This window comes from Psychrobacillus sp. PGGUH221, assembly GCF_042055255.1.
GTDB lineage: Bacteria > Bacillota > Bacilli > Bacillales_A > Planococcaceae > Psychrobacillus.
The window spans coordinates 1-44,716 of the sequence record NZ_JAQMHQ010000016.1 but is presented as its reverse complement, the minus strand read 5'-3'; the positions used below and the strand labels follow the sequence as shown (position 1 = coordinate 44,716).

At 32.4% G+C, this 44,716-nt stretch carries 53 protein-coding genes and 1 pseudogene; 9 read left to right on the top strand and 45 right to left on the bottom strand.

Annotated features, from left to right (window positions below; translation table 11 throughout):
* Positions 1–547 (top strand): tyrosine-type recombinase/integrase (locus PGC35_RS21045; RefSeq protein ID WP_375220569.1); only part of this gene is annotated, 547 nt, incomplete at its 5' end.
* Between the two features lie 654 nt (positions 548–1,201).
* On the opposite strand, the gene PGC35_RS21040 is transcribed toward PGC35_RS21045, so the two are convergent.
* The 10 genes from PGC35_RS21040 to PGC35_RS20995 form a co-directional block, all read right to left on the bottom strand.
* Positions 1,202–2,227, bottom strand: a complete 1,026-nt coding sequence (locus tag PGC35_RS21040) for an ABC transporter permease (protein WP_375220568.1) — start codon at positions 2,225–2,227, stop codon at positions 1,202–1,204.
* Positions 2,228–2,232: 5 nt separating this feature from the next.
* The gene (locus tag PGC35_RS21035) at positions 2,233–3,015 is read right to left on the bottom strand and encodes an ABC transporter permease subunit (protein ID WP_375220567.1); all 783 of its coding nucleotides are present in this window, start codon (positions 3,013–3,015) and stop codon (positions 2,233–2,235) included.
* A gap of 685 nt (positions 3,016–3,700) precedes the next feature.
* A complete protein-coding gene (locus PGC35_RS21030) occupies positions 3,701–4,105 on the bottom strand; it encodes a hypothetical protein (RefSeq protein ID WP_375220363.1) in 405 nt (134 codons plus the stop codon).
* A gap of 155 nt (positions 4,106–4,260) precedes the next feature.
* Positions 4,261–4,605, bottom strand: a complete 345-nt coding sequence (locus PGC35_RS21025; RefSeq protein WP_375220566.1) for a DUF6176 family protein — start codon at positions 4,603–4,605, stop codon at positions 4,261–4,263.
* A gap of 165 nt (positions 4,606–4,770) precedes the next feature.
* The gene (locus PGC35_RS21020; protein ID WP_375220565.1) at positions 4,771–4,917 is read right to left on the bottom strand and encodes a hypothetical protein; all 147 of its coding nucleotides are present in this window, start codon (positions 4,915–4,917) and stop codon (positions 4,771–4,773) included.
* 68 nt (positions 4,918–4,985) lie between these two features.
* The gene (locus PGC35_RS21015; RefSeq protein WP_375220564.1) at positions 4,986–5,147 is read right to left on the bottom strand and encodes a hypothetical protein; all 162 of its coding nucleotides are present in this window, start codon (positions 5,145–5,147) and stop codon (positions 4,986–4,988) included.
* Positions 5,148–5,685: 538 nt separating this feature from the next.
* Complete coding sequence (locus PGC35_RS21010; protein ID WP_375220563.1) at positions 5,686–6,540, bottom strand: hypothetical protein; 855 nt, start codon at positions 6,538–6,540, stop codon at positions 5,686–5,688.
* Between the two features lie 1,098 nt (positions 6,541–7,638).
* A complete protein-coding gene (locus PGC35_RS21005) occupies positions 7,639–7,773 on the bottom strand; it encodes a hypothetical protein (protein ID WP_375220562.1) in 135 nt (44 codons plus the stop codon).
* A gap of 166 nt (positions 7,774–7,939) precedes the next feature.
* A complete protein-coding gene (locus PGC35_RS21000) occupies positions 7,940–8,353 on the bottom strand; it encodes an ASCH domain-containing protein (protein WP_375220561.1) in 414 nt (137 codons plus the stop codon).
* 322 nt (positions 8,354–8,675) lie between these two features.
* Entirely contained in the window at positions 8,676–8,888 is a 213-nt protein-coding gene (locus PGC35_RS20995; protein ID WP_375220560.1) for a hypothetical protein, read from the bottom strand.
* A gap of 546 nt (positions 8,889–9,434) precedes the next feature.
* On the opposite strand from PGC35_RS20995, the gene PGC35_RS20990 reads away from it, so the two are divergent.
* A complete protein-coding gene (locus tag PGC35_RS20990; protein WP_375220559.1) occupies positions 9,435–10,049 on the top strand; it encodes an SMI1/KNR4 family protein in 615 nt (204 codons plus the stop codon).
* Positions 10,050–10,400: 351 nt separating this feature from the next.
* On the opposite strand, the gene PGC35_RS20985 is transcribed toward PGC35_RS20990, so the two are convergent.
* The 5 genes from PGC35_RS20985 to PGC35_RS20965 form a co-directional block, all read right to left on the bottom strand.
* A complete protein-coding gene (locus tag PGC35_RS20985; RefSeq protein ID WP_375220558.1) occupies positions 10,401–10,646 on the bottom strand; it encodes a hypothetical protein in 246 nt (81 codons plus the stop codon).
* 208 nt (positions 10,647–10,854) lie between these two features.
* Positions 10,855–11,352, bottom strand: a complete 498-nt coding sequence (locus tag PGC35_RS20980; RefSeq protein ID WP_375220557.1) for a hypothetical protein — start codon at positions 11,350–11,352, stop codon at positions 10,855–10,857.
* Positions 11,353–11,498: 146 nt separating this feature from the next.
* On the bottom strand, positions 11,499–11,906 hold the full coding sequence (locus PGC35_RS20975) for a hypothetical protein (RefSeq protein ID WP_375220556.1): 408 nt from the start codon (positions 11,904–11,906) through the stop codon (positions 11,499–11,501).
* A 130-nt stretch (positions 11,907–12,036) separates the two neighbouring features.
* On the bottom strand, positions 12,037–12,603 hold the full coding sequence (locus tag PGC35_RS20970) for a hypothetical protein (protein ID WP_375220555.1): 567 nt from the start codon (positions 12,601–12,603) through the stop codon (positions 12,037–12,039).
* Positions 12,604–12,867: 264 nt separating this feature from the next.
* Positions 12,868–13,179 carry a DUF3784 domain-containing protein gene (locus PGC35_RS20965; protein ID WP_375220554.1) on the bottom strand — a complete coding sequence of 104 codons (312 nt, stop codon included), beginning with the start codon at positions 13,177–13,179 and terminating at the stop codon, positions 12,868–12,870.
* A gap of 434 nt (positions 13,180–13,613) precedes the next feature.
* Between PGC35_RS20965 and PGC35_RS20960 the strand changes: the two genes are divergently transcribed.
* From PGC35_RS20960 to PGC35_RS20950, 3 genes are read left to right on the top strand one after another with little or no spacing between them, the layout of a single operon-like run.
* A complete protein-coding gene (locus PGC35_RS20960) occupies positions 13,614–14,093 on the top strand; it encodes a sigma-70 family RNA polymerase sigma factor (RefSeq protein WP_375220553.1) in 480 nt (159 codons plus the stop codon).
* A complete protein-coding gene (locus PGC35_RS20955) occupies positions 14,093–15,076 on the top strand; it encodes an anti-sigma factor (protein ID WP_375220552.1) in 984 nt (327 codons plus the stop codon). The genes PGC35_RS20960 and PGC35_RS20955 overlap by 1 nt, the downstream gene beginning before the upstream one ends.
* Positions 15,058–15,351, top strand: a complete 294-nt coding sequence (locus tag PGC35_RS20950; RefSeq protein WP_375220551.1) for a hypothetical protein — start codon at positions 15,058–15,060, stop codon at positions 15,349–15,351. Before PGC35_RS20955 ends, PGC35_RS20950 begins: the two co-directional genes overlap by 19 nt.
* Before the next feature lie 744 nt (positions 15,352–16,095).
* Here PGC35_RS20950 and PGC35_RS20945 read toward each other — a convergent pair.
* Both PGC35_RS20945 and PGC35_RS20940 read right to left on the bottom strand, forming a co-directional pair.
* The gene (locus tag PGC35_RS20945) at positions 16,096–16,257 is read right to left on the bottom strand and encodes a hypothetical protein (RefSeq protein WP_375220550.1); all 162 of its coding nucleotides are present in this window, start codon (positions 16,255–16,257) and stop codon (positions 16,096–16,098) included.
* A 166-nt stretch (positions 16,258–16,423) separates the two neighbouring features.
* On the bottom strand, positions 16,424–16,651 hold the full coding sequence (locus PGC35_RS20940) for a hypothetical protein (protein WP_375220549.1): 228 nt from the start codon (positions 16,649–16,651) through the stop codon (positions 16,424–16,426).
* A 258-nt stretch (positions 16,652–16,909) separates the two neighbouring features.
* Here PGC35_RS20940 and PGC35_RS20935 point away from each other — a divergent pair, with 258 nt between their 5' ends.
* Positions 16,910–17,695, top strand: a complete 786-nt coding sequence (locus PGC35_RS20935; RefSeq protein WP_375220548.1) for a hypothetical protein — start codon at positions 16,910–16,912, stop codon at positions 17,693–17,695.
* Between the two features lie 346 nt (positions 17,696–18,041).
* Here PGC35_RS20935 and PGC35_RS20930 read toward each other — a convergent pair whose 3' ends face one another.
* The 6 genes from PGC35_RS20930 to PGC35_RS20905 all read right to left on the bottom strand — a co-directional run bounded on the left by PGC35_RS20930 (position 18,042) and on the right by PGC35_RS20905 (position 22,502).
* Complete coding sequence (locus tag PGC35_RS20930; RefSeq protein WP_375220547.1) at positions 18,042–18,704, bottom strand: Type 1 glutamine amidotransferase-like domain-containing protein; 663 nt, start codon at positions 18,702–18,704, stop codon at positions 18,042–18,044.
* Positions 18,705–19,072: 368 nt separating this feature from the next.
* Positions 19,073–19,534 (bottom strand): SRPBCC family protein, encoded by a 462-nt coding sequence (locus tag PGC35_RS20925; RefSeq protein WP_375220546.1) that lies wholly within the window; start codon positions 19,532–19,534, stop codon positions 19,073–19,075.
* Between the two features lie 29 nt (positions 19,535–19,563).
* Positions 19,564–20,049 (bottom strand): MerR family transcriptional regulator, encoded by a 486-nt coding sequence (locus PGC35_RS20920; protein ID WP_375220545.1) that lies wholly within the window; start codon positions 20,047–20,049, stop codon positions 19,564–19,566.
* 386 nt (positions 20,050–20,435) lie between these two features.
* The gene (locus PGC35_RS20915) at positions 20,436–20,942 is read right to left on the bottom strand and encodes an NUDIX domain-containing protein (RefSeq protein ID WP_375220544.1); all 507 of its coding nucleotides are present in this window, start codon (positions 20,940–20,942) and stop codon (positions 20,436–20,438) included.
* A 323-nt stretch (positions 20,943–21,265) separates the two neighbouring features.
* A complete protein-coding gene (locus PGC35_RS20910) occupies positions 21,266–21,739 on the bottom strand; it encodes a GNAT family N-acetyltransferase (protein ID WP_375220543.1) in 474 nt (157 codons plus the stop codon).
* A 316-nt stretch (positions 21,740–22,055) separates the two neighbouring features.
* Entirely contained in the window at positions 22,056–22,502 is a 447-nt protein-coding gene (locus tag PGC35_RS20905; protein WP_375220542.1) for a YybH family protein, read from the bottom strand.
* A gap of 341 nt (positions 22,503–22,843) precedes the next feature.
* On the opposite strand from PGC35_RS20905, the gene PGC35_RS20900 reads away from it, so the two are divergent.
* Positions 22,844–23,221, top strand: coding sequence for an immunoglobulin-like domain-containing protein (locus PGC35_RS20900; protein WP_375220571.1), 378 nt, complete (start codon positions 22,844–22,846; stop codon positions 23,219–23,221).
* A 231-nt stretch (positions 23,222–23,452) separates the two neighbouring features.
* Here the strand turns inward: PGC35_RS20900 and PGC35_RS20895 are convergent, their stop codons facing one another.
* The 7 genes from PGC35_RS20895 to PGC35_RS20865 form a co-directional block, all read right to left on the bottom strand.
* Positions 23,453–24,286 carry a sugar nucleotide-binding protein gene (locus PGC35_RS20895; RefSeq protein WP_375220541.1) on the bottom strand — a complete coding sequence of 278 codons (834 nt, stop codon included), beginning with the start codon at positions 24,284–24,286 and terminating at the stop codon, positions 23,453–23,455.
* Between the two features lie 140 nt (positions 24,287–24,426).
* The gene (locus PGC35_RS20890) at positions 24,427–24,555 is read right to left on the bottom strand and encodes a DUF5316 family protein (protein WP_375220540.1); all 129 of its coding nucleotides are present in this window, start codon (positions 24,553–24,555) and stop codon (positions 24,427–24,429) included.
* A gap of 307 nt (positions 24,556–24,862) precedes the next feature.
* Positions 24,863–25,285, bottom strand: a complete 423-nt coding sequence (locus PGC35_RS20885) for a DUF4362 domain-containing protein (RefSeq protein ID WP_375220539.1) — start codon at positions 25,283–25,285, stop codon at positions 24,863–24,865.
* Between the two features lie 680 nt (positions 25,286–25,965).
* A complete protein-coding gene (locus PGC35_RS20880) occupies positions 25,966–27,678 on the bottom strand; it encodes a methyl-accepting chemotaxis protein (RefSeq protein WP_375220538.1) in 1,713 nt (570 codons plus the stop codon).
* A gap of 108 nt (positions 27,679–27,786) precedes the next feature.
* Entirely contained in the window at positions 27,787–28,527 is a 741-nt protein-coding gene (locus PGC35_RS20875; protein WP_375220570.1) for an EAL domain-containing protein, read from the bottom strand.
* A 719-nt stretch (positions 28,528–29,246) separates the two neighbouring features.
* The gene (locus tag PGC35_RS20870; protein WP_375220537.1) at positions 29,247–29,996 is read right to left on the bottom strand and encodes a hypothetical protein; all 750 of its coding nucleotides are present in this window, start codon (positions 29,994–29,996) and stop codon (positions 29,247–29,249) included.
* A gap of 195 nt (positions 29,997–30,191) precedes the next feature.
* Positions 30,192–30,614 carry a hypothetical protein gene (locus PGC35_RS20865; protein ID WP_375220536.1) on the bottom strand — a complete coding sequence of 141 codons (423 nt, stop codon included), beginning with the start codon at positions 30,612–30,614 and terminating at the stop codon, positions 30,192–30,194.
* A gap of 216 nt (positions 30,615–30,830) precedes the next feature.
* On the opposite strand from PGC35_RS20865, the gene PGC35_RS20860 reads away from it, so the two are divergent.
* Positions 30,831–31,643, top strand: a complete 813-nt coding sequence (locus tag PGC35_RS20860; protein ID WP_375220535.1) for a hypothetical protein — start codon at positions 30,831–30,833, stop codon at positions 31,641–31,643.
* 200 nt (positions 31,644–31,843) lie between these two features.
* On the opposite strand, the gene PGC35_RS20855 is transcribed toward PGC35_RS20860, so the two are convergent.
* The 15 genes from PGC35_RS20855 to PGC35_RS20785 all read right to left on the bottom strand — a co-directional run bounded on the left by PGC35_RS20855 (position 31,844) and on the right by PGC35_RS20785 (position 44,009).
* The gene (locus tag PGC35_RS20855; RefSeq protein WP_375220534.1) at positions 31,844–32,317 is read right to left on the bottom strand and encodes a GNAT family N-acetyltransferase; all 474 of its coding nucleotides are present in this window, start codon (positions 32,315–32,317) and stop codon (positions 31,844–31,846) included.
* Between the two features lie 159 nt (positions 32,318–32,476).
* Entirely contained in the window at positions 32,477–32,788 is a 312-nt protein-coding gene (locus PGC35_RS20850; RefSeq protein WP_375220533.1) for a hypothetical protein, read from the bottom strand.
* Positions 32,789–33,066: 278 nt separating this feature from the next.
* Positions 33,067–33,342, bottom strand: a complete 276-nt coding sequence (locus PGC35_RS20845) for a hypothetical protein (protein WP_375220532.1) — start codon at positions 33,340–33,342, stop codon at positions 33,067–33,069.
* Between the two features lie 163 nt (positions 33,343–33,505).
* Positions 33,506–33,796 carry a hypothetical protein gene (locus tag PGC35_RS20840; RefSeq protein ID WP_375220531.1) on the bottom strand — a complete coding sequence of 97 codons (291 nt, stop codon included), beginning with the start codon at positions 33,794–33,796 and terminating at the stop codon, positions 33,506–33,508.
* Between the two features lie 172 nt (positions 33,797–33,968).
* On the bottom strand, positions 33,969–34,622 hold the full coding sequence (locus PGC35_RS20835) for a hypothetical protein (protein ID WP_375220530.1): 654 nt from the start codon (positions 34,620–34,622) through the stop codon (positions 33,969–33,971).
* An 834-nt stretch (positions 34,623–35,456) separates the two neighbouring features.
* Positions 35,457–37,247, bottom strand: coding sequence for a hypothetical protein (locus tag PGC35_RS20830; RefSeq protein WP_375220529.1), 1,791 nt, complete (start codon positions 37,245–37,247; stop codon positions 35,457–35,459).
* A gap of 355 nt (positions 37,248–37,602) precedes the next feature.
* Entirely contained in the window at positions 37,603–38,406 is an 804-nt protein-coding gene (locus PGC35_RS20825; RefSeq protein WP_375220528.1) for a hypothetical protein, read from the bottom strand.
* A 445-nt stretch (positions 38,407–38,851) separates the two neighbouring features.
* Complete coding sequence (locus PGC35_RS20820; RefSeq protein ID WP_375220527.1) at positions 38,852–39,901, bottom strand: PIN domain-containing protein; 1,050 nt, start codon at positions 39,899–39,901, stop codon at positions 38,852–38,854.
* 333 nt (positions 39,902–40,234) lie between these two features.
* A complete protein-coding gene (locus PGC35_RS20815) occupies positions 40,235–40,687 on the bottom strand; it encodes a hypothetical protein (RefSeq protein WP_375220526.1) in 453 nt (150 codons plus the stop codon).
* Between the two features lie 74 nt (positions 40,688–40,761).
* Positions 40,762–40,998, bottom strand: coding sequence for an ATP-dependent Lon protease (locus tag PGC35_RS20810; RefSeq protein ID WP_375220525.1), 237 nt, complete (start codon positions 40,996–40,998; stop codon positions 40,762–40,764).
* A gap of 156 nt (positions 40,999–41,154) precedes the next feature.
* On the bottom strand, positions 41,155–41,502 hold the full coding sequence (locus tag PGC35_RS20805; RefSeq protein ID WP_375220524.1) for a hypothetical protein: 348 nt from the start codon (positions 41,500–41,502) through the stop codon (positions 41,155–41,157).
* A gap of 397 nt (positions 41,503–41,899) precedes the next feature.
* Entirely contained in the window at positions 41,900–42,643 is a 744-nt protein-coding gene (locus tag PGC35_RS20800; RefSeq protein WP_375220523.1) for a VanZ family protein, read from the bottom strand.
* The gene (locus PGC35_RS20795; protein ID WP_375220522.1) at positions 42,604–42,966 is read right to left on the bottom strand and encodes a PadR family transcriptional regulator; all 363 of its coding nucleotides are present in this window, start codon (positions 42,964–42,966) and stop codon (positions 42,604–42,606) included. The genes PGC35_RS20800 and PGC35_RS20795 overlap by 40 nt, the downstream gene beginning before the upstream one ends.
* A gap of 193 nt (positions 42,967–43,159) precedes the next feature.
* Positions 43,160–43,372, bottom strand: coding sequence for a DUF6366 family protein (locus tag PGC35_RS20790; RefSeq protein WP_056832194.1), 213 nt, complete (start codon positions 43,370–43,372; stop codon positions 43,160–43,162).
* A gap of 121 nt (positions 43,373–43,493) precedes the next feature.
* Positions 43,494–44,009 carry a hypothetical protein gene (locus tag PGC35_RS20785; protein WP_375220521.1) on the bottom strand — a complete coding sequence of 172 codons (516 nt, stop codon included), beginning with the start codon at positions 44,007–44,009 and terminating at the stop codon, positions 43,494–43,496.
* 199 nt (positions 44,010–44,208) lie between these two features.
* Between PGC35_RS20785 and PGC35_RS20780 the strand changes: the two are divergent.
* Positions 44,209–44,702: pseudogene (locus PGC35_RS20780) on the top strand (SRPBCC family protein).
* The last annotated feature ends 14 nt before the right edge of the window (positions 44,703–44,716 follow it).

Genomic DNA, 44,716 nt, shown 5'->3' with positions numbered 1-44,716 from the left:
AAAAGTAGGTAAACGGATACCCAAGTATTTAACCGAACGAGAGATTGAACATCTTCGTGAATCCTGTCATACCCCAATGGAAAAATCAATTTTTGAATTCATGTTTTCTACTGGTTGTAGAATTGGAGAAATAGTTGCGTTAGAAAAGAACCATATCAATTGGTCCAATCAATCCGCGATCGTTAGAGGAAAAGGCGATAAGGAAAGGGAAGTTTATTTCAATACACGTTGCGACATATGGCTTAAACGCTATATGGAAAGCCGTAATGACCATCATCCTGCTATCTTTGTTACAGCAAGACAGCCACATCAAATGAGTGTCGCCCAAATGCGATACATCATCAAGCGGATCTCCAATCGTGCTGAAATTAATAAAGAGATTCATCCACACCAACTTAGGCACAGCTACGCAACTAATTTGTTGAATAATGGAGCTCCTATTGAAGTCATACAAAGTCTTATGGGGCATGAGAAAAGTGAAACCACCAGGATCTACGCTCAATTGAGTGGGAGGCTAAGGAAAGAGTATTATCAAAAGTACTTTTAAATGTAAAAGTAGCAACGTCTTAAAAGACGTTGCTCTAATTGAATAAAACACCCATTAGTACAATAATTTCAAAAAAAGAGGGTTAATTCCTTTTCTAGAATCAACACTTCTATTTGTTTCATCAGTTTCTTCAAAAACCCTTTTATTCAGGTTCAATTCGATTGAAAATTACCCTATCTTCATTTATTTCTTCATTTTTGGTCGATTTTTCGATTTTCACTCGTTTTTGCGTTAATCCTTCTTTCCTTAACCTTAGGGGAAAATAAAAAATAGCCAAAACCTTGTTATATAAGGGTTTTTACTGTTTTAAGTAAAACTGTTTATTTGCGTTAATGTAATTTAACTCTAATTTTCTTATTCAGCTAAACTGCTCCGTTAGTTGAAGTATATTCCTTCACAAAAATTATTGTTATTTTAATATAAATATCTATTTGAGGTGAAACTTCTTTTATTTGATGTAGGGGAGACAACAGCAATAATACCATTTACAATAAATCAAACTTCCTTTAAAAACCTTTTCAAAAGAAAGACGCCAATATATAGGCGTCTAAGGATAAAGAATATACAAGTCACCACTAATATTGAAAAAACATGCTAACAACTTAGACATAAGAAAGATTACGAGCTCTACTTGTTGCTTTTAACTTAGAAAAATCATTCTGAATTTTTTTTGTTTTTAAGTAACTGAAATGCACTCAGATTTTTAAATTTCACATTTAAGTCTTCATCTACAGTTTTTGCTACCCGCTCAACTGTTAACAAAACATTTTGTAATCCATCTAATATACATTTAGCAGCTAATATTAAAACAGTTAATAGGATAATAGGTATTAACGATATCCATGGATATGAAGTCCATAGGAAACTCCACCACATTCCTAAGGTACCTGCCCATTCACTTGATGGAGAAACAGGTCTAGATATCCCAAATAAATCTTCTTTAAAAGTGATTCCCCCAATAAATACTTTCAATACACCTAAGTGAGCCATGAGAATGAGTGACTGCATAAACTCTTTTATTAAAATTAGATATAACTTTGGAACTAAAAAAGTTCTAATATGCTTTGAAATGATATGCCATGTGCTTGCCCCTAAAGTTCGAGAGCATTCAATAAATTCCATCTTACTTATTAGTTGGACTTCATTTGCAATTAATACTGAATTGAAAGGAATAAAAAAAACAGATAGAACTAAAATATATATTAATACTAATTCCCAAAACGAATAAATACCTTCTTGCATTAATATCGATTCAAAACTTATCCAGTTTAATATTAAAAAAGCAAAAAGGGTAACTGGAAAATAATTAATAGAATCAGCAATGTATTTAATTGGTTTCTTGAATTTTCCTAAGTAAAAATGAATAAGGAATCCAAAAAATATAGAAGGGACAACTCTTATAAGTGTAATAGCAAAAGCTGCAAATATAGTATATTTCGCACCTATAAGCATCACTATTGCAATATTTCTTCCAAAGTTATCAGTACCAAAGGGTGGATAAAGTATTCCACTATACGGTGCTGGTATTGGTTTCCCATTATTATCAAACAATAATGGAGCCGTAGGTATACGATCATGATAAATTATAAAATATAAAATGCTAGCTAACAATAGGCCACTGATTATGATAAATCCAAATAGGAATAGTTTATTTCGAAAAGTTCTCTTCGCTATACTCATTTAATTCACCATTCCAATCTTTGCCCTGTTTTTCTATGAATATATTCAATCAGCGATGTATTAACTATAAAAATAGGCAAATAAATCATAATAAGTGTAAAAGCAATGATTTCAGGTTCTGGATAAGTTATTAAAAACGTGAAAATTCCATTTATATTAAAAAGTTTTTCAAAGATTACCATGGAAGATAACAAAATTATGATGACAGACTTACTTTGCAGAATAATACTTGGAGTAATATTTCTTAAAACATGAATGAAAAATACTTGAGATTTGTTGAAACCTATACTCTTTGCTAATTGTACGTATGATTTCTTCAATTCTTCATTCACCAGGAAAAGAACAACTTTATAAATCATTAAAGATGGGATTAACGTCAAAGCTACTGTTGGTAGTATATAGGATCTATTCTGGGCCGTACCAACAATTGAAAACAATTGGATCCCAGTTTGTTTAAAATAAAATAAAACAGAAAACTGAATTACTATAATTATAAACAAGTCTGGTAACGACTCTAATAGTGAGGCAATTCTTATAATAAATAAGTTAATTTTTTTAGGTAATAATGTAGTTAGATAAGCAACGAAGATACCTAGTACTATTGATAAGAATAATGCAGCAAGAAATATATATGCAGAATATAAGTAGGAATCCCAGAAGTTTGTAAATATAGAATACTCAAATCCTGTTGGTCCTGTGAATTCTATAGTTTGTGGAAGAATTAATGATTTAATGATAAGAAGAACTATGTATATATATGAATTAAAATCCAATTGAAGTCCATTCATAAATACCCCTACAAAGGCACTTAGGAGAATTAAACCAATAACTACGCAAATAAAACGACAAATATTATCCCATATAACACTGATCAGAATCCCCTCATTCCCAATAATAACCATTATGTATACTTACAATTATAAACTAAGAGACAGTATTTTCAACCTACTGATTCAACTTCATAAATTACCTGTTTCGATTCAATCACTGAATATTTACTTGTTAACACAATTTATTAACTGCTTCTTTTAAGTCGACCTTGTTGATACCTTTCCATGCAGCTCAAAATAGTACTGCACCACAGAGAATGAAAGTTTAAAAGGTGTCTATAATAATAGTCCACCGAAACCCATAGACTTATTAATGCACGCTCTCCTCATTATTTAACGATTTAGAAGGAGAAATTTATTTTCATGGTAGCTCAATCTCTGAACCTTATCCTAAGTTCATTCAAAATTTTTATATATGGTTTATTTAACTTGTCATTAACTTTAATTGCTATTGCCTCTTCGATATTTATATCCTTTACAGGCTGATTCCTACCAACCCTTGTTCAACTAACCTGCTACGTTAGTTTAAGTGTAACATTTCACAATGGATCTCCGAAGTCTTCTTGATGTATTGGACATAAAAATAGACCATCGGAAAGATGGTCTTGTTTAACTAAAGCACCCGTTAGTTGAAGAACAAAAACTAATTAATTGGTTCTTCTGTTTCCCTTACAATCATCCATTTTTCGTTAATTAATCTCCAATTTTCAATGGTAAATAATCGTGCTAATACTTCCTCATCTTTTACAATTAGTTGTTCATAAAACACTACAGCATTTAAGTTATTCCTTAGTCGAATAACTCTATTTTCAAACCTCTTATTCGCACCTGAAAAATGTCTAACTGATTGTTCCATACCATTTATAGCTTCTTGTTTGGTGAATATAATCGGTTTTTCATTTCCACTATTAAAAAAAGCAACATAATAATCTTCTGTCATTCTATCTACTGAAGATGTGTCACCTGAACTCATTGCGTGGTTCCAATCACTGATAAATTCATCATGCATTTTGGTAAATTCATTTAAGCAATTTTGTAATTCAAGCATTGTAAAACCTAACTTTTAACTTTTATTTATTGGTCTCTAGTTCGACAGGGATATTCGTTTTTCCTTCTTCTCCTAAACTGCCCCGTTAGCTTAATAAAAATGAGCTGTCTTAACAGCTCATTGCTTTTAAAGTAAGACCATATTACTTTAATATCTTACTTCATAGAATCTCGAACTTTATCAAGAATCATCACTACTTCAGTTTGTAAATCAACTGGTTTATAAGTGTCATCAATACATTCATTCCAATATGCAAGGTGTTGTTTATCAATCCAATGTTCGGATTCATCAACCTCATTTCCACCAGTCCCTTGAACAGAATACCAATATAAATATTCTTCTCCATTTAAAACTTCTCGGAAAATGGTTTCTACGTACATCTTCTCGCCTTCAAGAGTTACTAATACATCTTCCATATGTTCATTTAAGAAGCCTAACCATTCATTAACTTTTTCTTTTTTACCTTGTTTCACTCGAAATCGTGTGCACTCTATATTCACTCTAAAATGTTCCTTCCTATCATTTAATAATCACTATTCTACCACATTTTAACAAATTTGAATTACATCCTTATTCAACTAAACTGCCGCGTTAGTTCAATAAGAAAAAAGGCTTTACTCCTTCTTGAAGTAAAGCACCCGTTAGTTCAATAAGAATTAATGACTTCACCAAATGCTTGAAATCAAGCGAATTAACATTCTTGGTATAAACATTATAATGTTCCAGACCACTTCAAATATTATAGAACCACCAATCTCACCTAAAATTTCTTTAAAAAACCCCATCCTGCTTTTCTTTTTTTTCTTTGCCATCCTACTTCTCCAAATCCCTTAATTTATACCCTCTGTAACTAACCTGCCCCCTTAGTTGAAGAGCCATTTCATTCCTTCTTTTCTTTTCTTTTGCTTGAGATTTTCTTAACAACAGAAAAAGTAATAATTCTCGTTATGATTAATACCCCAATTAATATATAGATAAATCCCTCACCAACAACAATAAAATTACTATCATGAAACTGATAGTCCTCACTTCCATTTTGCATTCATAATCCTCCTTTACACTTATTGAACTAAACTGCTGCGTTAGTTTAAGTGTAACATTTCACAATGAATCACCGAAATCTACATGTTGTTTAGACGTAAAAATAGACCATCAAAATGATGGTCTTGTTTAACTAAAGCACCGTGTTCAATAAGAGAATGTTTTCTCTGTTAGTTCTTTAAAATCATAAACCATATTTAAGAATACTTCTTTTTCTTCTAAATATGGAATGTGATTACTCTTTTCAAATATGAGTTTATTAAACCCGTACTTATTTCTTCAGAAAAAACCAAAGGACATTGGGCGTCAGATCTTCCACAGTAAACGAAAGTAGGGATAGTTATCTGTTTAAGTCCAATATAGGGTTTCCGTAAATACTCCCTATTATATAATTAATCGATGTTATATAATTATTAATTATTAAAAAAGGTAGCATTATCGTGATGTCAATAATAAAATCTTTTCTATATTTTTTGTATAAATTTCAAGGGAATCCTTAAGATACATATTTAAGACACCTCCATTTTGCATGAGAAAAATTAATTTCTCAAAACCTCTCTTGTGAGTTTATTAAATAAATCGGAACCCTCAAGCTTTTTTAATCTGATAAATTCTTCTTCGCCTTCCTTACCCTCTGGAAGATCCCATACACTTCCATAACCAGGAAAAGCCGTTGCAGCCGATTCCATCAGAGTTTTTTTAGATTTTGGGGAAATCAATTCTCCAAGAATACTTTCTAAATTCTTATAGTCTTTTGCTAAAGAGGATTCAATGTTCTCTTTATTCACACGTATAAATTCTAAAATATTGGGAACATGTTTTAGTGCCTTATAATGTAAATTAGATTGATTAAATAAAATTAAATAATATTCAAAAATTAAATCTTCAGCATGTTTAACGTCCTGCTTTGTAAGACACTTTAAGTCGAATCTTACTTGTTTTAGTAGTTTTTCTACAGCATGAAATATTTCTTTGAGTCTTTCTTGTCCTTTTATATAAAAACTTGAAAATTCCTTAAAAATATTAACATCCTGCTGGATTGATGAAATATCAAAAATTGATGAAACTCGATCAATTAATTTAGTACAATTTTTCAAAATATGATCCGGTCTATCTTTTTCATAATACAATTGATCTCTAACTATTCCCATCTTCGCATTAAAAGATGCTACATAATTAGCAACTTCAATCGCTTTTTCCCGCTCAGAAACCTCACCATTTTCTTCTAAAACTATAGCTCCAACGACTTTATTCGAAAACATCCTAAAATAATTAATAAATATATAATTCTTTTCATTTATGAATATTTTATAGGGAAATATTTGCTCTGTTTCATTCCACCTCTTATATTTTTTAGCGGATTTCTTAATAATCGGTGTGATTGTATTAGTCATCTTGTCTTATCCTCCAAAAATATTCTTGTTTTTTTATAATTTATATCTTCCTCTAGATTGTTTTCAATGTACTCCAAAGCACTATTCATTCTATCTACCCAATCCATTTTTCCTCTCCTTCCACTTATTAATTTATAGGAAAAGGTATTTATTTGTCCGACATTTAATGGACAAATATGTCGGATTCTTTCCTTATTATTGACTTAATTCTATTACCTTTGAGAAATTTCCTTCTTTTGCTAACCTGACCCGTTTGTTAAATAAGAAATTCAACAACAAAGACGCCTACATTCCAGATAATCCAGCAATGATAATAAAGGTAGTCCAAAGGATTGAACCTAAAATTAAAAATATGCAAATGATGTTCAATAAAACATTACTCAAATCTTCATTTCCCAACCTAGTTGAAGAATATGAGGATCCCTAAAGAGGGGAAGCATTCTTTATGGGCAAAACAAAAGAGGGAGCACCCCCTCTTTTGTTCATGCTTATTTATTTGCAATTACTTCAAGCAAATCAGCAATCTGAGCAAGCCAATACGCAATGGCTCCCGTAGAGATAACTAAAGCTACTAAAGCTAAAATTTTTGTAAGTTTCGTTCCATTCGTTATTATTTTCTGGTTTCAAAAGAGTGCCTCCATTTTTAAGATGATAATTCAATCTTATCATCTGTCAGGGATATAGGCATAAATAATTCCTTACCACCATAATCAGCCAACATGTTGAGTTTATTACTCATTTCAATAGCCAATTTGCCACCATTTCTCTTTAATTAGTCAGAGTCATTGTTCAACTAACCTGCTGCGTTAGTTTAAGTGAATCCCTTCACAATCATTAGCTATTTTAACATAAGTATCCAAAAAAAAATCACCTCTCAGTTAAACTAGAGAGATGATTTAAAAATTTCTTTATAAATATCAGTAACCGACTTTAATGTAAAGTTACCAACTTTAGTGTTACTGGACACAAAAGCTATATTATTTTTCTCAGACAAATAATGTTTACTTTCAACCACAAACACCAAATTACAAAATAGATTTGTAAAATTGGGAAAGGCATTACCACTTACCCAGAAGTTAATTTGTCCCGGTTCCGTCCTCATTTGAGTGTGATATGACATGTTGAATTTAAAAATTGTTTATTCCAAATATAAGGGTCTTGATTATGCTTAGGCTCATCAAAATGGACAATGATTTTTGGATGATAAACTAAATAACCTGCTGGTATTGACAATTTCCTCTCTCCCTATCAAAACAAACATTGATTTTGTATTTAATTAAACAATAATGTCCCTTTTAATTATTTTTCCTTTTTAATTTCTTGGCATTCAGTTGATGGAAATTAATTTATTCATTTGGTTTTTCATTAAAAATTAGTATGTTTCTCCCAACTTAATCAACTAATTTAAATCGTATTCCCATAAACCCAGTTTTCCTTTTGCTGGTATAAAATTGATTAACATTTCCTTATTGGAAACTTCCCAAACATAGTTCCCTACTCTAAAATCCCCTAATAAATAATCATTACCCGAGACTATACGTCCATCCTCCAATACTACACATCCCTGGGCGTCTTCTGTTACCTTTAAACAATTAATTAGGTTACATACACCAATAATCATACCTTTAGGTAGATTCTCTTTGTTGAATCCGTGTTTACTAAGAAGACACTGAATATTCTCATTATTACAAACACTGTTATCTATCTTTTTACTTGTATGGATTGCTAAAGAACCACGATAGTTAGTTTTCCATGTCCTTGTCTCATATTGAGCTTCATTTAAGATGAAAAGGGTGGCCCAAGGTTGAATCATTGAAAGCACCTTCATTTGAGAAATGCTCCTTTTAAAAATTTTCAACTATAAAATTCCATGTAAAATGATTATTTGTCATAGCCATTTGCTTAAAAATTATAAATGCATTAAAAGCATTATAATTTCTTAGTTGGTTTGTTTGTTATAATATATAATGAAAAAATTGTGACTTTAAGGAGTAATACCATGTTAAAATTCTTATATGAAAATGGCGTTATTCTAGGTTATTCTGCATCTAACTTAGTGCATGCTTAATATATCACCGGCGGGATTAATCAGTTTGTTATTTTCATGAGCTAATTTTATCCCGTTGCATTAGATTTTATACAATATCAACATAAAATTTCATTTGCAGCTTTTTTTTTATTAATCCGCAATTAATAATTTCCCATAGATATAAAGATGATATAGTTCTATATGGTTCCCAAAGAATTGATTTTTGTTGTAATAGGATTTTCTCATCTTCTTCTTGTTCATTATATAGCCATTTTGCAGCACGTTGAAGTCCAATATCGCCGAGATATAAAACATCCATTCTCTTAAGGGAGAATATTCTGCGTGCCTGTCACTCCCCGAAAAATCTGGTTCCACAAATTGCTTCATAAACACAAAGAAGACTACCTCCAATTTAGTAAGTAGTCTTCTTCAGTAATAGTACTTCGATGTAAAGTGCCTTGGGGGCAGATTACTTCATGCCGCTCATTCAGTAGCCACTATTATAGATAAAAACTATCTTTCAAAAAACTTAATTTAACTACATTTACCCCAAAAAAGTTGCATGCTTTTTAATACTTTTTCAATTAATTATTGCCCAGAACTCTGTTAATAAACATCTTATTAATGATGATCTTTTTCTGCTAAAGCACCCGTTACTTTAATAAGAGGTTGGTTTTCATCTATATATTTTTTTAGTTGCGCAATATTTTGAATTTTTATGTTAATATAAGCATTGATATGCTGATAGGATATACACAAACTGACGGAATAAGTTTAGATAGTAGTAACTACTATTAAATTGGAGACAAAATTATTATTATTACGCAGGTTAGTTAAAGAGAAAGGAGAAAGGAGAAATATGAAAATGAACTATTTTGAGGGTTTTAATTTCGACAATTTTTGGGATGAGGGTGAATACGCAAAAAACGAATATACTTCTAATCCACCTACAGCTGAAGTTATCCATAGCATTGAAAACGAATTAGGCTATAAATTGCCTCCGTCATATATCTGGTTAATGAAACAACGGAATGGCGGCATTCCAACAAAAGACTGTCATTCCACAAGCATTCCAACAAGCTGGGCGGAGGACCACATATCTATATCCGGCATTTATGGGATAGGATTTGAAAAAAAATGCTCATTAGGTGGAGAGTTTGGTAGCAAGTTTTGGATTGAAGATTGGGAGTATCCAGAAATAGGAATTGCTATCTGTGATTGCCCTTCGGCTGGCCATGATATGATTTTTCTTGATTATAGAAAATGTGGGCCAAAAGGAGAACCTAGCGTTGTACATGTAGATCAAGAAAACGATTATAATATCACATTTGTAGCTAAAGATTTTGAAAGTTTTATTAAGGGGTTAAAAAATGCAGAAGCTTATGAATCAGATAATACGGATGATAATCAGTTGAACGGATACGAAGTGGAAAGTGTTTGGATTCATCCTGATCTTGATAAAAGATTAAAGGGGGAATAAAACAAAGAAATAAAGAATCTCCCTATACTTTTTATGTTCCAAACAAACAAGTTTTTGACTCAGAAATTGAAATATAATTATCACATTTGTTTTAAACAAACTTAACATATTTTTCTGACTTTCTTCTTAAACTAAACTGCCCCGTTAGTTTAAGTGTAACATTTCACAATGGGTCTCAGAAGTCTAATTGTTGTTCTGTACATAAAAATAGACCATCGAAATGATGGTCATGTTTAACTAAAGCACCCGTTAGCTTAAGTACAATCTTTCACAAACTTATTATCTCTTTGATTTACTGAAATAACTTAAATAAGAAGAAGTGTTTCCTTCTTTGAAAGAAACACCCCATATTTAAATATCTTTAAGAGTTTCCGTCTGTCTTTCACTTTTCCACTTAATATACGTATAAATTAATTGAACTATTAGGGTAACTAGTAAAAGTACCAACAAAAATACGCTAAATTTTGAAGGAATATCCATTACAAACAGTAGAAAAGATAAAAATATAGCAACAGGAATCATCCACAAAGTTCGAATAAACTTCGTTCTATAATTCATTTTCCAATAATTAAATCCACCATCACGACCATTTTTCACTAATTCCACCACCTCTGGTTGTTTCTTCTCCATGAATGTTCGAAGTTCGTTCTTCCACTAATTTTATTATATTAATTTTCCCAAATTTTAAATATTTAAACATCTTTCTTATTAAACTAAACTGCCGCTTTAGTTCATTAATAAAAAAGAGTTGCCTAAGCAACCCTCTGATCTCTACTAAAGCACCCGTTAGTTCAATAAGCGACTATTAGATATTCTTCCCAATAATATCTTCAGGACCCCATACTGCTAGGCTATTATTAGGACACGCTACTACGTCCCATGTCTCAGTTGCTTCTGATACATCTGTTACTAATACACCTACTTGCCAACTCTCGTACTTTTCGTGATGTCCCCAAATGAATAGAACTTCACCTGTTTCAAATGTTAAAAATAAATGGGGACTTTGGTGATGTAGTGATACTTCAATAATTTGTTTCAACCTTAACTCACATAATAATTTAGAAGATTCAATCCAATCGAGTTCAGGCAGGTCCTCTAATGAGGGGATACTTTTCGGCAACGATTTTAATAAAGAAAATTGACTCTCAATATTAATGTAAATCTGCCCTTCAATTCGATTTAAATTATTTTCATTCTCAGAAAGAAGTAACTTTAATCCATAAAAATTAAGCCCTTCTATTTTTACACCATTACATAAAAAATTCAGCACATTTAAAGCAGCAGTTTTTTCAGCTTTATCCATATGGCACCTCCAATTCACACCTGTATCTGCTTATTTATATTATTATCCTTGTTCAACTAACCTGCTGCTTTAGTTTAATAAGAAAATAGAGCCACCTATGTAGCTCAATGCTCTTCAAGTAAAGCACCCGTTAGTTGAAGAAGAACTCATTTTTCAAATCTCACTAACATTTTTTCCGGCATTTTTATCTGTTCAATGTCAAAGTTATTGATTCGAAGAGTTATCTCACCTTCCCGCTTATCAGCTTCTTCTCCGACCCAACAACTATACAGTTCAAAATAATCACCTTTATCAATGTAACTGTCCATAATTTTACAAAGTTCAATTAGTTTCTCTTTTGATTCGGCACACGTTTTTAGGTTCATATATTCCGAAATCTCTATTCCCCAGTCACTTGATACTTCGTAAACAACAGGAGTGGTAAATTGATGTTTTTTCACATCTTGACGGTTATACTTGTTCGAAAAACAATCTCCAATAACAATTAAATCGTCTGACTCTTCATTACTAAGAGGTATTTCTATATTGCATCCAATATAACTTGTTAAACTCATTTCACAAACTCCTTTTCTCGCTATTTTAACATTCAACTTCTTCAAGTAAACTGCTTCGTTAGTTTTGGACGTAAAAATAGACCATCGAAATGATGGTCATGTTCTGCTAAAGCACCCGTTAGTTGAATAATTATTGGTACCCACCATCGGACTCTGGGAGTGATTTATATTCATCCTTGCTTTTAATTATATTAAAGACATAATTTCTTAACTCAATTAGTTGTTTTGCATCGTTCGTTGGTTCGCAGTATTCCCCTGAAATTAAATGTGTTAACGTTTCACCGTTGATAATAATTTTCCACTCATCTTCTCCGTACGGTTGTTGCATACAAACCGTTCCGTTAATAGGTTCTGGTGTAAATTCCTTCGTTTCGGCTATATTAATTTCTGGCATGTTCTCATAAATATCTTTCATTTCTTCTTCTGTTAAGATTAACTCTGTGGTTGCAGTACCATCTGCTATTAAATCCTTAGTCACCGTTCCTTCGAAAGTACTAATTTCATTCTTTTTTTGAACACCGAACTGAATAGAAAAATCAAAATCACTAGGCATATCTTTTGTCATCTTTTTAGTAGGAGAGTTGGTTACATTTTTAGAAATCTCGTTGTTGGATTCATTCTCTTTACCACTTTGTTGACAGCCCAATAACCCTATTGATAAAAATATTAAAGACAAAATTAAGCTAAGTTTCTTCAATACCATCACTCCTTTTATAATTAGACAGAATTTCATAGTTTTCGTTTCAATAAATTTTGTGTTAATTTGTTCAACTAACCTGCTGCGTTAGTTCAATAAGAAAAAAGAGTTGCCTAAGCAATCTATGTTCTATTAAAGCACCCGTTATTGCAATTAGGATTTCCTCAACAGCAAATACATTTTGTTTATGGTCATGCTTGATTATGGGGAATCCGCCATTTTCTTTTACAGAAAGTTAATCCTACTGACAATCATAATGTAATGCTAATTAACCTTCTTCCTATTTAAAATATTTATATAAATTACTAGAGGTATAGTTGATAATGAAATAAAAATTATAAAGAAATAAATAATATATGTCCCAATATATTCTACGGCAAATGGTAACGGGAAAATGACTATTCCTATAATTATCGAATAAATACCCATTACTTTACCTAATTTTTCTTTGTCCCCCTCGAAAGTTTCGTCATTGTATCCAGCTATTAGAAATAATTTTTTCTTTGCCCAAATTAGATACGCAAATAAGAACATTAATAAGCCAACAATACCGCATATTAGAACTGCAACATACATTTTCATCTTCCCCCAAACCAGAAAAATATTGATAATATTCTAATCAAAAGTAATTCACATTGACACTTATTCAACTAACCTGCCGCGTTAGTTCAATATGGCTTTTGTTTTCCGAACTTCGCAATTTTTTTCAATACAAAAATACCACAAATGAACACCATTATCCCTACTATTTTAATCATTACGTTTCTATAAGGTTCGTATAGATTAAATTTTTTCCCCTACCTTGATACCTTTTAATTATCTCAAAATATCAAAACTTATGCATTGGTATCTAGTTCCTTATTCAACTAACCTGCACCTTTAGTAAAATGGTTCACAAAAGGAATAAAAATCCTCCATATTACTTCTAAAGATTTCATTTATAATATATTTTATTTATATTGCAACTTTTTCTGCCTCTAATCCGTGGTTAGAGTGAAAGGTGGGAAGTGATGGATCTCGAACAAATATATGCACTTCATTTCAATGACTTATATCGCTATTTATATTCTCTCTCAAGAAATCATGCCGAAGCAGAAGACTTACTTCAGGAAACCTTCGCAAAGGCACATATTGCATTACTCACCAATGATATCAAGGAAATAAAACCTTGGCTCTTTAAGGTAGGTTATTTTACATACATTGATCATTTCAGAAAAGATAAACGTTATGTAATGACGAATGAATTTTCAATTTCTGATTTAAATAGTCCAGAAAATATAGTAGTTGAAAATGATTCTTACAATGAACTATTACGTTATTTAGATTATATAAGACCGATAGAAAAACAGGCGATTCTATTATGTGATGTGCATGATTGGTCAAATGAGCAAGCCGCAAATATCTTGAATATCAAGTTAAATACCTTAAAGAGTCATTTATCACGTGGAAGAAAAAGGTTACGGGAAATGTTATCACAGGAGGAATCATAATGGATCCATATGAAAAATTAATAAATAATTCGAAGAAGGAAGAACTTCCGCATAGTAACGAAGGCACTAAAAAGATTAAAAGAGCAATCAACTCGTCTAAATGGAAATTGATTCTTTCTACTCTAACAGTCATCCTTCTAATTGTTCCTACCTGCTATATGCTGACTTTTGGATACTATGCTTTTGGAACAAAATCTACTACTTTAATGGACGTCGCAAGTACTACTCTCTATATTACTGAGCCAAATACAACGCTCGAGGAAATGGAATTCGAAATGGACTTCTCTCTTTTTTCGATGGACTTGTCATTTGAACAATATAAACAAATTGGAGATGAGTTTTACCCATCAAAAGACTATGATTTACATTTTGTTCTCAATGACTTAGTAAATAACAAAACAACTTCTAAGCTAGAGAAAATATATCCTCAGTACCCAACACAAACAAACCAATGGATTACTCATCCAAACCAATCCGTTGAATTCAATAGTGATAATGAGTGGCGTGTGTTATCCGGATTGCCGGAGGAAACTGTTGTGGAGGCTTATATCTCATTAGACGATCTTTATCTAGTTCAAGAAGTAGAAGATGAGATGAAAAATGTTGATGTGACTTGGGCAGCAATCTATACAGGAACAGAAGATAAAATGCTTAGTTCCGACGGGGATGTTGTTTCTCCAATTGGTTATCCCGTTCAGCCCGATCAAACTTACTGGTCCCCTTTTCGGGACTCTGAATCCCACGAGGAGACATTTTTGAAAATGTTAAAGGACCTCCAACCGTATGAAGATATAGCTGTACAAGTCTCTTCCCATAAAAATCTCGAACTGGAAGAGCGTATACACTACATCGAGAAAAATGGGTATAAAACGTACGGAGTTGTCGTTACTGGCCCAAAAAGTGAAATTGAATCACTAAGAGAAATGGGTATGGTACGTTATTTGAAGTTAGGAGAGGTTAAATTATGGAATTGGGCTCAATAAAAAAAATTATATTTCCTGGATTAGGATGGCTAAGTGTCATTATGGGGCTCCTATCCTTAGCGATTATCAATGTCTCTCTGCTATCCGGATATGATGTACCGTTAGCAAATACTTTCTCTTCATGGGTATTAATTTCTGCTGTCTTTGGAATTATTTCAGTATTCAACCAAAAAAGTAGAACTTTGGGTTTGTGGGGAATGAGTATAAGTATCTTTATTGGACTGTTTTTTGTAACAATCTTTGGATTAGGCTGGACGATTGTTCCTTTTCCATAAAATTAAAGGCGCGAAGAATTTTACAGCATAAGCTTCTTCGTGCTTTTTTCTTTGAATGTGCTTTCTATTTCAACTAACCTGTTCCTTTAGTTCAATAAAAAAAAGTTGCCTACAACCCATGTTCTTTACTAAAGCACCCGTTAGTGAAAAATAGTTTATTTTCACCATACAAATTTAGATGATATGACCATTAACTTCAGTTGTTCCTGTACAGACACCCATTCGCAAATTGTTATAAATCGTCCAACGAAGAAAATGTTCTTTCGTTCATTTATTTTGCCTCAAAGTTCTAGGTGCCTTACTCACCTACCATACCGTCCTTATTATTATCTTGCATATATGGGTATAACCAATGATCACTCGTTGTATAGTCCTTAAAATATAGGCAAAATAATTTAAAACCTTTTGATTATTGGATTGTATTAGTTTTGCCCATTTTAACTAGGGCAAAACTAATTTATTTTTAGTGTATAGAGATAATAAATTTATTTAATTTTAAGTTAAAAAGATAAGAGCCTTACTACAAATAGGTTGTAGTAAGGCTTGTTAAAGGTGTTTTAAATTCTATTCATCTGCTTAAATAATCCTTGAAAAATGACTAATAAAATTGTTTACCTCTTATTTGAACTAACGCACCCGTTAGTTAAGTAAGTGAAATAAAAAAGATGAATAATTCACATACAATTATAAAGTAAAAGAGTAACAAATTTAGTTTTTTGACTACTAAATTGAAAAAGAGAGATTTTAGTAGTCTACCTTCTCCTTATATTCCACCTCATAAGGTTTATTATCCTCAATAGCTTTCTTAATTAGCTCTTTAATCTCTGCCTCTCCTAGATGATTGACAAAGAAGATAGGAAAATTATCCTCAAACTTTTCAGCATACTGAAGTAGTAATTTATCCATCTCTCTCATTACCTCCTACTCTTATAAAAATTTGGCTCTTAATTTGATATTAGTTATATCGTTTTTATAAAAAAGTTTTAACATTTCTATTGTTCCTTCTACAACTAAAGCACCCGTTAGTTGTAGAAGGAAAAAGGTTAAATCCTGTTAATGTTTCTCTCTTAGTTTATTTCTTTATTTTCATCTTAGGCTTTAAATTTAAGATAAGCTCATACCCAAAAGCTACTAACAATCCAGTCCAAAAAATTACAATGGAAGTAATAGGTTCATTTCCATATATTAGAGAGTAAATATAGTTTAAAAATAATAGCAACATATAGGTGTAAAAACCAAGTATTAGTCCTTTTCTCGCATTAAATGACTCTATTTTAGACATTTTTCTGAAGAACTTCATTTTAACCCTCCACAATATAAATTTACCCTTACTGTTACATTAATGCAGTTACCCTACTATATCTAAACATAATACCATTAATTTACCATGAAACTTGTTATCTTGGACGTAAAAAACAGACCATCAAATGATGGTCTTGTATAACTAAAGCACCCGTTAGTTTAAGTCATTATTTCACAATCTTATTGAGTGAGTAAATAATTAATATATTATACCGATATATTGTTTGAGTAATATATTGGAGGTAAATGGATACATATGAAAAAGAATTTTTTTTTTGCTTTAATAATCCCGGCATTACTTTTATCCACGGTTACAATAACGGAAGCATCAACTAAAGTGATGTGGGGAAAAACCGAATTGGTTAAAGGACAAATCGGTAAGGTGACGGTGTTGAATACAACTCAAGTCTATCAAAATAACAATGATGGCATATTCAAACAAAGCACTAGATCTCTTAGAAAAGGTGAAGAATTTAGAGTCTATAGCTATAAAGGTCAAGATGGTGGTTTTTATGGACTTGGTGGCGGTTTATTCGTGAAGAAATCAACTGTTGTTAAATATGAAACCCCGTCTAAAAGCAAACTTATATTGTTAGAGAACAACACTTTCTCTAACACTCCTAAAGAGGGAAAAAAATATCCCGATGGTTGGGTTGCTCCAGTATTGAAATCAGCTTGGAGTCCGAAACCAGCTACAAATTTTGCAACACTTCAAAACGAACTTGGATTTTATGAAGGCGGTCACTTCTATGGTATTAAAGGAAAATCTCGTAATATCATCGTCAATGGTGATAGTGGAGAAAATGAAGTTACCTTTATATTCTATTCATGGACTGATAGAAACCTTCCAGAGTCCTACCGTATTCCGATTGTAGCCAAAGAACTGTTTAAGCTCTACTTTGGTGCAGATGCAGAACGTGTATGGAATTATTGCAACAACAATGATATTCCAGAGCAGTTCACTGCAAATGGAAGAACCGTTAAAGTATCTTACATTGAGGTAAATGGAAGCGTCTATTTCCAAGTAGGCAAAAAGAAATAAATAGTTAGTTGAATAAACAACAAAGCTAAGATTATTTTTCTCTTAGCTTTTTTTGTATAAAAAAATGCAAAGTCTTTGTTCAACTAACCTGCACCGTTAGTTCAATAAGAAAAAATGCTTTACTCCTTCTTGAAGTAAAGCACCCGTTAGTTTAAGTACATTCACAAGCAGATAACTGACTTTTCGATGAACCACATTAAATGTTTTGGGTGGCACTGGTTAAGTTTACAAGGTAACAAATCAATAAAATTGGTCCACATCGTTCATAAAAATCACTTAGTCAAGTGAAATCAGATCAAATGAATCTCGCCTACGTTTTTTGATTTGTTTTAGAGGAGGAAATATATCAGGGCGAAAACAGTTTCCAATGCCCTTCGGATACAACTTCGACCGATCCATCGATCACTTTGATGGCAGTTTGATCATCCATTACATACGCCCGCCCCTGCATCCCGGCTGCCCATTTCTCTGCAGCATCCATCGTGTTATACGGCAACATCCCCAGGTGCGGAAACATTGCAAAATCGACCAGACCCAGCGTTTCATCACCACCGTTGGGTGGAGTCCAGCCAACAAAAAATTCCCCGATGTTAGGTGCCATCACCATGCTCCCAGCACTCATTCCCACATATACTGCGTTCAGCGAGGGCAAGAGGTCTGCCAGCCCGGATTGCCGCATCCAGTGGCACAGGTAAAGGGCGTCGCCGCCCGCCACCAGCAGGACGTCCGTCTCCCGGACCAGCGGCACCCAGCGGTCTTCGTCGATGCTTGGTAGCGCTGTGAGCTCCAGCACGCCGACGGACTTCCAACCCAGGCCGACAAAGGTATTGTCGGAATTCCCGCTGATGAGTTGCCAAGTTTTAACGCCAGGGCCGACCCAGGGGTGACCATACATCGCGGTGGGGATACAGAGGGCGTTAGACTCGGCAATCGGTTTGTCCAGCATGTCAACCAACGCGTCATGAATGCTTTTGTTATTAATGCCTGCAGATGTAAGTAGAAATTTCATATCTTCACTCCTTATCTTAGTATAGTACTGTCAAAGTTTTCATATTTCTAAGACAGCAATTGTTTGATTTTTCTAACTACACATAACTTACAACACACTTAAAATTCATGTATTTGATGTTTGCAAAAACCAAAAACATAATCTGAAAGGAGACAAGTTATAAGCATGTAGTTTTCATAAACTTTATACACTATCAACTTATATAATATTTTATAATACTCTGAAAACTTAACGCAAACAAGTATAGGAGTTTCTACTTCACCTTTACTCGCCTCCACCAGGAACGGATCTGAATATGACGTAGTACCCAAGTACTGCCAACCCCATCCACTCCCGTATGCCCTCTTGATGGTTAGACAGAGCATTCGTCATTGATTTTTTTCCACTGTTGACTCTTTCATTAACTCTTCGCCCAGTTTGTCAAGCATGATCTTGGTTCCGTGTTCACGCTGAGCAACTGTGTCATGGCCATCGAGGAAGACTCCTTGCTCGGTGTAGATGAGCTGAGTGCCAGTTTCTGCATACTTGAACTCTACAGTTGTCACGGATACCGAAATACGTCTTTCATCAAGATCCATCGTATAGGAATAGACGATGCGCTGATCCGGTACAATCTCCTGATAGCAAGCATCAAAGGTAAAGATGGGCCCTCCTTTGGGACCACCTTGACTGTACTCGCGCCCGCCAACTCGAAAGTTGAATTCGTCAGCTTTCGGAAACCACTTAGCTTTGGCTTCGGGATCGGACCAGGCGATGAACACTCGTTCAGGTGGAGCATTATAGGTCTTTTCAATGACAAAAGTGTCGTGTGTTGCAAAGCGTTTATCCATCATTTATTCCTCCCTTTAGGTGGTTCACTTTAATACTTGTCGAGAAAGTCGCCAAGCTTGTCGAAGTGGTGATTCATGCTTGATCGTCGTTCAGCAAAAAATTTTTCATGGCTCTTTTTCATCATGCTCAATAATTTTGCGAAATCCTCAACCGCCAAAGGCTCTTCCATTTCCATCAGACTAGATACATTTTGTAATTCTTTTAAAAGCTTCTGTTGAATTCTGATATGTTCCCTAAGTCGCTCGATTTGAAGCGATACAATTTCGCATGGATTGTAATTGTCATCATTTAGAATCGATTTAATCTCATCAAGTGATAAACCTAGTTCCTTTAATGCGAGTATTTGTTTTAGATGTGAAAGATCAGATTCGTTATATAACCTATATCCTGACTTAGAATATCCAGATGGAGAATACAAGCCAATTTGATCATAAAATCTCAGTGTTCGAACGGTTAAGCCTGTTAATTTGGCAAGTTCCCCAACTTGCCAATATTCCTTGCCTTTAATAATCATCCCCTCATTTCGCGCGAATATTAATTACCGGTGTCTTTACTATAAACAATTACGCAACGTAAGGGTCAAGGTAATACACAAAATTATTTTCAGAGAAATGTTTGAAAGGAATCCTAACTTTATCGGCGTCCCATACCTTATAGAATATCGATATTTTCTTAAGATTTTCACATACACCTGTTGAGTTTTGATATCTTAATCTTATTATCATTTCTGTTTATAAAAAGACTGATAATGCTCACCTTCGATTAAGATAGTCTTTGATGAGAAAGTACTCTCTTCTTTAACTAAACTGCTGCGTTAGTTGAATAAGAAAAAGAGCTGTCCTCGCAGCTCCCTGATTTTAAACTAAAGCACCCGTTAGTTGAATAAGGAAGTATTAGAAATTAATTAATATCACCTACATAAGTTTTAGCTTTTCCACTGTCAAAATAAGAAATTAAATGAGTTCTTAATGATTGAGGAAATAACTTATACTCTAACAACTCGTTAATTGGTAACCATTCTGTACCTATTTGCCCCTTGTCTGGACCTTCGCCATTAATAAATGTATCTTGATTAACATTACACAAAAACATAAACTCAGTTTGATGTGCATGAGAATGATAGGCAGCTAACTCATGGTTTTTTCCAATGTATTCTCGTACAAATAACAACTCTCCAATTTCAACTTCTGCACCTAACTCTTCTTTGCACTCCCTTTCTAAAGCTTGGTGAAGATTTTCACCATGTTTTTGACCACCACCAGGTAGAATATAATAAGTCCCACCATTTTCATGTATTTTTACGGCCAATACTTTCCCATCTTTAACTATCACTGCCTTAGCTGAATTTCTAATTCCCATTTTAAATACTTTAACGATAGCTTTTTTTGCCAAATTACTGATTCCCATCTAAATCACTCTCCGTCCATATTCCATTCCCAATATTCTATTGAACAAGTAAATCCTCTTAATCAATACTCTTCAAATTCAACAAAAGAGTGTACTTCTCCTTCTTCAACTAAACTGCTTCGTTAGTTCAATAAGAAAAAGAGCCGTCTAAGCAGCTCAACGATCTTCAAGTAAAGCACCCGTTAGTTTAAGTGAAAATCTTCACAATGTTTTTTATCATAACGAAATCTAATCCGTTGATGTGTAGGGGCATATCAAAAAGACGCCTTCTTACTAAAGAAAAGCGCCTTATAAAGTAATTAACATTAAACTTCTAGATTTCTTTATTTGAGGGTGAGAATAAACTCCTCCACCTCTTCTCCACGTGCATTAGAATACCCACTGTCCTCACCAGTAATCACGAATCCACATTTCTCTAAAACCTTAAGAGATCCGGCATTATCTTTCGCAGCACGAGCATAAAGAGGACGAATTGTAATGTGTTTTAGAAATTCCCTTAAAGCTTTGGTTGCTATTCCTTTGCCCCAATATTCCTTTCCAATCCAATAGCTAACTTCTGGTTCTCCGAACTGCTCAAAACGTGAAATATGCCCAACCACATTATTTTCGATAATGATCGTCTGCTTCATAATATCCTTATCCGTAAGAATTTTGTTCCAGTGTGTAGTGAAGCTATCCCAATCACTGGGGTCTATGCTCGTAAAGGCAGCCATATAGTTCGCTTCACGGTTCTGTTGGTGCTTAAAAAAAATAGGAAGGTCATCCTCAATCACATTTCGAAGAATAATGTTACTCATCATACTCCCCCTTTGTCGTTTACTTGATTTTAACAAACGCACGTTCCTATCGCAAATAATTTTCGGAATATTCAGTCCGATTTATGAACTAAAATATTCCCTGTTTAAACACTTTGATTTTGCACTAATAATTCTTTTCCTTATTCCGTTAAATGGCCCGATTGTTGAATAAAAGCTAATGACTATTGTTCAACTAACCTGCTTCGTTAGTTCAATAAGAAAAAATGCTTTACTCCTTCTTGAAGTAAAGCACCCGTTAGCTTAATAAGAATAAAGGAATTGCAGCAGCGATCCCTTTATCTTCAATCAAAGTAATTTATTTTAACTTCAAGTTAAAAATTCCCTTACCAGTTTCCATATTTATAGGGAATGATGAATGTTCATGAGCTATGACCCAAGATTCATTCACTTTTTTTAATCCATATGTAACCCGATTTGTCATTTGACGAAGTTTCTCACCAGATTCTTCTTTGTGAGCAGCAAATGTTACAGCACAATGTACAAATGCGAGATATGAATTTTCTTCAACTACTAGGTCATTAAAATCAACTTTAAGTAAAACACCATCCTCCCTCAATCCATTAAACCACCCTTGCACACTTTCCTTCCATGAAGAAATCCCCGTGCTCTCCCAGTTCCCCCAGCAATCATAAATATGCGTTTCGGAAGCATACATGGATAAGAATTTTTCAACATCTTTTTCGTAAACTGCTGTTTTGTAATTTTCAAGTACGTCTTGAACTTTGAAAAAAACCTCCGTCATTAAGTGCATCCCCTTTACTAATTTCAGAAATGTAAGAATATTACTATAGATGAATTCTATACTCAAACATTTTTTCCTTCTTCAACTAACCTGCTGCGTTAGTTTAAGTGTAACATTTCACATTGGACATAAAAATAGACCATCGAAATGATGGTCTTGTTTCACTAAAGCACCCGTTAGTTCAATATCCCACTGTAACTTCAAAGAATAAGTACCGTCTAATTCATAGAGGTGTGTTTAAAATGAAAAAGCTGTACTTATCTTTGTTATTTATGATAAACGTTGTTATATTAGCAGCATGACAACCAAATCAGTCATTAACCGAAGCTAAATCTCAAGAGATAAATAGAGAGAGTAACGGCATAGTATTGGAGGTGGAAAAACACCAATTTCATACCCCTGAAGAAAATGAAATCAATATAATTATTCAGAATACTTCCAATCAAGAATTTACTTATGGTACTTATTTTAAAATTAAACAAAACATAGATAGTATTTGGTATGAATTCCCCTTTAAGAATGGCGTGGGTTTTAATGATATAGGTCTTACCTTAAAACCATATGAGTCAAAAAAAGAATCATATTCCCTTGATCTTTTTGAAGAAGCACTTTCTCTAGGCAAATATCGTGTATTAATATCGTTTATTGACTCAAGTAAACCATATTCTGAAGAAAACAAAATTACCTTAGCAGTTCCATTTGAATTGACAAAAAAATAAAGAATTCTTCTGTTCCTTGGTTAAGGATAATTGCTTAGAAATTAGGAGGTTCCCTTCTTCAACTAAACTGCTTCGTTAGTTTAAGTGTAACATTACACAAAGGATTTCTGAGATCAACTTGACGTTTTGGATAAATAAATAGACCATCGAAAATGATGGTCTTGTTTAACTAAAGCACCCGGTAGATGAATAACAATCACCTTGTCCTTTCAATCTCAGAAAAAACAATAATTAGTCAACTGTGCGAAAATTGGTTTTAAGCAATTGGTGAGCTTTTTGTGTATTTAGAGACGTATCAAAAGATAGATAAGGGGCATCTTCTTTAGATCTTATAGTTGGGCGGAGAAGACTATTATTCCATCCAAGTTGTTCCAATCTCTTTTTAAAAAACGTATAGTAGCTTTCTTTATGTATGGGTCCAGCATGCAAAATTCCATTAAATTTTATATTAGTCAATTCAATAATCGTACTTGATAAATCATTAACATTTACAAAAGTTCTATACACATTTGTCCATGCATCAAATGACTGATTCTCTTTTATTTTCTCGATTATTTGTATGGTTCGTTTTTCAATACCTTGATCCCCATTATTACCATATAGTGGGCCAGTACGAAGTATCACGTGATTTGGATGTTTATTGAGAATTAGGTTTTCTCCAGTATATTTACCGTTCACATAATCAGCTAGGGCTGCTTTCTTAGGCAAGGTACCAATTGGGTCCGTTTCATTGTAACCACCAATTCCTTCAACAAAAACTGCATCCGTTGATAGAAATATAAGTTTTGCTGCACTCTCTATTTCTGATAATAAATTTTCGAGCCCTAAATTAATTAATTTGGTTTCTTCTTCAAAACTCATAAGTGACCATATAACTACTTCTGGATTTATTTTTCTAATGGCACTTCTTATTGATTGTTTGTTTGTAACATCTACTTGCATAATATTAGAGTTCTCATGTTGAAAACGTGAGGTACCAAACACTGTTAGATTTTTGTTCTCTGTAGCCAGTTGGAATAAATTCGAGCCCAAAAAGCCAGTTGCTCCTAAAATAAGTATTCTCATATAACCTTCCTTTTTTAGTTTATTTTATTATGTATTCGCCACAACTTTATTGTCTTCCTTGTTCAACTAAACTGCTGCGTTAGTTCAATAAGAAAAAAAGAGTTGCCTAAGCAACCCAGAATCTTCAACTAAAGCACCCGTTAGTTCAATAGAAAGTAAAACAAAATTGCTACTGCAAAACTTGGAATTGCAATCAAAGCTGAACGAAAACTAACATTATTCCTTTGATTTCTATCCTTGACTGATTCAGTTGCTAAGTTAGCCCTCATTCTATCTCCACTTACTAAAACACCCGAAAAAACGAAGGATATCACAATAAAAATAAACCAATTCCACCTGTAATCGTAGTAACCATGTCAATATTCCATATCACAATAGATACTAAGACACCTACTAGAGATAGAATAATTCCAAGTAATAAGTATTTCAAATTATCCCCCCTCATATTTACTACGACTGTGTATGAAAAAGGTTTCTGTTATTTAAGTAAACTGTTTCGTTAGTTCAATAAGTTCAACAAAAAGAAGCGTTAATCATCTTAGAACAATGATTTATAGGTATTAAATAATTTGGAAATTACTGTTCCCATTCATTGTTATGCTCTGCTAACACATATTCTCCTACTTCATCGGTACATTGAACTAGAATATATTTACTAACCATATCCTTTGTTTCGATTGAAATACTTGGGCAACTAAATTCTTCAATAAATTTACTCCACAGAAGTTTTCTATCCAGTGTACGAGTAAAATCAATATTGTTATCTTTAAATTCCAATGTCGTAACAATTCTTTCTCCTTCTTCTCCAAAAACTATAAAATCAATTTCATCATCTTTTCCAGCGTTTACATTCTCCACAAATTTATTAAGGCGTTCTACATTTTCAACATGATTAAAACCTTGTTTTTCCACAATCTCATCATTACTATTTGATTGACATGCCGTAAGAAAAAAAGTAAAAAGTATTAAACTCATAATCATACAATGTATATCTTTCAACCTCCACTTCACTTAGATAATATAAATATAATCTATTATTATATTTCCTCTTGGAGCTAATAATGCCATACCGGAAACAACTACTTATTAAACTAACCTGCCCCGTAAGTTTAAGTGTAACATTTCACAATGCATATCTGAGTTCAACTTAATGTTTTGGACTTAAAAATAGGCCATCGAAATGATGGCCATATTTTACTAAAGCACCCGTTAGTGAAAATCAATTTTATACTCTAATTCAAATTGAATAATTCCGAAATGATTTCAGCACTTCTTGGAGAAAACATAAATATTGATAACGAAATACATAATAACCCTAATAACGTCATTATTTAAGTTAAGCGAGGGGTGAGAGTATGGGCTTTTGGTATTTCTTAATATTATTCGCGGGATTACTTTTAGTTGTTAAGGGGCTACTTGGCAAAAAAAAATTTAGCTTGGTATTTGTTGTTCACCATAAGTTCTTCCTCTTTGATTTAATAAAACGAATTCGATTTTAAAAAGTCCATTCTTGCTTATTGAAGTAAACTGCCCCTTTAGTTCAATAAGAAACAAGGCATTACTCCTCCTGGAAGTAAAGAACCTGATATCTCACGAATGACATTTCTAAATATTCTGAAGATTAATTTGAAAAAATAAAACCGTCTGACTTCTATCAATCTTAAGTCAGACGGTGTATTTTATAATCTAAACTTACTTACAAGTTCCTGGAGATTCATCGCCATTTCCGATAGATTGTTAGATGCTGACGAAATTTCCTCCATGGATGCTAATTGCTCCTCCGTAGCTGCTGCTACAGATTGAGAGTGCATGGATGCATCTCTTGCCACAGAAACGCTACTCGTTACATTTGCAGTAACTTCTTGTGCACTTGCAGACATTTGTTCAGCCGTCGCAGCCATATCATCAATTTGCATACCCATTTTATCCATGGAATCTAAGATGACTGTAAAACTTTCTTCTGTTTTTCCAATGATAATAAGTCCTTCTTTAACATCCGTTTTAACTTGATTAATAGAATCATTCGAACGAGACATATCGACTTGAATTTCATTGATTAACTGAGAAATTTGCGTAGAAGATTGTTGAGATTGTTCAGCTAACTTACGAACCTCGTCGGCAACTACAGCAAATCCTTTCCCATGTTCGCCCGCTCTTGCGGCTTCAATTGCTGCATTTAAAGCTAAAAGGTTGGTTTGATTGGCGATTTCAGTAATAACCTTTGTGATTTCGCCAATTTCCTGGGAACGTTTATCTAAGGACCTAATCGCTTCGCTACTCGCATTTACCGATTGATTGATAGCTTGAATTTGTTGTACAGTCTTTCCAACAAATTCACCTCCCATTTTCGCTTGAGCACTTGCATGTGAGCCAGCTTCAGTAATAGTATTCGAATTTTCGGCAATGTTTTGAATACCTAGCGTCACTTCTTCTAAACCTGTTGAACTTTCTTCTAGGCTAACTGAAGCAGTCTCTGCCCCCTCAGCTATACCTTGAATTACATTTGTAATTTCTTCTGTTGCTCTGCTTGTTTGTTCAGCACTTGCAGTTAGCTCTTCTGATGAAGCGGCTACCTGTTGAGATGTATTCGTTACGTCTTGCATCAGCTTACGTAAGCTTTCTACCATTACATTCATTGATTTGGCTAGAACTCCTACCTCGTCCTTACTATCAATATCCGTTGTTTGTGTTAAATCACCATTCGCAACTTGCTCTACTAAAGTAACGACCTTTTTTAATGGTCTTGAAATCATTTGAGCAATTACATAACCTAATCCAATACTGAATAGAATAGAAATAACAAGAATAGTAATCGTAATAGTTTTGCTAGTTGCATATAAAGCATTCGCTTCATTATTAGACTTTTCGGCAAGTTCAACGTTTAAAGTTATTAACTCAGCAAGAATACCTTGTACTTTGTCTCCTGACACTTTAAAGTCTGGAGCCATTTTCAAATATCCGTCAACATCATTAACATAAGCTAATTTCTTAGCTTGGTCTAGATAACCATAGTAATCATCTAAAGCAGGTTTTAATTCATCAAGAAGTTTCTGTTCTGTTGGTAATACATAAGTGTTTTCATACTTTTTTACATGCTCGTCGATTTCAGAAACAATTTCTTCTAATTTTTTCTCTTGCTCTTTCTTTTGCTCATGCGTTTTCATCACGAAAACCATGTCACGAATATTTACTCGGATACGTTGATAGTCTGTCTCAGCACTCGATATATCTGTTATTGGTACAATCCGTTCATCAAACATAAATTGAAGTTGCTCATTTAATTTACCTAAATTTGTAAACCCGTATATCCCTACTACACCTAAAACAATACTCATTAAAATAAATGCTGTAATCAATTTGACCGAAGTCTTTAAGTTTAAAAAGAAATTCACTATTTTACCCTCTATCCTAATTATTTTCATTCCTAAAACTTTAAGTTTTTGCAACACTAAATTTACCATTATCCCTTTACAAAAAATGTAGGGAAAACAAATAAAATTTTAGCTCGTTACTGTTAGCGTATGGACAAACCTTTCTTCCATTATCCGAAAAGGCTTTGAAATGTAATAGCCTTGAAAGTAAGGCACCCCTAGTTCTTTTGCAATTAATAAATCTACTTCGGTTTCAATACCTTCTAAGACTAACTCAACGTTTTCATCTGTATAATCCAACATAAGAGATATTAGTTGTTGTTTTTCTTTTGAGTGCGCTAAGTCTTTTGAATATGTATGATCTAATTTCACAAAATGAGGGACAAACTTCTCCATTCTTTCAAATGTGGTCCTTCTAATTGGTATATCGTCTAATGCAATTCGTATACCCACTGATTTGATATACACGAGACGTTCAAAAAAGAGTGGAAGATTTAACAGAGAATCTTCTTTCTTATCTTCATTAATTTCGAATACGACACGTTCCTTTATGTGAGGATACCTCGATATTAAGTTCTGGATAAATTTCATGAATTTGGGATGAATGATTGTGGAAGGGAAAACGTTCACAAACAAAAAATATTTATCTACGTAAGAGATTGGAAACTCTCTTATCGCATTGTTCATACAAAGTGTGTCTAATTCATATAAAATACCCCGATTTCGTGCATCTTGGATAATAGTTAACGGATCTATTCTTTGATTACTTCGCATAAGTGCTTCAAAGGCAAAGGTTTCATCTTGTAAATTGGTCAGTGGTTGGTATTCACAATACAATAATTTTTCTACAATTAGTTTCTTGGTATTCATATTCACTAATATTTCCTTTCTATATCAACAATGCTTGTTGTTTGGGAAATAACTCGGTTATGATGATGATATCTTGCACTTGTTGACGTTCGTTACCCTTTTTCTCTTTTGTTTTAATCATACACCTCTTATCCTCAAATTAAGTGAGGTCGGAAAGAGTTTTTAATCTCTGACAATATGATCCAAGGGATTGCAGCAATAAAATGGACAATAATATCTGATAATTCTTCTTTCAATTTGGGTAATTCCAAACCTCTTTCATCTATAATCCTTTTCTTTTTAATTGAATTACTTTATTTCCATTCACCCACTCAACAAAAAATAAAACACATTACCTATTTACTAGTATTTATTTAAAAATAGGTATAATTATGCATAACATAATTATAATACTACAAATACATTTCATATTGTGAATTTTTTATATAACATTATGAACAATGTGTGACGAATTTGTTGGGCGTGTTAATTAGATATGGTTTTACGAATAAACATTTATTTTCCCCTGTCATCAATGCTCATTCGACTAATTAATATTACTTGCATCTCTCCAATAAAAAAACCTCGCCAAATGCAAGGTTTTTTTGAATCATTGTTCTACAGAAACAAGTATATTATTTTGTTACTCTTAAAATCCCTAATCTTCAACTAACCTGCCGCTTTAGTTCAATAAGAAAAAAGAGTTGCCTAGCAACCCATGATCTTTATTAAAGCACCCGTTAGTTGAGTAAGGAATTTAATTCAAAGTACTCCGTTAATGGCACTTTCCTACCTTCTTTATGCCATCTATGATATTTATCAAATACCATCTTCACATCATTATTTGCACGAACTTCTACTAAATACTTTACAGAAAGATAACTTCGCCAATAGTCAAACATAATACTGGATAAGCTACCTTGATATGAACTGCTGCCAAAGTCTTCTAATGAGTGATTTCCATATTTGTCCTTGAAAGCTTCAATTAACTCGGCTTCTGCATTTGTTATTTCATTGAATTCCTTCTCACTTAATAATATCTTTCGAGGTAGATAAAAACACATTCCTTCCTCGAACCATATACTATCTTCTCTTTCATCTTCAAATTCATCTAAAAATAAATCAGAATGGTGAGTAAGTTCGTGAGCTAATATGATAAATATCTGATTTTCAGAGTAGCTTTCATAAAATTTTTGTACATTAGGAAGTGCTTTTCCCTCTAATTGTCTTACTAGAAGTTTCCGCCAAGTTTCTATATCTGGTGACATATAAATTAAATCTTTATTAGTGTAGGCTGGTATAGGTATATCGGAAAAAACCTTAGTTGCTAATTCTTCGGTAGTCCATAAAATACCTTTTGGTAGTTCTGTAAGAGAATAATGATTTTCGAGTATTTTTTGGTACTCATTCAGCTTCTTACCAAATCTATGAATAATATCTTGATACTTCTCATATTCCTCTTTCTTTTCAAAAGCATATATTTGTTTCATTAAGTTTATCTTCCCTTCGTTTAAAAACATTTCCTTCTTCAACTAACCTGCCCCGTTAGTTTAAGTGTAACATTTCACAATGGATTTCAGAGATCTACTTGAAGTTTTAAATAAAAAAATAGACCATCGAAATGATGGTCATGTTTAACTAAAGCACCCGTTAGTTGAAGAACCTCCGAATTACTCTTATCATAATTAAGTCTCTTGTTTTTTCCTGAAATATATTCTTAAAATCTCGTCCATACCCCAGCCAATTAATGAGATAAGTGTTGATGCAACTAAGAAATATGAGTCAAACGCATTGAAATTTGTAAAAATAAACCTTGAATCAAGAATCAAAATCAATAAGACTACAAAGCTGGTGCCAACAAATAAATGAACAATTAATGAAAAGAATACTCGTTTATTGCCATCAAAACGATTGTTCATCTTAGCCGAGAGAATTGATATAGGAATCCCAAATAAAAGAATAACAGGAATTGCATATATACTAGTAAAGGCAATTAACGCAGGTAACTCCCATATTGTACTCCTTTCTATAAGCATAAAAAACAACCCAATAATAGGTTCAGATATTATAGCTGTGCAAATAAATGCCAATATTTTTCTCTTAAACACTAAATCCCCCCCTTATTAAGATTATTATTCAAATGGATCGCCGAAATCTACTTGATGTTTTGGACGTAAAAATAGACCATCAAAGTGATGGTCATGTTTAACTAAAGCACCCGTTAGTTTAAGTACATTATTTCACAATCTTTTTGAGTGAGTAAATAATTAATATATTATACCGATATATTGATTGAGTAATATATTGGAGGTAAATGGATACATATGAAGAAAGTTTTTTTATCTGCATTAATAATCCCGGTATTATTTTTATCAACTGTTACAATAACGGAAGCATCAACTAAATTAATGTGGGGGAAAACCGAGTTAGTTAAAGGACAAATTGGTAAGGTGACAGTGTTGAATACAACTCAAATCTATCAAAATAACAATGAAGGCATATTCAAACAAAGCACTAGATCTCTGAGAAAAGGTGAGGAATTTAGAGTCTATAGCTATAAAGGTCAAGATGGTGGTCTTTATGGACTTGGTGGCGGTTTATTCGTGAAGAAATCAACTGTTGTTAAATATGAAACCCCATCTAAAAGCAAACTTGCATTGTTAGAGAATAATCCACTTGCTTCGAGTCCAGAGAATGGCAAAAAATATTCTGATGGTTGGGTAGCTCCAGTATTAAGATCTAAATGGAGTTCTGACTATGCCCAAAACTATAAAACACTTCAAAACGAACTTGGATTTGTCGACGGTGGTAGAAGTTACACTATTGCTGGTCAAATGGGAGCTATTCAAGTTATCTATCAAGCTCCTGACGCTCCTTATGAAGTTGGTATCAGATTTACTATGTGGGATGGAGACGCAAATGGTCAAATGCCACAAGCCTATCGTATTCCGATTGTCGCAAAAGAAGTCTTCAAATTGTATTTTGAAGGAGATGGTACTCGTGTTTGGAATTATTTAAACGATGGAGTCAAAAAAGGCAGTGATATTCCTGAAGACTTTACTGCTGGTGGCAGAAGTGTCCACTCTAGAGTATCCACTAATTCGGGTGTTCTCTACCTTGAAGTAGGTCACAAATAACAATTGTTTCATTTGTTAGTTAAAGCTAAGAGTATTTTTCTCTTAGCTTTTTTGTATGCAATAATGTAAAACCTTATTAAACTAAACTGCCCCGTTAGTTCAATAAGAAAAAGCTACCCTTACAAGCAGCCACTTGTTTAACTAAAGCACCCGTTAGTTGAATAACCCAAATTTTACAAACACCAATAATTTTTATATACCTACAATATTTTCTTTAATATTAATTCATCATTTAATGGAATTCCTTCATTTCCTATTAAAGGTATTGAAGGTTTTAAATTTCGTGCTTTATTTACACCATTAGGAATAACAGTTGTAATTCTGTAACCTCTTTTTTGATAAAATTTTAAAGCATTCAAATTATCATTTGTTGTTACTAAACTGACTACTTGTAGTTTTTTCTGCTTTGCAATGTTTTCTATTTTTTTCATTAAGGAGGTGCCTATGCCCTTTCCTTCTTGGAGACTATCTAATGAAATAACCTCAATTTCATCATCTTTAATGACATAAGTAACCAAACCAATAATCTGATTATTTTCCTCAAAAATCAAACCGTTTAATGTATCGCATTGATAAATACCAGTTGAAATTACCATTTCAGGACTTCCCCAATTTGCCTTAAAAAAGGAAACAATTTTTTCTCTATTTTCTATCGTTATCTCTTTAATACTCAATTGTATTACCCCATTTCTCCCAATCATTTATTTAAGATTATTTATATAATATTATAAAATATTTAAACAAATTATTTCATTACTTCTTCTACTAAACTGCCCCGTTAGTTCAATAAGGCCAATCAGACCTTTGATTGTATTTAGGTTCTTCTTTATATATCATTTAATTTCCTTAGATGATGCGTCTCTTTCAAATTTCTTTGTTTTTATAAATGAATTCAAATCTCTAAAAAAGACATAATACGATAGCAATACCACCGCTATCATTGGATATGCAATGGTAGGGTATTCATCAAATATATAATCTCGCTGAGCAATGATAAAATATTGTGCCATTATTAATAAAATTAAAATATGAATTACTGAAATCAATTGTTTATGTTTTCTGAAAAACAATATAGATACTAAATATACTACATTTACGAGAACAAAAGCCCACAAAACATCGATAGCAAATAATTCACTTTCCACTATGAACACACCCCTAATAAAATAATGACCCCTTGTTAAAGGATACCCCGTAACCTATAAAACACCTTTAAATTTTCTTTATTGAATTAAACTGCCCCGTTAGTTTAAGTGTAACATTTCACAATGTATCTACTATATCTACTTGATGTTTTAGACGTAAAAACAGACCATCGAAATGATGGTCTTGTTTAACTAAAGCGCCCGTTACTTTAAGTACAATATTTCACAATATCTCTAATTAGGTCTCTCGTTTTGTACTTTTACGAGTAAGTTAAGCATTATCTGTTATCGGATTTCAACTTATCAATATATTCTTTTCCTTCTAACAGTGAAAGACCTAAAGTTTCTCTTGCTTCTTTAATTGCTTTTACGTCCTCACCCTCTTTTATTAGTTTACGAAGTTCATCATTTATTGGATTTTCAGGCAGTCCCAATTGTTTGGTTAATTGGTCTAAGGTATATTGCATTCTTTTTATGCGACCTTTTAATTTATCCACCTTAGCCGATAAATCTATTATTATAAGAAAAGATATGATTATAAGAATGTATTCCATTTACTATTAAACCCCCAAACTTTATTTGTTCCCTATACATTTCGTACGAATAAAAAGAATAAAGGTTTCACTATTAAACAATACTGCCGCTTTAGTTCAATAAGAAAAAAGGCTTAACTCATTCTTGAAGTAAAGCACCCGTTAGTTGAAGAAGAAACTTCAATTATTGAGTGTTTATTATGCCTTTTTTCCCAGCAACATATATTGCAGCTATTGCAGTAAATATTGCAGCTAAAGCAGTAATTATACTAGCAACAAAAAATCCATATGCATATGTCGGTATGCTTTGCGTTGGTACTCGGTCATTTATTTCAAAAACTAAAAAATACACTCCAATTCCATCTCCATCAACATCTTCTGCTCCAATAGACCTTAAATCCATTCCTTTGCTAAACAATAAAATAGTAACGACTATAAGAAAAACAAAAATACTCCACCGATAAATAGTTTTCAAATCAATCTCTCCTCTTTCACTTATTTAACAATTTACATAAATTATCTAATTCAACACCATTACCAAAGTTCCTTCATCTTGTACTAACCTGCTGCGTTAGTTCAATAAGAAAAAAGGCTTTACTCCTTCTTGAAGTAAAGCACCCGTTAGCTTAAGAAACTTAATAAAATACTTAATTCTTTTTTATAGTAATCTCCGAGATATCTAATCCCAATCTTTTCTTTAATTCTTCTGTAATGGAGAATGAAATAGTCGCCCCTTTTTCCACATTGACAAATTTGTGATGTACTCCAGTAACAACTGTCCCATCAGTGTAATATGTTTCAGAAGGATTAGAGTTAAATTTTAAATGGTCATTATAATTGTCACTGATTTTTCCTCGAATAAAAATGTCATCTGATAAAACAACATAAGCTGGTTGACTTTGTATCAAAGAAATTTCAATTATGTTTTTCTGTACCTCTACTATACCGTTTTTCGGTACAGCTAATCCATTTACTTCTAACTCATAATCCCATAACTTTTTCGCTAGGTCTTCCAATTGAGCTTCACTATAATCACTAATAAGTTCATCAATCAATTGATTATAATAATCGGCTTCCTCTTTCGTATAGTTTAAATCAGTTTTAATACTAGACAATGTATCTTGAAGTTCCTCATTCTTCTTTTCTAGTTCCTTTATTTGAATTTCTTGCTCTTCAATAAGTTGTTTCATATCGTTTTTTTCATCCAATTTACCACTGTTTTCCACTGTTTTATTTATACACCCTGATAACAAAAGAATAATACTAAAAGTTGTTAATAATAAAGTCCTTTTTTTCCGCATTTAAATCCCCCAAATATTATATTAATCTTACCTATATGTTTATAATTTCTTCTTCAACTAAGCCGTTGTTAGTAAAAACTCAACCTATGTCAATAATTCTATTAAATTCGCAATAATCCCTTTTAAAGTTACTTAAACTAAACTGCCCCGTTAGTTTAAGTACATTCTTTCACAAACTTATTCTATTAGATATGGGGTAGCGGTCATAAAATCACTTTAGATAAATCAACCTTTACCTTTAATATATCCCTATTTATAAATATTAGTTTAACCCGTTTCTATGCACAACTAATTCGTTTAATAACAATAGTATTATGTACGACTTCGTTGTTCTTGCCCACGACACTTTTTATTTATAAATACCAATAGAAAATGAAAAAACTGGTTAGTTAATCTAACCAGTTTTTACGTCACGACTGAGTTGTATGCAAACAAAATGTGAATTATATTTATAAATGAGACAAAAAATTTTCAATTCATTAGGTTATTTTCTCTGATACAGAGACAAATTATATTTTATTTTGAGACAAGATCGCAATAATATAATTATTAATGAGATTTCCTTTGTCCATAACATCATCGATATATAATTCAACCTCTTAGGGTCTTGGACAAAATCGAGAGCAAGTTTTAGATTTTCCCCTTCTTCAACTAACCTGCTACTTTAGTTCAATAAGAAAAAGCTACCCATACAGGTAGTCACTTGTTCAACTAAAGTACACCGTTAGTTGAAAAAGACTTTCATAGTTGGTATTAAACTCAATCTACGTATTAGATATTTTAAAGAAAGAATAATAATAGATTCTTTCTTCTTTATATGTTAAGTAATAAATTTTATTCAATTTCAATCAGTTCCTTATATAATGTGTAGATTGGAAAACATTCGAAATCGGTTTTCATATCCGCGTCCATTTTATTGAAAAAATATTTTGCTTCCGCCTTATTACTAGCTAAAACATTACAGCAAGTTCGTATTACAAAATTATCTGTATTTGAAGGATTTTCTTTTAATTCAATAAGGTTATCCAACTGTTCATCTGTAAGCATTCCATTCTTGCGAAACAAAGTTTGCAGATAATTAATCGTAGCAATCTCTCTTTCTACTTCGTTATACTCGCCTTGAAGCATTTCAATGTAAATAGCTTCTACTAAATCAAGATAGTCCGTAATTTTATTTGTATCATAAGCATTAAGACACTTTAAGCAGAAATTATTAGTTATATTAAAAGTACCCTCTTTATAAATATGCACGTCTGGTTTAAAAGAATCCTTTACTAATTCTAATGAAACATTTGCTGCAGTTAATAAATCCCTTGGTTCTGCTAATAAAAATGGGCTTACATTGAACTTTTCAAATGTTTCATGAATTTCCAAAACAATATCCTTTTGTAAAAATCTTGTTCCAGCAACACTCATTATCTTTTCTTCTTCTTCTGGAGAATAGAATGTTAGAATGTGGTCCTTCCCTAAACGAATTACAAGTAGATTAGCTTCTGGTTTAGTAGGTAGTAAAACCTTTTCATAGTTTCTTTCTATAAATGCTCTATAAAGATTACTGGAGTAATCGACTAATGATTCATCAGTACCCTTTGATACATAGTCGTGTGGAATCCCTATTTTGCTATATAAATCCTTCAACTTTTCTACCCATTGAATTTCTTCTTCTAAATTTGCAAACTCTCCATCATGCAGTATTAAATCAGAAATCTGAATAGAGCCATCAAATAAGTTTATAGATTCCTCAGATATTATCTTTTCCAAGAGTTTTAGTGATTTCCAATAGGATTCTAATGAATAGTGTTTTAATACTTTAAAAGTAACAGAATCTATTTTGCGGTTAAATGTAATTCGAAAAGAGTGTTCAAATGTAATTTGGCTTATTTCACTTGATTCTGATAATTCATATTGGAATGGGATCTGCTCACCTTGAATATCTATATAGGTATCCCCTTTATGACTGATCTTTTCAAATTTAACAATACTGATTGGAAATTCAATATTCCCCCTCAATCCGTATAAATACATATCTTGATTAATAATATCGTACGGACCCTTATTGGGTTCAAAAGAAACTCTTGTAATTTTTAATTTTTCAAATTCATCTGCATTAAATGCATGTTTTTCGATATATTCTTTGGGTTGTCTATTTTTCTCCCTAAGAAAATTATTACAAATAAATTCTAGTGTTTTATTATCTTTTACATGAGATAAATAGATGGTAGCGGTGCCTTGATGTCCAAACTGACTTATAATTTGCTTTAAATCAAGTGGCAACAGAACTTTGGCAAAAACCACTACTTCTGCATTTCCATTGACTTCGCAAACAAAATAGATAACCCCACCCTCCGTATAGTAGTTCCTTAAATCGTCGATATCAGCAGAATATTTTGCTTGTAAAGGGGAGAATATTTCAACACCTTTTCCTTTCACTTGTACAGGAATTCTTCCAATTAACGATGCTTTCGACAAAGAATCATCTTTATAAACTGCGATATGACCGTCAAATGAAACCCCTTTGTCTCCTGTTGGAATAGAAGTTTCCAAAGTTGAACCTGGTCTTGCTGCAAGTGTGGTTATTTTGTTTACAGATAAGATCTCAATAAGATTTGGATTTATTTTCGTCACTTCAATGGTCTCCTTCACCTTCATATTCCATTCTATTATAGTTTACCAATATGTATTGTAGCTTTGTAATAAAGTTTGAGCACAAACACCTTACAAACCCATAGGTCACGACAAACGGCAGACAGAAAAAAACGTATTCAAGAAAATAAATTTCTCGAATACGATTTGTATAATACTATTCTATATCGAACATTCTTTGAAACTAGTACAAATAACAACCAACTATAATGTCGATGGCTTTTCAGTAAGCAATAACTCTATATTAATAATTATTTATTTCGGAAACCGTATATTCAACTAAAGCACCCGTTACTTTAAGTATATTTATTCACAATCTTCATTTATCTTAAATAGCTTATAAACTGTAATAATGTAATTCTGGTTTATCAGGGAAGTCTGATTCTAATTTATTCTTTTGCTCATACAGTTTTGTTTTTATTTTTTCATTTTTCCTTTGTACTGGACTAAAGTGAAGTTCTATATCATCAGGTCCATCAAATCTTCCAAAGATTTTTCCATTCTGTACTAGTTGAAAGCAATCTTCATAAATTTCATTTGTTTTGTCTTCGTATTTTAAAAACACATATAATTCCGGAGAATTAATTGTTCCATCATAAGAAATAATATTCAAATTAAGGTAATAAGAGGGTATAGTACATTCTAAGTTATTTGTAGTGTGTAGAGCATATGTTTTTCTATATGAAACTATATTTGGTCTGGCCTTTTCTTTGCCAAATTCGTTATTTAAAAATGAATAATATTTATTCCAACCATCATCTGGCAAATAAATAAAAGTTGTTACACTTATATTGTAGCAGATATTATTTGATAAATTTTTAATATAGTAAGTATGATCAGGATTTATTATGGTATTACCTTTTGATTTATTATTATCTCTTTGAGTGTATTTTATAGGTGGAATATCAAAAATTAAGTCTGGTTTGATACTTAGTTTAAATTGTTTGCTTTGTAGTTGCTGTGATTGTTTAGTGATTTCGTTTGCTTTTTTTGCATTTGATACTGATTTCCAAGTAATTACTAATAGTATTATTGAAGATAGAAAAGTTAAAAATTCTCCAAGAGAGATAGGCTCAATTTCAATAAAGTAATTAAACAATTCTAAAAAATAACCAACCCCAGTTGTAATAAAATTATTCATATATTTCCCCTGCCTCCTAATGTTAAATATTATAAATCTAGCCTTAAATCCCCTTTAGTTATATTCTACATTAATTATCAAACTTCCGTTGTGGTTTCTTATTGAACAAAACTGCCCGTTACTTCAATAAAAAAATGCGTCTCCACTTATTGTAGAAACGCACCCTTTAGCATAACAACGTATATGAATAGAAAATGAAATAAAAAAAGAGACTCTCATTGAAAGGAGATAAAAAACGTAAACAATTAAATACTTGCATTGTGTTCATTACTATCCTTTTTAATGACACCGATATATAAGCAACCACTAGCACAAATATCAAAAATCCGTTACTGTTGACTGTTTCATTTCAATATGACAAGTCTCCGCTACCTTCAAATAAAGTCAGCCTCAAAGGGACTCTCTATTGGACCCAAGAATTTTTCATGTTGCTTATCTAGGATACTTATAGAAATTCTATTTCTTTCTCTACATAGTCAGACATTTCTCCTTCATTAAGAGAATATGTTATATCTCCTCGTAGATATATATCTGTACTGCTGCTTTCCGACAGCATCCCGTCTCCAGAATCACCTCTTTCGAAAGATGGGTCTATCGTTTCTATACTAAAACTAACACTTAACTCTACGCCAAATGAGATTAATAATTCATTCTCTTCGATATCAAAAGTAACTTCAAGTATCTCGAAGTCCATCTCATCAATGTAACCGTCGGTACCCCATCCGCTAAAGTATTCTCCTTCAAACTCTGAATTCATTAGGAGATCATGGATTGTATAATCTAAAGAAGAATTTCCATCGAAAAAGGTCCTTAATTCCCTTTCCAACAGTTCTTTATCATATTCATAATTATCGATGAAGTAATCATGTAAGTTATCTTCTTCGTGTTCAAGAAATGCACCAACTGAATTGTAAAAAAGCAGTCCGCAAATATCGTCTTCTATATCACTGTGTATTTTATTTTTGCTCTTATCAGCAAAATCTGTAGTATTGTTTGAAATGAAGACTACAGTCTCCGGATCTTCATCTTTACAATATTCAACAATACTTTCCCAAATGATTGCATCTTGAAAGGATATTTTACTTTCACCGAAAGGTTTAATTCCGTTAAAGTATTTCTCTGATATTTGAGCAGTAACATGTTCTCCAGTTGGATAACCAACTATTTGTATATTATTATTTTCAATCGTCTCATCTAGAAATTGCTTATAATTCTCAACATATTTTTCTGCCCTTAGTTTCTCCATATCAAACAATTCGCCAATTCCTAATTCTTCCATTCTTTTGCTTACACTATTTTTAACCTGTCTCAATTCTTTTATTGCTGGTCTGACGTTATCTCTATACTTTTTTAAGATTTCATTATAGTTAAATTCAGTAATGCAAAGTTTAACTGGTTCATGATTAGTGAACTTCAGTAATTTTTTAATAGCGCTACTTTTAAAGAAAAAATCATTATGCACAACATTAGTATCTATAAAGATCAAGTAACTCATTTGCCTCTCCTTTTATCGTATTTTATTACTAATATTCGACAAAAAAGGATATATACCTTTTAAAGTTATATTAAAAGTAGTAACTTAAGATTAAGATCCTATTTCATCACTTAATCCCTTCTACTGCAAAATAAAAAAGCCAATAGAAAACACTGACTGTGAATATGATTCCTTCTTAAACTAAACTGCCACGTTAGTTTAAGTGTAACATTTCACAATGGATTTCTGAGATCTACTTAAAGTTTTTAATAAAAAAATAGACCATCGCAATGATGGTCTTGTTTAACTAAAGCACCCGTTAGTTTAAGTGTACCAATTCACAAACTATAAATTTTACATTAAAGTTGGGTCAGCACCAAACCAAGTTTGGATATCATTTTCTTCTGTCAATGGTTGAATCCAACAAACACCAAAATAAAATTTTCTATCCGAAGTAGTGTGATTTGTTACATATTGAATTCCGTTACTTAAATAACCCCCACCATAATCAATATATTTTGCCTCATCTGTGAATTCTCCTTCTACCCCAATTGTGAGTTTTATATCATTTCTATAATAAGAAACCGCTTCAAGCGATTCTCCACTCTCAATTTCTCCCTTAACATCTAGCGAAGGTATACAACATTTAATTTCTTGATTCTTCATTTCACTTTTATATTCATATTGAATTAAATACCTACCATTTACATCTCGACAATGCAATTCAAAATCCAATTTTATCGCAGTAAATCCCACTTCTTCATCATTAACAAATAATTTAATAGCACCTAAAGGAGTTATTAGCATTTAATCACCCACTTATTAATAAGATAAAAGGCTATACTCCTTCTTGAAGTAAAGCACCCGTTAGTTGAAAAACGTCATACATTAATTTTCTGTTCTTTTTCGACTCTCTCTTTTATATATCTTTTGTACGCCTCTTTCACCCTGACATTGCTATTGGATGGTACTACTTGTTTATGAATCTCATTAATTAAAATAAATGATCTGAAAATGACTCCGACAATAATTGCACATAAGATATACATTCCAATAGAACCGAAGATAACCAAGATACCTAAAAGTCCAGCTAATAGAATGGATAACAATAACTTCACAAAACTCCCCCTAAATCTGCCTATTTGTATTTCACAAAGAGCCATCTAGCAGCTCAACTATCTTTAAGTAAAGCACCCGTTAGTTGAGTAAGCCGTTTATTAATTGCCTTTACCCTTAAAATCCAGACTTACCTTACTTACCACTCATGAATCCATTTATTTAAGTTCTAATACGACTTTTTCCGTTTTACCATCCCAGGAAAATTCCGCTACAATAACTTCATCTTCCGCTACCCTTGCTCCATGTTGAATGTTCCCTTCTTCGAGCATGCCCCTCCCTTTAAAACTAGCACCAGTCACTGTTTGTTCGCTCTTAGCTATCCTAGTGGAGACTATGTAATCAAATGTTTCAGGGGGTTCCCCTTCACCGATATAGTCAATAATGTAGCTGGCTGTTTGAGAATCCCCATTATCCACTACTTTATATTTCACTAACCAATGGTCACTTACTCCTTCAAAGTGCAACGCACTAACGCCGATAACAGCACAACCAGCGAGTAGCATGAACAAGAAACCAGCGCAATCTTTTTCACCATTTTACCCACATCCGTTCATTTAAATTTTATACTTAACGAACTGACTATAAGTAATAACTTGATGCAAATTCTTTCATTGTAATCAAATATTCCCCTAATTTGTATTGCCATCTTTAACACTTCTTTTTTTACAAAACTGCCTATTTACTTAAATACGTTTGAAAAGAAAAGTGATTCCAATTTAAATAAATTTTCCATTTGAAAATATCAATAATCCATTTTTTCTTATTGAACTAACCTACACCATTAGTTAAATAAGGAAAAGGCTTTACTCCTTTCTTGAAGTAAAGCACCCGTTAGTTGAATAAGATGGATAGAAAATTTGACTGATACATTTATAAGATAAATACAATTATGTTTACTTATCAACTTCTAAATAATCTTGGTGTTTGGACTTTATTCTGAAATTCAAAAATTAATTTTATGAATAAGAATCCTACTATGCTTCCTATGCCGTTTAAAATCAGATCATCTATATCGAATTGACCTATTTGTAAAAGAAATTGTAGTGCCTCTATTGTGAAACTAACAATAATTGAAAAAGCGATTGTTTTGGAGAATGAAGTGTACCTTTTAAATAAAATAGGAAGAAATATTCCTAAAGGTATGAAAATAAGGATGTTCCCTAACGTGTTACTAATTACAATATCTAAATTAAACCTGTCATGATTAATTATATAATGGAATATGTTCTTGAATGATATTAAATTGGCGTTTGTTTTCCAAGCATCGATATTAAAAGTAAAGAAGCTTGCTTGCACTTCATTGGAATTGAAATATCGATATGAAGTGAAAAGTATTCTTTGGAAGATTAACTTCCAAAGTACTACAAAAGAGAACAGAGAAAATATAATCCAGTTACTAATCTTGAATAATTTGTAATATGGAGATATAGATTCTTTATAACCATTCCTTAACTGCTTTTCATCTCCAAAACATTCTAAGGCTTTATTTATAGCTTTTTCTTCTGTGAAACCTTGTTCTATAAACTCTTGTTTTAGCAGTTTTAAGTGATCACTTATCTCTTCGGCAATCTCTTTTTTCTCTGTTTTATCACAGTCTAAGTCTTTTACGATTTGAACAATATAGGATTCGAATTTTTTATCCAAGCTAAACCCTCCGAAGTGATTTTTATTAAATCATTTACCTTTTTCCATTCACCAAGTTTTCTATTTAGTTCCTTCCTACCGCTCTCCAGAATTCGATAGTATTTTCTTCTTCCCCCTAATTCAGCATCTTCCCAATAAGATTGTATCCACTCATTTTTCTCTAATCGCTTTAAAGCAGGGTAGAGTGTTCCCTCGCTCATGTTATACAGTTCATTACTATTCTCTTTTAGACTTTTGACAATTCCATACCCGTACATATCCTTTTTAGATAATAGGGAAAGAATTAGGATATCAATACTGCCTTTCATTATTTCTTTATCCATAGAAATCTCCTTTTTGGAAAATTATTTTATAATTCCATCGTATTACATAGTGCATCGAATAACAAGGGTTCATTAAGTCTCATTTTACAAAAATCCTGATTTATGTGTTATACGTTATATAGTAAAAAAGGATAGATGAACAGGGTAACCTCCCCCTGTTCATCTATCCTTTTTTAGCTAAAGCACCCTTTAGTTAAAAAAATAGTTTAAATAAAACATATCCAACTATTAAAACAACAATTAATATTACTGTCCCTTTCCAACCCATACCACCTGTTAAATCAGTTAAATTTCCATTTTCACCTCGACTAAATCCATCTCTTAATGCACCACCAGGATTTTTTTTAAGTTCTTGTTGTCTTAATCTTTCTCTTTTTTCTTTTGGAGTTTCTTGTCTATTATTCAAACCAAACACCCCCTATGATTACTGTATTCTCTAATTTCTATTGGTTTACCTTCTTCAACTAAACGCACCCGTTAGTTTAAGTACATTCCTTCACAATCTCTTCAAATAATTATTAATTCCTTTAATCTTCTTTGGGATATCTAATTTTCTCAATCATTACTAAGACAATTTTGTTTTCCTTGAATCCGATTTCTAAATTAATCATATTTTCTTTATCAAAATATCCAATTGTATCTAATCCACTTTCAACTCTTTCATAAAAGTTTTCTCCATATGCTTGAATTACATTTTCTTTTGTATCGCCCACTGTAATTCCTTTTGCAGTTTGATAATTATTGTTGAAGTAATAGCGATTCACTTTATCTTCAATAATCCCAAACTCGATTCCATCATAAGTCAGATATTTTGATGTGGGGTTTGTGACATCACTAACTTCAGCTGGTTTACCAAAAGTCCCTATAACATCGTTTTCAGTTGAGTTTAATGTAATTGAATTTACATTTTCTTCTGAGAGGTTACTACTCTCCGTACTATTATAGAATTCCGTTTTGCTCTTATCGAAGGGGTCACACCCCATTAAAAATAAAAGCATAAATAGACTAAAAATTAGTGTTCCGAATTTCATTTTACTCTTCAATATAAAACTCCACCTTAATCAACATTTTACAATATTTAACGAAAACGGTTCGTAAAGGTTCGAAATTACACATAATCCTTCCTTCAACTAACCTGCTGCGTTAGTTGAAAAAGTTCAAAATATTTCAGAATATTCTTTAACTGATATTTGATTAATGATACAGTATTAAATGTAAAATATATCTAAAGGGGAGATTATTTTGAAAACCACTTCTAATGAAAATGCTGTTACTAATGAAGTTACAATTAATGCAGCTTTAAATTTGGTTTGGTATGCGTGGACAATATCTGAACGAGTTTCAGAATGGTTCGCTCCTGAATCGGTAGTAGAAGCTAAAGAAGGGGGGGCCTATGAACTATATTTCGTTCCAGGTAATAAAACTAGCTGAATACTAAAGGTTGCAAGATTATTAAACTTGTTGATGAAAAAGAGCTACTGTTCACTTGGAAGGGACCAGACCAGTTTAAAGATATAATGAATAATGAAAATGAACTAACAATAGTAAAAGTAAGTTTTGAATCAGTTAATGAAAACTCTACAAAAGTCTGTGTACACCATACAGGATTTAAGGATGATGAATGTTGGACAGATGCATTTCAATGGCATCAAATGGCTTGGTCTGGCGTTCTTAGTAGCTTAAAGTCTGTTCTTGAAAAAGGCGAAGGTAATTTATGTTGTCAACCTGTAAAATAAGCCTTACAAAACCG

Coding starts and splice junctions, on each gene's coding strand:
- PGC35_RS20940 (WP_375220549.1), bottom strand. CDS start 16,651: ATGAAGTTCTTCAGAAAAATGTCTAAAATAGAGTCATTTAATGCGAGA.
- PGC35_RS21010 (WP_375220563.1), bottom strand. CDS start 6,540: ATGACTAATACAATCACACCGATTATTAAGAAATCCGCTAAAAAATAT.
- PGC35_RS21040 (WP_375220568.1), bottom strand. CDS start 2,227: ATGAGTATAGCGAAGAGAACTTTTCGAAATAAACTATTCCTATTTGGA.
- PGC35_RS20975 (WP_375220556.1), bottom strand. CDS start 11,906: ATGAGTTTAACAAGTTATATTGGATGCAATATAGAAATACCTCTTAGT.
- PGC35_RS20980 (WP_375220557.1), bottom strand. CDS start 11,352: ATGGATAAAGCTGAAAAAACTGCTGCTTTAAATGTGCTGAATTTTTTA.
- PGC35_RS20825 (WP_375220528.1), bottom strand. CDS start 38,406: ATGAATAATTTTATTACAACTGGGGTTGGTTATTTTTTAGAATTGTTT.
- PGC35_RS20860 (WP_375220535.1), top strand. CDS start 30,831: ATGAAGAAAGTTTTTTTATCTGCATTAATAATCCCGGTATTATTTTTA.
- PGC35_RS21000 (WP_375220561.1), bottom strand. CDS start 8,353: ATGATTCAACCTTGGGCCACCCTTTTCATCTTAAATGAAGCTCAATAT.
- PGC35_RS20805 (WP_375220524.1), bottom strand. CDS start 41,502: ATGCTACTCGCTGGTTGTGCTGTTATCGGCGTTAGTGCGTTGCACTTT.
- PGC35_RS20870 (WP_375220537.1), bottom strand. CDS start 29,996: ATGAAACAAATATATGCTTTTGAAAAGAAAGAGGAATATGAGAAGTAT.
- PGC35_RS20910 (WP_375220543.1), bottom strand. CDS start 21,739: ATGAGTAACATTATTCTTCGAAATGTGATTGAGGATGACCTTCCTATT.
- PGC35_RS20950 (WP_375220551.1), top strand. CDS start 15,058: ATGGAATTGGGCTCAATAAAAAAAATTATATTTCCTGGATTAGGATGG.
- PGC35_RS20835 (WP_375220530.1), bottom strand. CDS start 34,622: ATGCGGAAAAAAAGGACTTTATTATTAACAACTTTTAGTATTATTCTT.
- PGC35_RS20845 (WP_375220532.1), bottom strand. CDS start 33,342: ATGGAATACATTCTTATAATCATATCTTTTCTTATAATAATAGATTTA.
- PGC35_RS20890 (WP_375220540.1), bottom strand. CDS start 24,555: ATGAGGGCTAACTTAGCAACTGAATCAGTCAAGGATAGAAATCAAAGG.
- PGC35_RS20965 (WP_375220554.1), bottom strand. CDS start 13,179: ATGTATGTTGCAGTTCTAATATGCGGTATTGTTGGCTTATTAATGTTC.
- PGC35_RS21020 (WP_375220565.1), bottom strand. CDS start 4,917: ATGGCAAAGAAAAAAAAGAAAAGCAGGATGGGGTTTTTTAAAGAAATT.
- PGC35_RS20995 (WP_375220560.1), bottom strand. CDS start 8,888: ATGGATGTTTTATATCTCGGCGATATTGGACTTCAACGTGCTGCAAAA.
- PGC35_RS20815 (WP_375220526.1), bottom strand. CDS start 40,687: ATGCTAATAACTCCTTTAGGTGCTATTAAATTATTTGTTAATGATGAA.
- PGC35_RS21015 (WP_375220564.1), bottom strand. CDS start 5,147: ATGCAAAATGGAAGTGAGGACTATCAGTTTCATGATAGTAATTTTATT.
- PGC35_RS21030 (WP_375220363.1), bottom strand. CDS start 4,105: ATGCTTGAATTACAAAATTGCTTAAATGAATTTACCAAAATGCATGAT.
- PGC35_RS20955 (WP_375220552.1), top strand. CDS start 14,093: ATGGATCCATATGAAAAATTAATAAATAATTCGAAGAAGGAAGAACTT.
- PGC35_RS20990 (WP_375220559.1), top strand. CDS start 9,435: ATGAACTATTTTGAGGGTTTTAATTTCGACAATTTTTGGGATGAGGGT.
- PGC35_RS20915 (WP_375220544.1), bottom strand. CDS start 20,942: ATGGGAATCAGTAATTTGGCAAAAAAAGCTATCGTTAAAGTATTTAAA.
- PGC35_RS20820 (WP_375220527.1), bottom strand. CDS start 39,901: ATGAGTTACTTGATCTTTATAGATACTAATGTTGTGCATAATGATTTT.
- PGC35_RS20930 (WP_375220547.1), bottom strand. CDS start 18,704: ATGAAATTTCTACTTACATCTGCAGGCATTAATAACAAAAGCATTCAT.
- PGC35_RS20920 (WP_375220545.1), bottom strand. CDS start 20,049: ATGATTATTAAAGGCAAGGAATATTGGCAAGTTGGGGAACTTGCCAAA.
- PGC35_RS20960 (WP_375220553.1), top strand. CDS start 13,614: ATGGATCTCGAACAAATATATGCACTTCATTTCAATGACTTATATCGC.
- PGC35_RS21035 (WP_375220567.1), bottom strand. CDS start 3,015: ATGAATGGACTTCAATTGGATTTTAATTCATATATATACATAGTTCTT.
- PGC35_RS20895 (WP_375220541.1), bottom strand. CDS start 24,286: ATGAGAATACTTATTTTAGGAGCAACTGGCTTTTTGGGCTCGAATTTA.
- PGC35_RS20905 (WP_375220542.1), bottom strand. CDS start 22,502: ATGACGGAGGTTTTTTTCAAAGTTCAAGACGTACTTGAAAATTACAAA.
- PGC35_RS20795 (WP_375220522.1), bottom strand. CDS start 42,966: ATGGATAAAGAAATAATGAAAGGCAGTATTGATATCCTAATTCTTTCC.
- PGC35_RS20935 (WP_375220548.1), top strand. CDS start 16,910: ATGAAAAAGAATTTTTTTTTTGCTTTAATAATCCCGGCATTACTTTTA.
- PGC35_RS20945 (WP_375220550.1), bottom strand. CDS start 16,257: ATGGATAAATTACTACTTCAGTATGCTGAAAAGTTTGAGGATAATTTT.
- PGC35_RS20925 (WP_375220546.1), bottom strand. CDS start 19,534: ATGGATAAACGCTTTGCAACACACGACACTTTTGTCATTGAAAAGACC.
- PGC35_RS20875 (WP_375220570.1), bottom strand. CDS start 28,527: ATGAATACCAAGAAACTAATTGTAGAAAAATTATTGTATTGTGAATAC.